Annotated in this window: 57 protein-coding genes and 2 tRNA genes (2 of these 59 cut by a window edge); 29 read left to right on the forward strand and 30 right to left on the reverse strand. The window is 58.5% G+C overall.

Features of this window, described 5'->3' with window-relative positions:
* The 3 genes in view from C8N31_RS15840 to der are tightly spaced (at most 58 nt apart) and all read left to right on the forward strand, a layout consistent with a single transcriptional unit that may run on beyond the window.
* On the forward strand, positions 1-674 hold the 3' portion of the coding sequence (locus C8N31_RS15840) for a tetratricopeptide repeat protein (RefSeq protein ID WP_025048705.1). The gene continues 28 nt to the left of window position 1, outside the view; 674 of the gene's 702 nt are visible here — the last part of the coding sequence; the start codon falls outside the window, past its left edge; it ends in the stop codon at positions 672-674.
* A 46-nt stretch (positions 675-720) separates the two neighbouring features.
* The gene (locus tag C8N31_RS15845) at positions 721-2,076 is read left to right on the forward strand and encodes a PQQ-like beta-propeller repeat protein (protein WP_025048706.1); all 1,356 of its coding nucleotides are present in this window, start codon (positions 721-723) and stop codon (positions 2,074-2,076) included.
* Positions 2,077-2,134: 58 nt separating this feature from the next.
* Positions 2,135-3,598 (forward strand): ribosome biogenesis GTPase Der, encoded by a 1,464-nt coding sequence (gene der, locus C8N31_RS15850; protein WP_025048707.1) that lies wholly within the window; start codon positions 2,135-2,137, stop codon positions 3,596-3,598.
* A 132-nt stretch (positions 3,599-3,730) separates the two neighbouring features.
* Here the strand turns inward: der and C8N31_RS15855 are convergent, their stop codons facing one another.
* From C8N31_RS15855 to C8N31_RS15865, 3 genes are all read right to left on the reverse strand, one after another.
* Complete coding sequence (locus C8N31_RS15855) at positions 3,731-4,447, reverse strand: tryptophan-rich sensory protein (protein ID WP_231476833.1); 717 nt, start codon at positions 4,445-4,447, stop codon at positions 3,731-3,733.
* Between the two features lie 119 nt (positions 4,448-4,566).
* Complete coding sequence (gene serS / locus C8N31_RS15860) at positions 4,567-5,859, reverse strand: serine--tRNA ligase (RefSeq protein WP_025048709.1); 1,293 nt, start codon at positions 5,857-5,859, stop codon at positions 4,567-4,569.
* Positions 5,860-5,945: 86 nt separating this feature from the next.
* Entirely contained in the window at positions 5,946-7,259 is a 1,314-nt protein-coding gene (locus C8N31_RS15865; protein WP_025048710.1) for a pentapeptide repeat-containing protein, read from the reverse strand.
* Between the two features lie 181 nt (positions 7,260-7,440).
* On the opposite strand from C8N31_RS15865, the gene yajC reads away from it, so the two are divergent.
* The 11 genes from yajC to C8N31_RS15920 all read left to right on the forward strand — a co-directional run bounded on the left by yajC (position 7,441) and on the right by C8N31_RS15920 (position 15,018).
* Positions 7,441-7,719 (forward strand): preprotein translocase subunit YajC, encoded by a 279-nt coding sequence (yajC, locus tag C8N31_RS15870; RefSeq protein ID WP_025048711.1) that lies wholly within the window; start codon positions 7,441-7,443, stop codon positions 7,717-7,719.
* A gap of 39 nt (positions 7,720-7,758) precedes the next feature.
* Positions 7,759-9,408, forward strand: a complete 1,650-nt coding sequence (secD, locus tag C8N31_RS15875) for a protein translocase subunit SecD (RefSeq protein ID WP_025048712.1) — start codon at positions 7,759-7,761, stop codon at positions 9,406-9,408.
* 1 nt (position 9,409) lies between these two features.
* Entirely contained in the window at positions 9,410-10,378 is a 969-nt protein-coding gene (secF, locus tag C8N31_RS15880) for a protein translocase subunit SecF (RefSeq protein WP_025048713.1), read from the forward strand.
* The gene (locus C8N31_RS15885) at positions 10,371-11,126 is read left to right on the forward strand and encodes a sulfite exporter TauE/SafE family protein (protein ID WP_025048714.1); all 756 of its coding nucleotides are present in this window, start codon (positions 10,371-10,373) and stop codon (positions 11,124-11,126) included. The genes secF and C8N31_RS15885 overlap by 8 nt, the downstream gene beginning before the upstream one ends.
* A gap of 3 nt (positions 11,127-11,129) precedes the next feature.
* Complete coding sequence (locus tag C8N31_RS15890) at positions 11,130-11,483, forward strand: Mth938-like domain-containing protein (RefSeq protein WP_025048715.1); 354 nt, start codon at positions 11,130-11,132, stop codon at positions 11,481-11,483.
* A gap of 51 nt (positions 11,484-11,534) precedes the next feature.
* Positions 11,535-12,152 (forward strand): heme ABC exporter ATP-binding protein CcmA, encoded by a 618-nt coding sequence (ccmA, locus tag C8N31_RS15895; protein WP_025048716.1) that lies wholly within the window; start codon positions 11,535-11,537, stop codon positions 12,150-12,152.
* On the forward strand, positions 12,149-12,805 hold the full coding sequence (gene ccmB, locus C8N31_RS15900; protein WP_025048717.1) for a heme exporter protein CcmB: 657 nt from the start codon (positions 12,149-12,151) through the stop codon (positions 12,803-12,805). Before ccmA ends, ccmB begins: the two co-directional genes overlap by 4 nt.
* A 78-nt stretch (positions 12,806-12,883) precedes the next feature.
* Positions 12,884-13,618, forward strand: coding sequence for a heme ABC transporter permease CcmC (ccmC, locus tag C8N31_RS15905; protein ID WP_025048718.1), 735 nt, complete (start codon positions 12,884-12,886; stop codon positions 13,616-13,618).
* Positions 13,618-13,773, forward strand: a complete 156-nt coding sequence (ccmD, locus tag C8N31_RS15910; RefSeq protein WP_025048719.1) for a heme exporter protein CcmD — start codon at positions 13,618-13,620, stop codon at positions 13,771-13,773. Before ccmC ends, ccmD begins: the two co-directional genes overlap by 1 nt.
* Entirely contained in the window at positions 13,766-14,308 is a 543-nt protein-coding gene (locus C8N31_RS15915; RefSeq protein ID WP_025048720.1) for a DsbE family thiol:disulfide interchange protein, read from the forward strand. The genes ccmD and C8N31_RS15915 overlap by 8 nt, the downstream gene beginning before the upstream one ends.
* Before the next feature lie 20 nt (positions 14,309-14,328).
* Entirely contained in the window at positions 14,329-15,018 is a 690-nt protein-coding gene (locus C8N31_RS15920; protein WP_037918631.1) for a hypothetical protein, read from the forward strand.
* 94 nt (positions 15,019-15,112) lie between these two features.
* On the opposite strand, the gene acnA is transcribed toward C8N31_RS15920, so the two are convergent.
* Positions 15,113-17,800, reverse strand: a complete 2,688-nt coding sequence (gene acnA / locus C8N31_RS15925) for an aconitate hydratase AcnA (RefSeq protein WP_025048722.1) — start codon at positions 17,798-17,800, stop codon at positions 15,113-15,115.
* Positions 17,801-18,034: 234 nt separating this feature from the next.
* Here acnA and C8N31_RS15930 point away from each other — a divergent pair, with 234 nt between their 5' ends.
* The gene (locus tag C8N31_RS15930; protein ID WP_025048723.1) at positions 18,035-18,733 is read left to right on the forward strand and encodes a DUF1223 domain-containing protein; all 699 of its coding nucleotides are present in this window, start codon (positions 18,035-18,037) and stop codon (positions 18,731-18,733) included.
* Between the two features lie 13 nt (positions 18,734-18,746).
* Here the strand turns inward: C8N31_RS15930 and C8N31_RS15935 are convergent, their stop codons facing one another.
* The 5 genes from C8N31_RS15935 to purB all read right to left on the reverse strand — a co-directional run bounded on the left by C8N31_RS15935 (position 18,747) and on the right by purB (position 23,265).
* Positions 18,747-19,655, reverse strand: a complete 909-nt coding sequence (locus C8N31_RS15935; RefSeq protein ID WP_025048724.1) for a lysophospholipid acyltransferase family protein — start codon at positions 19,653-19,655, stop codon at positions 18,747-18,749.
* 113 nt (positions 19,656-19,768) lie between these two features.
* Entirely contained in the window at positions 19,769-20,839 is a 1,071-nt protein-coding gene (locus C8N31_RS15940; RefSeq protein WP_025048725.1) for a flagellar motor switch protein FliG, read from the reverse strand.
* 63 nt (positions 20,840-20,902) lie between these two features.
* The gene (locus C8N31_RS15945) at positions 20,903-21,433 is read right to left on the reverse strand and encodes a hypothetical protein (RefSeq protein WP_025048726.1); all 531 of its coding nucleotides are present in this window, start codon (positions 21,431-21,433) and stop codon (positions 20,903-20,905) included.
* 169 nt (positions 21,434-21,602) lie between these two features.
* Entirely contained in the window at positions 21,603-21,764 is a 162-nt protein-coding gene (locus tag C8N31_RS20415) for a hypothetical protein (protein ID WP_170116170.1), read from the reverse strand.
* A gap of 196 nt (positions 21,765-21,960) precedes the next feature.
* Entirely contained in the window at positions 21,961-23,265 is a 1,305-nt protein-coding gene (purB, locus tag C8N31_RS15950; protein ID WP_025048727.1) for an adenylosuccinate lyase, read from the reverse strand.
* Positions 23,266-23,349: 84 nt separating this feature from the next.
* Here purB and C8N31_RS15955 point away from each other — a divergent pair, with 84 nt between their 5' ends.
* Positions 23,350-23,697 carry a hypothetical protein gene (locus C8N31_RS15955; protein WP_025048728.1) on the forward strand — a complete coding sequence of 116 codons (348 nt, stop codon included), beginning with the start codon at positions 23,350-23,352 and terminating at the stop codon, positions 23,695-23,697.
* A 67-nt stretch (positions 23,698-23,764) separates the two neighbouring features.
* On the opposite strand, the gene C8N31_RS15960 is transcribed toward C8N31_RS15955, so the two are convergent.
* Positions 23,765-24,979: a bifunctional alpha/beta hydrolase/OsmC family protein gene (locus tag C8N31_RS15960; protein ID WP_025048729.1), complete on the reverse strand. Its 1,215-nt coding sequence runs from the start codon at positions 24,977-24,979 to the stop codon at positions 23,765-23,767.
* 169 nt (positions 24,980-25,148) lie between these two features.
* Here C8N31_RS15960 and C8N31_RS15965 point away from each other — a divergent pair, with 169 nt between their 5' ends.
* Positions 25,149-26,309 carry a trans-sulfuration enzyme family protein gene (locus tag C8N31_RS15965; RefSeq protein ID WP_037918634.1) on the forward strand — a complete coding sequence of 387 codons (1,161 nt, stop codon included), beginning with the start codon at positions 25,149-25,151 and terminating at the stop codon, positions 26,307-26,309.
* An 88-nt stretch (positions 26,310-26,397) separates the two neighbouring features.
* Here C8N31_RS15965 and C8N31_RS15970 read toward each other — a convergent pair whose 3' ends face one another.
* The 3 genes from C8N31_RS15970 to dddP all read right to left on the reverse strand — a co-directional run bounded on the left by C8N31_RS15970 (position 26,398) and on the right by dddP (position 29,588).
* Positions 26,398-27,027, reverse strand: coding sequence for an MSMEG_1061 family FMN-dependent PPOX-type flavoprotein (locus C8N31_RS15970; RefSeq protein WP_025048731.1), 630 nt, complete (start codon positions 27,025-27,027; stop codon positions 26,398-26,400).
* Positions 27,028-27,205: 178 nt separating this feature from the next.
* Complete coding sequence (locus tag C8N31_RS15975) at positions 27,206-28,033, reverse strand: flagellin N-terminal helical domain-containing protein (protein WP_025048732.1); 828 nt, start codon at positions 28,031-28,033, stop codon at positions 27,206-27,208.
* A gap of 214 nt (positions 28,034-28,247) precedes the next feature.
* Entirely contained in the window at positions 28,248-29,588 is a 1,341-nt protein-coding gene (dddP, locus tag C8N31_RS15980) for a dimethylsulfonioproprionate lyase DddP (RefSeq protein WP_025048733.1), read from the reverse strand.
* Between the two features lie 75 nt (positions 29,589-29,663).
* On the opposite strand from dddP, the gene C8N31_RS15985 reads away from it, so the two are divergent.
* Positions 29,664-30,419 carry a heme-dependent oxidative N-demethylase family protein gene (locus C8N31_RS15985; protein ID WP_338063694.1) on the forward strand — a complete coding sequence of 252 codons (756 nt, stop codon included), beginning with the start codon at positions 29,664-29,666 and terminating at the stop codon, positions 30,417-30,419.
* Positions 30,420-30,465: 46 nt separating this feature from the next.
* Here the strand turns inward: C8N31_RS15985 and C8N31_RS15990 are convergent, their stop codons facing one another.
* Positions 30,466-30,894: a glyoxalase superfamily protein gene (locus C8N31_RS15990; RefSeq protein WP_025048735.1), complete on the reverse strand. Its 429-nt coding sequence runs from the start codon at positions 30,892-30,894 to the stop codon at positions 30,466-30,468.
* Between the two features lie 301 nt (positions 30,895-31,195).
* On the opposite strand from C8N31_RS15990, the gene C8N31_RS15995 reads away from it, so the two are divergent.
* Positions 31,196-32,734: a DUF4214 domain-containing protein gene (locus C8N31_RS15995; protein ID WP_107992388.1), complete on the forward strand. Its 1,539-nt coding sequence runs from the start codon at positions 31,196-31,198 to the stop codon at positions 32,732-32,734.
* Between the two features lie 106 nt (positions 32,735-32,840).
* Here the strand turns inward: C8N31_RS15995 and C8N31_RS16000 are convergent, their stop codons facing one another.
* From C8N31_RS16000 to C8N31_RS16015, 3 genes are all read right to left on the reverse strand, one after another.
* Complete coding sequence (locus tag C8N31_RS16000) at positions 32,841-33,656, reverse strand: lytic murein transglycosylase (protein WP_025048737.1); 816 nt, start codon at positions 33,654-33,656, stop codon at positions 32,841-32,843.
* Positions 33,657-34,134: 478 nt separating this feature from the next.
* Positions 34,135-35,541, reverse strand: coding sequence for a type I glutamate--ammonia ligase (glnA, locus tag C8N31_RS16010; protein WP_025048739.1), 1,407 nt, complete (start codon positions 35,539-35,541; stop codon positions 34,135-34,137).
* Between the two features lie 33 nt (positions 35,542-35,574).
* Positions 35,575-35,913, reverse strand: coding sequence for a P-II family nitrogen regulator (locus C8N31_RS16015; RefSeq protein WP_025044188.1), 339 nt, complete (start codon positions 35,911-35,913; stop codon positions 35,575-35,577).
* A 174-nt stretch (positions 35,914-36,087) separates the two neighbouring features.
* Between C8N31_RS16015 and C8N31_RS16020 the strand changes: the two genes are divergently transcribed.
* A complete protein-coding gene (locus C8N31_RS16020; RefSeq protein WP_025048740.1) occupies positions 36,088-37,731 on the forward strand; it encodes a bifunctional ADP-dependent NAD(P)H-hydrate dehydratase/NAD(P)H-hydrate epimerase in 1,644 nt (547 codons plus the stop codon).
* 18 nt (positions 37,732-37,749) lie between these two features.
* On the opposite strand, the gene C8N31_RS16025 is transcribed toward C8N31_RS16020, so the two are convergent.
* On the reverse strand, positions 37,750-38,235 hold the full coding sequence (locus C8N31_RS16025) for a Hint domain-containing protein (protein WP_025048741.1): 486 nt from the start codon (positions 38,233-38,235) through the stop codon (positions 37,750-37,752).
* Positions 38,236-38,369: 134 nt separating this feature from the next.
* Here C8N31_RS16025 and C8N31_RS16030 point away from each other — a divergent pair.
* The 4 genes from C8N31_RS16030 (at position 38,370) to C8N31_RS16045 (ending at position 40,977) form a co-directional block, all read left to right on the forward strand.
* Positions 38,370-38,453 (forward strand) — tRNA-Leu (locus tag C8N31_RS16030).
* A 211-nt stretch (positions 38,454-38,664) separates the two neighbouring features.
* Complete coding sequence (locus tag C8N31_RS16035) at positions 38,665-39,129, forward strand: hypothetical protein (protein ID WP_025048742.1); 465 nt, start codon at positions 38,665-38,667, stop codon at positions 39,127-39,129.
* Between the two features lie 95 nt (positions 39,130-39,224).
* Entirely contained in the window at positions 39,225-39,482 is a 258-nt protein-coding gene (locus C8N31_RS20420) for a DUF6455 family protein (RefSeq protein WP_025048743.1), read from the forward strand.
* Positions 39,483-39,891: 409 nt separating this feature from the next.
* Positions 39,892-40,977, forward strand: a complete 1,086-nt coding sequence (locus tag C8N31_RS16045; RefSeq protein ID WP_025048744.1) for an SMP-30/gluconolactonase/LRE family protein — start codon at positions 39,892-39,894, stop codon at positions 40,975-40,977.
* Positions 40,978-41,004: 27 nt separating this feature from the next.
* On the opposite strand, the gene C8N31_RS16050 is transcribed toward C8N31_RS16045, so the two are convergent.
* The 4 genes from C8N31_RS16050 to C8N31_RS16065 form a co-directional block, all read right to left on the reverse strand.
* Entirely contained in the window at positions 41,005-41,547 is a 543-nt protein-coding gene (locus C8N31_RS16050; RefSeq protein ID WP_025048745.1) for a YaeQ family protein, read from the reverse strand.
* 236 nt (positions 41,548-41,783) lie between these two features.
* Positions 41,784-42,989 carry an MFS transporter gene (locus C8N31_RS16055; protein WP_025048746.1) on the reverse strand — a complete coding sequence of 402 codons (1,206 nt, stop codon included), beginning with the start codon at positions 42,987-42,989 and terminating at the stop codon, positions 41,784-41,786.
* A 151-nt stretch (positions 42,990-43,140) separates the two neighbouring features.
* Positions 43,141-43,494, reverse strand: a complete 354-nt coding sequence (locus C8N31_RS16060; RefSeq protein WP_025048747.1) for a carboxymuconolactone decarboxylase family protein — start codon at positions 43,492-43,494, stop codon at positions 43,141-43,143.
* A 108-nt stretch (positions 43,495-43,602) separates the two neighbouring features.
* Positions 43,603-45,201 carry a gamma-glutamyltransferase family protein gene (locus tag C8N31_RS16065; RefSeq protein ID WP_025048748.1) on the reverse strand — a complete coding sequence of 533 codons (1,599 nt, stop codon included), beginning with the start codon at positions 45,199-45,201 and terminating at the stop codon, positions 43,603-43,605.
* A gap of 139 nt (positions 45,202-45,340) precedes the next feature.
* Between C8N31_RS16065 and C8N31_RS16070 the strand changes: the two genes are divergently transcribed.
* Positions 45,341-46,309, forward strand: a complete 969-nt coding sequence (locus C8N31_RS16070) for a threonine ammonia-lyase (RefSeq protein ID WP_025048749.1) — start codon at positions 45,341-45,343, stop codon at positions 46,307-46,309.
* Between the two features lie 4 nt (positions 46,310-46,313).
* Here C8N31_RS16070 and C8N31_RS16075 read toward each other — a convergent pair whose 3' ends face one another.
* The 5 genes from C8N31_RS16075 to C8N31_RS16095 all read right to left on the reverse strand — a co-directional run bounded on the left by C8N31_RS16075 (position 46,314) and on the right by C8N31_RS16095 (position 50,592).
* Complete coding sequence (locus tag C8N31_RS16075; protein ID WP_037918635.1) at positions 46,314-47,261, reverse strand: AEC family transporter; 948 nt, start codon at positions 47,259-47,261, stop codon at positions 46,314-46,316.
* Between the two features lie 69 nt (positions 47,262-47,330).
* Entirely contained in the window at positions 47,331-48,131 is an 801-nt protein-coding gene (locus C8N31_RS16080) for an MBL fold metallo-hydrolase (RefSeq protein WP_025048751.1), read from the reverse strand.
* Positions 48,131-48,937, reverse strand: coding sequence for a TatD family hydrolase (locus tag C8N31_RS16085; protein ID WP_025048752.1), 807 nt, complete (start codon positions 48,935-48,937; stop codon positions 48,131-48,133). The genes C8N31_RS16080 and C8N31_RS16085 overlap by 1 nt, the downstream gene beginning before the upstream one ends.
* A gap of 15 nt (positions 48,938-48,952) precedes the next feature.
* Complete coding sequence (locus C8N31_RS16090) at positions 48,953-50,068, reverse strand: DNA polymerase III subunit delta' (protein ID WP_025048753.1); 1,116 nt, start codon at positions 50,066-50,068, stop codon at positions 48,953-48,955.
* Positions 50,069-50,151: 83 nt separating this feature from the next.
* Entirely contained in the window at positions 50,152-50,592 is a 441-nt protein-coding gene (locus tag C8N31_RS16095) for a hypothetical protein (protein ID WP_107992389.1), read from the reverse strand.
* Positions 50,593-50,702: 110 nt separating this feature from the next.
* On the opposite strand from C8N31_RS16095, the gene C8N31_RS16100 reads away from it, so the two are divergent.
* Positions 50,703-51,461 carry a helix-turn-helix domain-containing protein gene (locus tag C8N31_RS16100; RefSeq protein WP_025048755.1) on the forward strand — a complete coding sequence of 253 codons (759 nt, stop codon included), beginning with the start codon at positions 50,703-50,705 and terminating at the stop codon, positions 51,459-51,461.
* Between the two features lie 2 nt (positions 51,462-51,463).
* Here C8N31_RS16100 and tmk read toward each other — a convergent pair whose 3' ends face one another.
* Genes tmk through C8N31_RS16115 form a run of 3 tightly spaced genes read right to left on the reverse strand, consistent with a single transcriptional unit; the run spans position 51,464 to position 54,219 of the window.
* Positions 51,464-52,105, reverse strand: a complete 642-nt coding sequence (gene tmk / locus C8N31_RS16105; RefSeq protein WP_420834949.1) for a dTMP kinase — start codon at positions 52,103-52,105, stop codon at positions 51,464-51,466.
* Complete coding sequence (locus tag C8N31_RS16110; protein ID WP_025048757.1) at positions 52,102-53,271, reverse strand: D-alanyl-D-alanine carboxypeptidase family protein; 1,170 nt, start codon at positions 53,269-53,271, stop codon at positions 52,102-52,104. Before C8N31_RS16110 ends, tmk begins: the two co-directional genes overlap by 4 nt.
* 51 nt (positions 53,272-53,322) lie before the next feature.
* Entirely contained in the window at positions 53,323-54,219 is an 897-nt protein-coding gene (locus C8N31_RS16115) for an SPOR domain-containing protein (RefSeq protein WP_037918639.1), read from the reverse strand.
* Positions 54,220-54,434: 215 nt separating this feature from the next.
* Here C8N31_RS16115 and C8N31_RS16120 point away from each other — a divergent pair.
* The 3 genes from C8N31_RS16120 to C8N31_RS16130 form a co-directional block, all read left to right on the forward strand.
* Positions 54,435-54,524: transfer RNA gene (locus C8N31_RS16120), tRNA-Ser, on the forward strand.
* A gap of 120 nt (positions 54,525-54,644) precedes the next feature.
* Positions 54,645-55,850, forward strand: a complete 1,206-nt coding sequence (locus tag C8N31_RS16125) for a tyrosine-type recombinase/integrase (RefSeq protein WP_231476840.1) — start codon at positions 54,645-54,647, stop codon at positions 55,848-55,850.
* A 10-nt stretch (positions 55,851-55,860) separates the two neighbouring features.
* On the forward strand, positions 55,861-55,923 hold the 5' end (the start) of the coding sequence (locus C8N31_RS16130; protein WP_025048760.1) for a hypothetical protein. Its footprint extends 585 nt past the window's final position; only the first 63 of its 648 coding nucleotides appear in the window; the start codon lies at positions 55,861-55,863; the stop codon falls past the right edge of the window.

Below are 55,923 nucleotides of genomic sequence, written 5' to 3' on the forward strand. Positions count from 1 at the left end.
AGGTCAACGAAGAAGTGCGCCGTGATCGGCTGTACAAAATGTTGCGCCGATATGGCTGGATCGCGGTCCTTGTGATCTTGTTGATCGTCGGCGGCGCCTCTTGGAACGAATACCAAAAAGCCCAGACCAGAGCGCAAGCCGAAGCTTTGGGTGACGCGATGCTCAACGCGCTTGAGCAAAACGAAAGCGCCGCACGAGCCAGCCAATTGGCTGCGATTGAGGCAGGCACACCGGGGGCCAGAGCGGTGCTCCGCCTTATGACCGCAGCTGAGCAAGCCACCGCAGGTGATGCCGCCGCTGCGGTTGAAACCCTTGATGCGCTGGCCATCGACGGCGAGGTTCCCCAGATTTATCGCCAGATTGCCGGTTTCAAGTCATTGACCCTGCAAACGGGCACCACTCCGGCGGATGACCGCCGCTTGTCGTTTGAGGCGATGGCGCAGCCGGGCAACCCGTTGCGGCTGCTGGCGGTGGAACAATTGGCCTTGATCGACATTGAAACCGGCGCACCCGAAGCGGCGCTTGAGCGCTATCAGGCCATTCTGGCGGATGCCGAGACGACCTCGGACTTGCAACAACGTGCGCTACAGGTGATTGTAGCCTTGGGCGGCGAACCTGATCTGGACGGTATTGTCGGATTGGACGGGGCCGAAGCGCCCGCAGGCGAGAATTGATGAACGGGGTGCGCCCCGAAAAGACGAAACAGAAGTGAGCAGGGCGATGATCCAACCAAAGCGTTTTGCGGTCCATCCGGTGATGTGCGGCCTTTTTGCCGGTGCGCTGGTGCTGAGCGCCTGCACCGAGAGAGAGACCTATCTGGTCGGCGAACGGGAAAACGTCCGTTCGGTGCTGACGGATCCCGATCTTGCTGAACCGCTTCAGGTGCGTGATACCAGCCCGAATGAAAGTCGCCCCATCGCGCTGGGCGCTGCCAGCAACAACGCCAGCTGGAGCCAAAGCGCGGGCACACCAAAGTACCGCACATCCCATCCGGCCCTGCGCGCCGCGCCGCAACTGGCGTGGAGCGCGGATATCGGTCAAGGTGACAGCCGAAAATTGCGGATCTCCGCCAATCCTGTTGTCGCATCCGGGCGGGTCTTCACCCTTGATGCATCGGCGACATTGACAGCCACATCCACCTCGGGTGCAACCTTGTGGTCGCGCGATCTGACCCCGGCGTCAGACAAAGCCGGGCAAAGCTCTGGCGGCGGCCTCGCGGTTGAGGGCGACACTGTCTATGTCTCTGTGGGGTATGGTGTGCTGTCGGCCATCGACGCGGCATCCGGCGCGGTGCGCTGGTCGCAAGACCTCGATGCCAGTGGCACGGGCACCCCAACGGTTTATGGCGATCTGGTTTACCTGACCGCAGGGGATGACACGGGCTGGGCTGTGCGCAAATCCGACGGCCGCATCCAATGGCAGGTGTCCGCAACGCCAAGTCTGCAGAATGTGCTGGGCACACCGGCCCCTGTGGTAAATGACCAATTGGCGATTTTCTCTTTTGGGTCGGGCGAAGTGCAGGCGGTGTTCCGCCGTGGCGGTTTGCCGCGCTGGAACACAGCCGTCGTGGGCAAACGCCCCGGCCGCGCGATGTCGTCTATCTCTGACGTCACCTCCGCGCCTATGCTGTCGGGCGATACCCTTTATGCTGGCAACCAGTCTGGCCGTCTGATGGCGCTTAAACTGGGCAGCGGCCAACCGGCATGGACCGCCCGCGAGGGCGCAATTGGCCCGGTCTGGCCGGTTGCCGGCAGCGTCTTTGCGCTGACCGATCTCAATGAACTGGTGCGCCTAGATGCCAATGATGGCAGCCGCATCTGGGGCGTACCCCTGCCGAACTTTGTGAAATCCAAGCCCAAGCGGCAGTCCGAGGTCTACGCCCATCACGGCCCTGTTGTGGCGGGCGGGCGTGTGCATGTGGCCTCCAGCGACGGGGTGCTGCGCAGCTTTGATCCACGCGATGGCAGCCTTCTGGGCACCACCGCAATCCCCGGCGGGGCGACCACTGCGCCGGTCGTGGCGGGCGGCACGCTGTACCTTGTCTCGCGCAAGGGGCAATTGCACGCTTTCCGTTGACCGCGAAATGGTCTAAAGCGCAGGCTTGATTTGGCCTGATCCGGCCCGGAGCCTTAAAATGTCCTTTACTCTCGCCATCGTGGGCCGCCCCAATGTGGGCAAATCCACGCTGTTCAACCGTCTTGTCGGCAAACGTCTGGCCTTGGTCGATGACCAGCCGGGCGTGACACGCGATTTGCGCGAAGGCGCGGCGCGTCTGGCCGATCTGCGCTTTACCGTGGTGGATACCGCCGGTCTGGAAGAGGTCACCGATGACAGCCTTCAGGGCCGGATGCGCCGCCTGACCGAACGGGCGGTCGATATGGCTGACATTTGCCTGTTCATGGTCGATGCGCGGGTCGGAATCACCCCGTCTGATCTGGTTTTTGCCGATATTCTGCGCAAACGCTCTGCTCATGTGATTCTGGCCGCCAACAAGGCCGAAGGCAAAGCCGCCGATGCGGGCGTGATCGAGGCCTATTCGCTGGGATTGGGCGAACCGATCCGCATGTCTGCCGAACATGGCGAAGGTTTGAACGACCTCTATTCGGTTCTGATGCCCTTGGCCGATGGCTATGCCGAACGTGCCAGTGACGACGCACCCGAAACCGATGTCGATCTGACCGAGGATGAGGCCGAAGATCCAGATGCGGTTCCCGTGCCTACCAACGCCAAGCCATTGCAGGTTGCGGTTGTGGGCCGTCCCAATGCGGGCAAATCCACCCTGATCAACCAGATCATGGGCGAGGATCGTTTGCTGACTGGCCCAGAGGCGGGCATCACCCGAGATGCGATTTCCCTGCGCACCGAATGGAACGGCGTGCCAATGCGGATCTTTGACACCGCTGGCATGCGTAAAAAAGCCAAGGTGCAGGAAAAGCTGGAGAAACTCAGCGTCAGCGATGGTCTGCGCGCGGTCAAGTTTGCCGAGGTCGTCGTTGTCCTGCTGGACGCAGAAATCCCCTTTGAGCAACAGGACTTGCGCATCGCCGATCTGGCCGAACGCGAAGGCCGCGCGGTGATCATTGCGGTCAACAAATGGGACATCGAGGATGAGCGGCAGGCCAAGCTCAAGTCGCTGAAAGAAAGCTTTGAACGTCTGCTCCCGCAATTGCGCGGTGCGCCACTGATCACGGTATCGGCCAAGACGGGCCGCGGGCTGGACCGTCTGCATGAGGCGATCATGCGGGCCTATGACGTGTGGAACCGCCGGATCAGTACGGCGCAGCTGAACCGTTGGCTTGCCGGTATGATGGAGGCGCACCCGCCGCCCGCGCCGCAGGGCAAGCGGATCAAGCTGCGCTATATGACGCAGGCCAAGACCCGCCCGCCGGGTTTTGTGGTGATGTGCAGCCATCCTGACAAGGTGCCAGAAAGCTATAGCCGCTATCTGGTGAATGGTTTGCGGGTCGATTTTGACATGCCCGGCACGCCGATCCGGCTTTGGATGCGCGGGCAAAATGATGCGAACCCGTACAAGGGCCGCAAAAAGGCACCGCCGTCGAAACTGCGCAAACACACCGCAGGTCGGCGCAGGGATTAAAGAGCACGGGCCGGACTTTTGCAAAAGTCCGGCCCGTTTTCTTTCAAGCAGTCGCACCCTCGTTGATTTCGCGGTAAACACTCAAACTCATGAAAGAGTTTGGTTCGGAAATTTCGAAATGTCCGACGCCCCTCAGCCGCGCATCAAGGCTTTCAACGTTGGAACAACCATCGCCAAAGCACCGCCACCCGCGACATAGGCCACCATCGGTGCAGTCTCCAGATTGTTCACAACCACTGCCACCAACGCCCAGATCACCGCCGCGCCATAGGTCGGTGCCCGGCCCAAAGCGCCCTGAACAAACCCGCCCAGCACAATGGCAAGCCCGATAAACACCAGCGCCGCCGTGGTCTGATCCAACCAGCCATATCCCGCCGCGAGAAGGCCCAGCGATACGCAGGACGCCGCGCTGAGCCACCCGGCATAAAGCCCGACCGGCCAAGCCGCCCAGACCCGATCCCCGACCGGTGCCATAAACAGGGCCGCCAGAGCCGTCAGAAGCATCGCCCAGATCAACACCGCAGCCCAAATGGGGCTCGTCACCGCCACCGCAAGCCAACCGGTGCCAAAGGCAAGCGACAGACACAGTGGCACGCGCATGTCATGCCATTGCCCATCCCGCAACGCCCGAATTGCGCCCCACGCCATGCCCAGGATCAGCCAAACACAAATAAGCCCCCAAATCCCGAAGGCATAGCCCGCCGGCTGAACAGGGGGATTGTCTTGGGGCACCGGAAATTGGTTGGGATCAAAACCGCCAAACCCCTCCACAAAGAAGGGCGAGGCGGCAAAAGACAGGCTCAGCAGAACAGCCAGAAGGGCAAAGGCGGGGCGCATAGGGCCGGACATAGAAAATCCTCGGTCAGTCAAAAGGGCAGGGCCGTGGCCCTCCCCTCCAAGCTAGCCGAGGATCTGTGTTTTTCAAATGGTGCAGACCCAGCCGCGCAAAGCGGCGGGTCTTTGCCGGATCAGGCCAGCGTGCCATCCGCCGCAATGGTGGTTTTGCCGCCCAGATAAGGCGAGAGCACATCGGGCAGTTTCACCGATCCATCCGCCCGTTGGCCGTTTTCCAACACCGCAATCAAACAGCGCCCAACAGCAAGGCCGGACCCGTTCAATGTATGCACAAACTGCGGTTTGCCGCCATCCTTGGGCTTGAACCGGGCGTTCATCCGGCGGGCCTGAAAATCACCTGTGGTCGAGACCGATGAAATCTCGCGATAGGTGTTCTGCCCCGGCACCCACGCCTCAATGTCAAAGGTGCGCCGCGCGCCAAAACCCATATCGCCGGTGCACAGGATCACGGTGCGATAGGGCACGCCCAGCCGTTCCAGCAGATCCTCGGCGCAGCGCAGCATGCGCTTTTGCTCATTATCGCTTTCGGTAGGATGAGTGACGCTGACCATCTCGACCTTTTCGAACTGGTGCTGGCGCAGCATGCCAGAGGTGTCGCGCCCGGCGCTGCCCGCCTCGGACCGGAAACACAAAGTATGGGCGGTATAGCGTTTGGGCAGGGCGGTTTCGTCCAGCACCTCTTCCGCCGCAGTATAGGTCAGCGGCACCTCAGACGTCGGCACCAGCCACCACCCATTGGTGGTTTGATAGCTGTCCTCGCCGAATTTCGGCAGTTTATCCGTGCCATACATCGCCTCGTCGCGCACCAGAACCGGGGTGTTCACCTCGGTCAGGCCGTTGTGATCCACATGGGTGTCGACCATGAACTGCGCCAAGGCGCGATGCACCCGCGCCACAGCGCCCTTGAGCATCACAAACCGGGCGCCGGATGTTTTGGCGGCGGTCTCAAAATCCATGTTCGGGGCCACGCCCGCGATCTCATAATGCTCTTTGGGCTCGAAATCGAATTCCGGCAGATCGCCCCAGCGGTGCACCTCGACATTGTCCGCTTCATCTGCGCCGCTTGGCACATCATCGGCAGGCGAATTGGGAATGCGGGCCAGCATATCGGTCAGCTGCGCATCAAGCTCCTTGGCCTCGCCTTGCATCGCCGCCACTTCGGCCTTTTTGTCAGACACAAGCGCGCGCAGACGCTCAAACTCGGCCTCGTCACCCTTGGCCTTGGCCGCGCCCACCAGCTTGCTGGCTTTGTTCTGTTCGGCCTGCGCGGCCTCAGCCGCACCGATCTTGGCCCGCCGTGCCTCGTCCAATGCCAGCACCTTGGAGGACATCGCATCATCGCCCCGCCGCGCAAGGGCAGCGTCAAGAAGATCAGGATTTTCGCGGATGGCGCGGATGTCATGCATGGGATGCGTCCTTGGAGAAATGAATCGTCTGGCCGCGTTATGCCGGATTGCGCAGCAAAGGGGTAGAGCGGAGTGAGGGGGGCGTGTTACTCGGGATTGTCCGGGTCTTGACCGATGGAGCGTTGGAAGGCGCGCCATTGGTCTCGAAAGTCTTCGAATACGAGGGTTTCTTTCGGCCAATGCTCAGGGGCGTGCTTCGTATTGCTGGGAAGAGTTACACTGGTGTCACCAAACACTTTAGGCAATGCGCGCTCTATATGAGGCACGATACTCAGGTCAACAAACTGTAGCGCAGCACCATCGAGTACCGCATCCAAAAGATCTGTTTTAGCGTCAAATTTTGCAGCTGCGAGATCGGCAAACTGGAGTTCCGCGCTCTTTAGGCATGCCCCTTGAAGTTTCGTACCTCGAAGGTCTGAACATTGCATTTCCGCACAGAGAATGTAGGCTTCGCGTAGGTCAGAACATTCAAAATCGCCTCCCTGAGCGAAGGTTGCAAAAAGGTCTGCACCATTGAAATCAAGCTCCCTAAGGTCCATCCCTTGAAGATTCGCTTTGCTTAGATTGATTTCGACCTGACTGGGATCTACACCCTTTATGCTTTTTAGACGGCCAATAGTTTGGACAGCATTTTCTAGGTCTGAGCGAACACGAACTCGGCACTCTATGAAACGGTCATTTTGTTCGTCGAATGAAAGGGCATTATCCCAATCCAATGGCGGGAAGCTCTCCCTTTCTGTTCGGACAAGCGCGCATAGCATCTTGGCAACTCGGCCGGCAAACTCTGGGCGTTCCCTAACAAGAACTTCCAAGCGGTCAATCCCTGCAATTCTTCTAGTAAAGTCGTCCTGCCAACCATTGCTGGCTTGATCGCCTGTCCATTTACTGACTTGTTTCTGAGCGTACAGGTCTTCAACAGCGGAATTGAATCTATCGTTGAGGAGTGCGTCGAGTTCAATCTCTCGCTGCCTCTCCATCAATTTTGTCTGTTCACGGTTCAACTTCAGCCGAATAATCGTAAAGGGCAGGGCCACCACTGCGCCTAGAACCGCCGTCAACGCCGTCAGTTTTGCGATGGAAAAGCGCCAGTCCCAGATCGCGGCACTGTCACCGGCCAACATCTCCGGTGTCACCCACCAGATCGTTTTAAAGATCGTGATCAGGATACCAATCAACAGAACCAGAAAAATAGCACCCCAGCTTGTAACCATCAGGAAAAACGCAGCTGTTGGAAGCCGGTCCAGACCCATTTGAGATTGAAACGATGCAATCGCCTCCTTGGGTTTTGCCTTGGCGGGCATCATCGCAAAGACAACCAGCGCGGATGCCAGCCCAAAGGCGAGCAGCACGCCAATGGCCAAAACTAGGCTTTCAGGGAGCGGGATTGTAATCTGGGTCATTCAAATACTTCTTGGACAATGTCGGGCAGGCACAACTTATCCGAGACTATCCGCTTCCTCCGTCCCGTCCACCCAAATCTCCCCTTTGCACCTTGCGCCCCGCCCTTGCCACGCATAGGTTCTGCCAAACTTCGTGGTGGGGCGTTCTGCGCCCTCAACAGCAGCTAAAAGGACCACCTCCATGCAAGGCATCCAGCAATTTATCCCGCTGATCCTGATCTTCGGTATCATGTACTTCCTCCTGATCCGTCCACAGCAGAAAAAAGCCAAGGAACATCAGGCAATGGTGGCGGCCCTGCGGCGCGGGGATCAGGTTGTGACCCAAGGCGGCATGATCGGCAAAGTGGTCAAAGTCCGCGAAGATGGCGAAGTGGAAGTCGAGATCGCAGATGGCGTCAAAGTGCGCGTGATCCAGTCCACTATCGCAACCGTTGTGTCCAAGACAGAACCGGCCAAATAAACCGCCCCTGCGGCCAACGCTTAAGATAAAGGCGGACTCATGCTTCAGATTGATCTGTGGAAACGGATTGCGATTGCGCTGACCTGTGCCGTTGGGCTTTGGTTGGCGTTGCCCAATGCGTTTTACGGCCCCGTGGAACAGCACAACGATGCCGCCAAGGCGATTGAGCTGTCCGGCTCCACTCCCGAGCTTGAGGCGCAGCTGGCGCTTTGGCCCGATTGGATGCCATCAGGGCTGGTCAATCTGGGGCTAGATTTGCGCGGCGGTGCGCATCTGTTGGCCGAGGTCAAGGTGCAGGACGTCTATGCCGCCCGGATGGAGGCCCAATGGCCCGAGGTGCGCGATGCCTTGCGCAGCTTGACCCCGGTGCGCCGCCAGCAGTCCCCAGAAGATGAGCTGCGTGTGCGGCTCAACGATCCGGACAAGATGGCGCAAGCGATGGAAATCGTGCGCGGCCTGGCGCGGCCCGTGACCACATTGACCGGGGCAGGGGCCAATGACATCGACGTGCGCGGCGAAGACGGGATGATCGTCGTCACACTGTCGGATGCCGAAAAGCAGGCGACCGATGAACGCACGATGCAGCAATCGCTTGAGATCATCCGCCGCCGGATTGACGAGGTTGGCACCCGCGAACCCACGATCCAGCGGCAGGGCGCGGACCGGATCCTCATTCAGGTGCCGGGCATCGGATCAGCCGCTGAACTGAAAGAGATCATCGGCACCACTGCCCAATTGACCTTTAATCCGGTTGTAAACCGCGGCTCGGATGCCAATGCCAACCCCGGTATTGGCAACAAGCTGCTGCCCTCCGTCGATGAAGAAGGCGCCTATTACATCGTGGAATCCGCGCCTGTCGTCACCGGCGAAGAACTGGTCGATGCGCAGCCCAGCTTTGATCAAAACGGATCGCCCGCGGTTAGCTTCCGGTTCAACACATCCGGCGCACGCAAGTTCGGCAACTATACCGCCGAAAACATCGGTGCACCCTTTGCCATCATTCTTGATGACGAGGTGATCAGCGCCCCCACCATCCAAAGCCATATTCCCGGCGGATCGGGCATCATCACCGGTAATTTCGGCGTTGAAGAAAGCACCAATCTGGCGGTCTTGCTGCGCGCCGGCGCCCTGCCTGCGGGGCTCGATTTCCTTGAGGAACGCACCATCGGTCCCGAATTGGGCCAAGACAGCATTGACGCAGGCAAGGTGGCGACGATCATCGCCTTTGTCGCCGTGTTGGTCTTTATGTTCCTCAGCTATGGCCTATTCGGCATTTTTGCCAATATCGCTCTGATCATCAACGTTGGTATGATCTTTGGCCTGCTCAGCCTAGTCGGCGCGACGCTGACCTTGCCGGGCATTGCGGGGATCGTTCTGACGGTGGGTATGGCAGTGGATGCAAACGTACTGATCTTTGAACGCATCCGCGAAGAGTTAAAAACCGCCAAAGGGCCAGCCCGTGCTATCTCTCTGGGTTATGAAAAGGCGCTTTCGGCGATTGTTGACGCCAATATCACCACATTGATCACAGCTGTGATCCTGTTCGTCATGGGCTCCGGCCCGGTCCGCGGCTTTGCGATCACGCTGGGCTTTGGCATCATCACATCCGTGTTCACCGCGATCTTTGTCACCCGCCTTTTGGTGGTGATCTGGTTCGAGGCACGCCGCCCGAAAACGATTGAGGTCTGACATGCGTTTGCGTCTGTTCAAGGAAAACTCGAACTTCGATTTCTTCAAACACTGGAAGATGTGGCTGGGCATTTCGGGGCTGATGATGGTCATCGCCTTTGCGTCCTTCATGATCCAGGGTCTGAACTTTGGCATCGACTTTCGCGGCGGCACCACGATCCGTACCGAAAGCCCGCTGGCCGTAAACGTCGCCGAATACCGCGGGGCGATGGAAACACTGGATCTTGGCGATATTACCATCACCGAGGTATTCGATCCGACCTTCCGCGACGATCAGAATGTGGCGATGATCCGCATTCAGGCGCAGGACGAGCAAGAAGCCGTGACAGTTGACACCATCGAGGCGGTTCAGGCCGCGCTGAAAGGCGTTCGCCCGGATATCAAGTTTACCTCGGTCGAATCTGTTGGTCCCAAAGTCTCGGGCGAATTGATCCAAACCGCTGCAATTGCTGTGGTTTTGGCAATTGGCGCGGTCCTGATCTACATCTGGCTGCGGTTCGAATGGCAATTTGCCGTCGGCGCGGTACTGGCGCTGGTGCATGACGTTTTGCTGACCATCGGGATCTTTTCTGAGCTGCAAATCCGCTTTGATCTGGCGATTATTGCCGCGCTGTTGACCATTGTGGGTTACTCGCTCAACGATACGGTTGTGGTGTTTGACCGGGTGCGTGAAAACCTGCGCAAGTACAAGAAACGCGATCTCAAAGAGGTTCTGAACCTGTCGATCAACGAGACAATGAGCCGGACGTTCATGACCTCTGTCACGACCCTGCTGGCGCTGATTGCGCTGTTTGTGCTGGGCGGTGATGTGATCCGCGGTTTTGTCTTTGCGATGATCTGGGGCGTGATTGTGGGCACCTACAGCTCGATCTTTGTGGCCTCGGCGGCGCTGTTGTACCTCGGGGTCAAGCGCGATTGGTCCAAGCCCGATGCAAACGCAGGCAACCAATACGCCAACATAGATGCCTGATTGGTTGTTGCCAGCCGGATCGCCCGAGGGGGTGATCTGGCTGGTGGTGGCTGTCTTTGTCGCGGGCATTGTACGCGGCTTTTCCGGTTTTGGTTCTGCGATGATCATCATGCCGGTTGCCGCCTCCGTGCTATCTCCGGTGGAGGCGGTGATTTTCCTGACAGCGGCCGAAATCCTCGGCCCGGCTCCCAACCTGCGACCCTCACTGCGCGACGGGACACCACGCGATATAGGGCGTCTGATGCTGGGCGCCTTGGTCTGTCTGCCCATTGGCCTGTGGCTTTTGACCCAACTGGACCCACTGGTATTTGGCTGGATCATCTCGGGTATTGTTTTGTTGCTGTTGGTGTTGGTCATCTCCGGCTGGCGCTATACCGGAGCGTTGTCCGCAAGGCTGACCGTTGGTGCAGGCGGCATCGGCGGGTTTATGACAGGATTTGCCGGCATTCCCGGCCCGCCGGTGATCATGCTCTATATGGCCAGCACGCTGCCTGTGGCGACGATCCGCGCCAATCTGATGCTCTATCTGTTTGCGGTGGATCTGGTGCTGTTTCCGGTGCTGTGGCTGAGTGGGCTGATGGTCTGGCCGGTCTTTGCACTGGGTCTGATGCTGGGCGTGCCCAACCTGATCGCCAATGTCATAGGCGCACGCCTGTTTAACCCCAAGGCGGCACGGCTTTTTCGTTTTGTGGCCTATCTCGTGATTTTCAGTTCCGCTATTCTGGGGCTGCCGATTTGGAAAGGATGATCCATGCGCCTGAATGAAGTGGAATATAACAACGCCCAGCCTGTTGAAGGCTACGGCCCCGGCTTTTTCCGCATCGGCGGGCAAGTGATCCAGGGGCCGGTGATCACCGGCGCGGAGGGGCCGCAACGCTGGGGCGGGTTTGAGGACACAGCGCCGCTTCTGGCTTTGGCCGGAGAAGTGGACGTGTTGTTTGTCGGCACTGGCGCCGAGATTGCCCATCTGCCCGATGATCTGGACCGCCAGTTGCAAGAGGCCGGTATCGCAGCAGAGCCGATGTCATCCCCTGCCGCCTGCCGCACCTATAACGTGCTGCTGAGCGAGGGCCGCCGGATCGCGCTGGCGATGATCCCTGTCTGATGCGCCGCAATGCCGCTTTTGCATGACGCGCCAATCGGATAGGCCTGTGCCATGACTTTGCGTGTGGACAACCTGACCCTTGCCCGTGGCGGCGTGCCGGTGCTGACCGGTGTGTCCCTGACGGTAGAGCCCGGTCAGGCGCTGATCCTGCGCGGGCCAAACGGGGCGGGCAAAACCACGCTGCTGCGCACCATCACCGGTTTGCAGCCGCCCTTGTCTGGGCAGATCACCGGCGCAGAGGATCAGATTGCCTATGCTGGCCACGCCGATGGCCTCAAAGCGATGCTCAGCGTGCGTGAGAACCTGATGTTCTGGGCGCAGGTCTTTGGCCGCACCGATATCACCGCAGCGCTGGACGCCTATGCCCTGCACCCACTGGCGGACCGTTTGGCGGGCACCCTGTCGGCTGGGCAAAAGCGCCGTTTGGGTCTGGCGCGATTGTTGGTGACCGGGCGGCCGATCTGGATCTTGGATGAACCCACCGTGTCATTGGACAAAGACGCCGTTGCGCAGTTTGCCGCGGCGGTGCGGGCGCATCTGGGGCAGGGCGGTTCGGCCCTGATGGCTACGCATATTGATCTGGGGCTGGAGGCCGACGTGCTCGACCTTACACCGTTTCGCGCTCATGCCAGCGCCCGCGCCGGTGCCAGCGATGAGGCGTTCCTATGATTGCCCTGCTGATCCGTGATCTGCGTCTTGCCTTGCGGGCGGGCGGCGGATTTGGTCTTGGTCTTGCGTTTTTCCTGATTGTGACAGTGCTGGTCCCGTTCAGCGTTGGTCCGCAGCCCGAGCTGCTGGGCCGGATTGCGGCGGGGGTCTTGTGGCTGGGCGCGTTGCTGGCATGCCTGCTGTCGCTGGATCGCTTGCTGGCGCTGGATTACGAGGACGGCACGTTGGATCTTCTGGTCACCGCGCCGCTGCCGCTTGAGGCGGTGGTCAGTATCAAGGCGCTGGCCCATTGGCTAACGACTGGCCTTCCGCTGGTGTTGGCGGCGCCTGTCCTGGCTGTGCTGCTGAACCTGCCACCCCAAGGGTTTGCGCCACTGGTGATCTCGCTGGCGCTTGGCACACCCGCGCTGTCGGTGATTGGCACCTTTGGCGCGGCTCTGACGGTGGGCATCAAACGTGGCGGGCTGTTGTTGTCGCTGCTGGTGCTGCCGCTTTATGTGCCAACGCTGATCTTCGGGGCCGAGGCCGCGCGGCGCGGCGCGATGGGGATGCAGCACGACACCTATCTGATCATGCTGGCCGGGATCACCTTTGCCACCATCGCGTTGATGCCCTTTGCCAGCGCTGCCGTCCTGCGCATGGGCCTGCGATGATCGCGTCTTTTTGTCCATCCCGCCCCGTTCACGCGTTTGAGCATTGAGCGGACCGCAGCGGAGCGTTAGATAATCCCCATGTCCATTTGGCAATATGCAAATCCCGTGAAATTCCTCGCTCTGTCAGAGCGGGTACAGCCTGTGCTTTGGGTGCTGGCTGCGGCGAGTGTTATCACGGGTCTGGTCTGGGGGTTCTTCGGCACGCCTGATGATTACCGGCAGGGATCAACGGTCAAGATCATCTTTATCCACGTGCCATCGGCCATGATGGCGATCAACGCATGGGTGATGATGCTGGTCACCTCGCTGATTTGGCTGATCCGCCGCCACCACGTCAGCGCGCTGGCCGCCAAAGCCGCCGCGCCGGTGGGCATGGTCATGACTGTGATCGCATTGATCACCGGGGCGCTTTGGGGACAACCGATGTGGGGCACTTGGTGGGCCTGGGATCCGCGCCTGACCTCGTTCTTGATTCTGTTCCTGTTCTATCTGGGCTACATTGCCCTTTGGGCCGCAATCGAAGATCCGGACACAGCGGCGGATTTGACCTCAATCCTCTGTCTGGTTGGCTCTGTCTTTGCGCTGCTGTCGCGCTATGCCGTCAATTTCTGGAACCAAGGCCTGCACCAAGGCACCTCTGTGCCAGTGGCGACGGGCGGGCGCACAGTGGATGATACGTTTTTTGTGCCACTGCTGATTTCTATGGCGGGTTTTGTCCTGCTGTTTTTGGCGCTGGTGCTCTACCGCACGGGCACCGAGATCCGCACCCGCCGGGCCGCCGCGTTGCTGGCCCGTGCAGAGAGGAACCTGTGATGCCGGATCTGGGAAAATATGCGTTTGAAGTGCTGTCGTCCTATGGCGCAACACTGCTTTTACTGGTCGGGCTTTTGGCACTGACCCTGCGCCGGGGCCGTACGGCACGGGCAGCTTTGAAAAAGATCGAAGCGGAGATCAAACAAGATGGCTAAGATTCGCCCCCTGATGATCGCCCCGCCACTGATCTTTGCCGGATTTGTCGCATTGGCCGCCGTTGGCATGTTTCGCGACGATCCCGAAGGCCTGCCCTCCACTCTGGTGGGCCAGCAGGCGCCGGGTTTGCCGGAATTGCCGCTGAATGGGTTCCCGCCCGCCACTGCCGATATGCTGGTCTCGGGCGAGGTGACATTGGTGAATTTCTGGGCCAGTTGGTGCCCGCCGTGCCGCGCCGAACATCCCAAACTATTGGAGATGGCCGCAGACGGCATGCCCATCGTCGGCATCAATTTCAAAGACCTTGAAGGCAACGCAGGCGACTATTTGCGGAACGACGGCAACCCGTTTGTCGGCGTCGGCTTTGATCCCCAGGGGCGCACCGCGATTGACTGGGGCGTGACCGCACCGCCGGAAACCTTCATTCTGGATGGCAGCGGCACGGTGCTGTTCCGTTATGCCGGACCGCTGGTTGGCAGCGACTACGAGCAACGGTTTTTGCCCGCGCTGAGCGAGGCGCTGGACAAGAAGTGAAACGCCCTTAAGATGTATATATGTCTGAAAATGCACCCTCTGATTTAGTATTCATCATAAGGCTCGGGATTGTCACGATCCTGCTTTGGATTTGTTCAAGAGCGTACGATTTTTGTATCAAACACGTAAGCCGGGCAGCAGAGCGAAATGCCTTTCTTCGGGCAATCTATGCAGAAGTGGATTTCAACACGTTTGATATGACGCGTTTCTTGGACAGCACTGTTTCGATAGATTTGCTTGCGCCACATCTTGAGAGAGCTGACTATATCCCGCATATCACAGATGCCCGCCACACGGAAATTTACCGATCTAGGATCACCGAACTTGATGCATTGTCTGGACGATATGGACGGCACGAGAATTTGGTCGGCAGTCTCGTTCAGTTCTATGGTGAACTTGAGAAAGTCACTCAACAAATTGAAGGGCTGAGCAAGCCCAGTTTTGTCCAAATATCACCAAAAGGCAAAGCAGGAACAATCAACCGGATTTACAAGACCTGTGCTGTTTGTGAAGGCTTGGGAAAGGGGATTCTGTCGAAGATGGAGAAATCCTATCCTCGTCTGGGGCTAGAACCCATTGCGGAAAGCCATCAAGTTGAACGAAACATAAGGCCGATGAACCACACAGAAGCGGCCGATCGTCTGAAGAAACTCAGTTCAGATCTCAATAGGGTCAATAATAGAACGCATTCCGGCTCTCCTCGTAGCTGAGGTATATATAGGATCAAATCGTCCTAAGGGCAAGTAAATGCACCGTTTGGGCCAGTTCGCCCAAACGGTGCATCAAAAAACTTTATTGCGGCACTCAGCCCGCTTTGGCCAGATCGCGCAGCACGTAGTGCAGCACGCCGCCGTGTTCGATGTATTCGATCTCGATCGCGGTATCGATCCGGCATTTGATCATGATATTCTTGACCGTGCCGTCCGCCATGGTGATCGCGCAAGGCACTTCTTGCAGGGGTTGGATGGTGTCCAGACCGGAGATCGACACGGTTTCCTCACCCGTCAGGCCCAGCGATTTGCAGCTGTCACCATTGGTGAACTCAAACGGGATCACGCCCATGCCTACCAGGTTGGAGCGGTGGATGCGTTCAAAGCTTTCGGAAATCACAGCTTTGACGCCCAGCAGCGCCGTGCCTTTGGCCGCCCAGTCACGGCTGGAACCAGCGCCATATTGCTCGCCGCCAAAGACAACCAGCGGGGTGCCATTGGCCTGATGCGCCATGGCCGCGTCAAAGATCGAGGTCTGCGCGCCATCGGGGCCTTTGGTATAGCCACCTTCAACACCGTCCAGCATCTCGTTCTTGATGCGGATGTTGGCAAAGGTGCCACGCATCATCACTTCGTGGTTGCCCCGGCGAGAACCGTAGGAGTTGAACTCGCGCACCGGCACCTGACGTTCGGTCAGATACTGACCGGCAGGGGTGTCAGCTTTGAAAGAACCGGCAGGGGAAATGTGGTCCGTGGTGATCATATCACCCAGAACCGCAAGCACCTTGGCGCCCTCGATGTTGGTGATCACGCCAGGTTCCTTGCTCATCCCCTGGAAATAGGGCGGGTTCTGAACATAGGTGGATTGCACCGGCCAGTCGTAGGTCTGGCTGTCTGTGGTTTCCACCGCCTGCCATTTCTCATCGCCTTTAAAGACGTCGGCGTATTTGGTCTGGAACGCCTCGCGGGTGACGGTCTGTTCAACCAGTTCCGCGACCTCTTGCGTGGTGGGCCAGATGTCCTTGAGGTAGACATCCTTGCCGTCCGGGGTCTGGGCAATCGGATCTGTCGCCAGATTGATATCCATCGTACCGGCCAGCGCATAAGCCACAACCAGCGGCGGGGAGGCGAGATAGTTAGCACGCACATCGGGGCTGATCCGGCCTTCGAAGTTGCGGTTGCCGGACAGCACAGATGTGGCCACCAGATCGCCTTCATTCACGGCTTTGCTGATCTCGGGCTGCAACGGGCCAGAGTTGCCGATACAGGTTGTGCAGCCATAGCCGACAAGGTTGAAACCGATTTTATCAAGATCGTCTTGTAGACCAGCCGCTTCAAGATAGGCGCTTACCACCTGAGAGCCGGGAGCAAGGGATGTCTTGACCCATGGTTTGCGGTCCAGACCCAAGGCGGCGGCCTTGCGTGCCACAAGGCCCGCGCCGATCATCACATAGGGGTTGGATGTGTTGGTGCATGAGGTGATCGAAGCGATCACAACCTTGCCGGATTCCAGCGTGTAATCCTCGCCGTCTACCGCTACCTGCTTGCCCATCGGGCGTTTGAAGGTATTGGCCATCTCATCGGCAAAGGCCGCCTTGGCATTGGTCAGCGCAACGTAATCCTGCGGGCGTTTCGGGCCAGAGATCGCAGGCACGATGGTGCCCATATCAAGGCTCAATGTGTCGGTGTAGACCGGCGCGTAATCGTCGCCGCGCCACATGCCGTTTTCCTTGGCGTAGGCTTCGACCAGTGCGATGCGGTCCTCGTCCCGGCCCGTGGTGCGCATGTAGCGCAGGGTTTCGCCATCAATCGGGAAGAAACCGCAGGTCGCGCCATATTCGGGCGCCATGTTGGCGATAGTCGCACGGTCCGCCAGTGGCAGGCTATCAAGGCCCGCACCGTAGAATTCCACAAATTTACCAACCACGCCTTTTTCGCGCAGCATCTCGACCACTTTCAGCACCAGGTCCGTACCTGTGGTGCCTTCCATCATCGCGCCTGTCAGCTCAAAGCCGACAACTTCGGGGATCAGCATCGAGATCGGCTGGCCCAGCATCGCCGCTTCGGCCTCGATCCCGCCAACGCCCCAGCCCAGAACGGCCATGCCGTTGACCATGGTGGTGTGGCTGTCGGTGCCGACCAATGTGTCAGGATAGGCAACCTCTTCGCCGTTCTGATCCGTGTCGGTCCAGACGGTTTGCGCCAGATACTCAAGGTTCACCTGGTGGCAGATGCCGGTGCCGGGGGGCACAACGCGGAAGTTGTTAAACGCCTTCTGGCCCCACTTGAGGAAGGTGTAGCGTTCCATGTTCCGCTCATATTCGCGGTCCACGTTCATCTGGAACGCGCGCGGGTTGCCGAATTCGTCAATCATCACCGAGTGGTCAATGACCAGATCAACAGGGTTCAGCGGGTTGATCTTCTCCGCGTCACCGCCAAGTGCGACCAGACCGTCACGCATCGCGGCCAGATCGACAACTGCCGGAACGCCGGTGAAATCCTGCATCAACACACGGGCCGGGCGATAGGCAATCTCGCGCGGGTTTTTGCCGCCCTTGGCGCCCCATTCGGCAAAGGCCTTGATGTCGTCCACGGTGACAGTCTTGCCATCCTCGAAGCGCAACATGTTTTCCAGCACCACCTTCAGCGCGGCGGGCAGCTTGGAAAAGTCACCAAGCCCGGCGTCTTGCGCGGCGGGGATTGAATAATAGGAAATTTTCTGGCTGCCCGCAGTGATGGATTTGCGGGTCTTTGCGGTGTCCTGACCAACGGTAATTGTCATGGAGTGGCTCCCTTCGGGGTCTGATGGGTGGCGTTTCTGGCGCCTCAATGCCATCTGGCGAGGCACGTTTCAACCACTATTAGTGGCATTTGAGCTATTTTGTATACCATGGTGTACCGAAATTCCATGTTTTATTGGCCCATGGCTCACGCAGGCTCTCAAGAAACCTTGATTGGTTATTTCAGGGCCGGGCGGTTAGATGCTGTATATCCCGGCGTGTTGTGATGGAATCAGATGAATTTTCTAAAATACTCTCTTCTTGCAGGTTTGATGGCGCTGGCCGCGCCGCTGTCTGCGCAAGACACACCTGTGGTGGTCGAGCTTTATACCTCGCAGGGATGTTCATCCTGCCCGCCGGCCGACCAAATCCTGCATGAACTGGCCGACCGTGATGATGTGATCGCGCTGGCGCTGCATGTGGATTATTGGGACTATATCGGCTGGAAAGACCCCTTTGGCGATCCCGCCCATGCCGAGCGGCAGCGCGCCTATGCCGCCGCAGGACATCGCCGCTCAATCTATACGCCGGAAATGATCGTGCAGGGCCAAACCGATATCGTCGGCGCAAAACCCATGGCGCTGGCCAAAGCGATTGCCGAACACGCCCGACAAGCGCCCAAAGTTGCGGTGACATTGTCCCGCGATGGCGATGCGCTCAAGATCACAGCGGAACGTCTGGCCCAAGTGCAAGGCGACATGACCGTTCATATGCTGCGCTATCAGCCGCGCCAGACAACCCATATCAAACGCGGCGAAAACGCAGGTAGAACTGTGGAATATGCAAATATCGTCGAAGGGTGGACCGTTCTGGGCCATTGGGACGGGCAAAAGGCGCTTGATCTGGTGGCACAGGTGGAGGGCGACAACCCATCGGTGGTGATCATTCAGGGGCGCAATGCCGGACCGATCTTTGGTGCGGCCCGCCTGCGCTGACCCCCAAAGCAATCTAAGGTTCGTGACTGCGCCAACGGCGGTGGACCCAGAACCATTGTTCGGGGCGTTTGGCCACTTGCGCGGCAAGGCTGTCGTTGATCGCCTGCGTCATGGTCTGGGCATCCGAATGCGGCACAGGCGCCTCTAGCAAGGTCTGAAAAGACAGCCCGTCAGGCTGGCGAATGCCATAAAACGGGATCAGTAGGGCATCGTAACGCAGCGCAAGTTCCGCCGCTGACAAGGCCGTGCGGGCAGGCTCCCCCATAAAATCAAGGATCGGCGCATACATCACGTGCTGATCAAACAGCAGCACCAATTGCCCGCCCCCCTTGAGATGTCGCACAAATCCGGCGGTGCCCTTGCGCCCTTGCGGAAAGACCGGCCCGCCAAAAGCTTCCATGGTTTTCACATAGTGGGCATTGAAATAGGGGTTTTTCATATCCCGGTAGAGCCCGCCAATATCGAACCCACGCGCCACCAAGGCGGCGCGGGTGGCCTCGTAATTGCCAAAATGGCCAGTGACAAGGATCACGGGTCGGTCTGCGGCGGCGGCTTCTTCAAGGGCGGCAAACCCCGGACCTTCGGGGGTGATCTTGGCCATACGGGCAGGAAAATCACGGGCGGAATAGTTTTCGATAAAGCTGCGCCCGACGTTGTTGAGGCAGTCCGAGGCGATTTGCTGTCGCTGCGCGTCGCCCATTTCGGGATGGATCAGCGCCAGATTGTCCAAGGCCCGTTTGCGATAGCCCGCAACCGGGCCGATCACATGCTGCACCAGCCAGCCGACAAAACGCACCCGCAGGCTATAGGGCAGCGCCAGCGCCAGCCGGATCACGGCGACGATCAACAGGTTGGTGGTGTAATGGACAAATTTGCGCAGCCGGGGCGGATCATTTGCATCTCTGGGGGCAGGGGCGGACATAAGCCTCGATCAGCTGTGGCGATTACGCCAGACATAGCCCGCCCGCCCAGCGGCAACAAGTCACCACCCGCAGTATGGGCGGTGATCGCCCGCCCCCGCCAAGAGGGGCGTTCCTAATCTTCGTCTTCTTCCTCAACCACCAAAAGCAGATCGCCAGATTGTTCCATTGCGCGGATCACCTCGACAATATCGGCCATCGCGGCCTCGACATCGGCGGCTTTGACCTTGCCGGCCTCGCCAATCTCTTCGCGCAGTTGATCGGCCATGCGGCCTGACATGTTCTCCAACACAAAATCACGCGAAGCGGCAAATCCAGCCGCCTCTGCACCGGCGAGGGCCAACACCAGCTTGTCCTGATCCACCTCCCGCAGGATGCGGGGAATGTCGCGCGGGGCGATGCGGGCGGGGATATTGGCAAAGGTAAAGATCGCCTTGCGCACGGCATTGGCAAAGCCCTGATCGGTTTCGTCGAGGCCCGTCAGCAAATCATCACGGGTCACATTGGTGGAGGAGTTCAGGATCGCGCCGACCCTTTCAACCGGATCACTGTCAAAGGCGGTGGCGGGCTGTGCGTCCAGCTGGCTGGCCAAAGACAGGCCGATCCGGTCCACCGCTTCGGGTGTGACTGCGCCGGTGAGCGAAACCGCATAGGTGATCCGCCGCGCCTGCGGGCCAGGCAGTTTGCCAAGGATCTCGGCAGACATGGCAACGGGCAATTTCGAGAGCATCACCGCCGCCACCTCAATGCTTTCGTTTTCAACGGCGGGCAGCAGGCGGTCTGCGCCCAATTCGCCAAGCCGCGCCCACGGGTTGCCGAACTGGCGCACGCCGGCCTCTTTGCGCAGCCGCGCGGCGGTGTGGGGGCTGATCTTGCCATCAAGGGCATCCAGCGCCCCGGCGATGCCCGCCGGAAAGGACAGGCCGACTTTCTCCACCTCACCGGCAAATTCCTCAACCACAGCCATCAAGGTGTCACGGTCCACCACGCGCATCTTTCCCATCTGGTGGGTTAGATTGGCCTGCAATTCATCCGGCAAATCTTCAAGGGGGATATCGGCCCCGTCATTGAGCAAAAGGCGCACGATGATCGCCGCCTTTGCGCGGCGGCTAAGCGAAACGGAAACGCCGCCCCCGTCAAGGACAGGAAGCGGCGCCAGGCTGTTCATCGGAACGATATCGTTCATCTTGGCCAATCCCCCGGAGCGTGCGGGGCAGGTGTGACAGGCAAAGATGAAAAAAGATTGAAATCAATAGTTGTAAGTGCGTCCCGCCGCGATGGCCTTGCGCAGGGAGGCTTCGGCCCATGTGCCGCTGCCGCCATGGCTGCGGATCAGGCGCAATTGCTCAAGCGCCTCGGCAACGCGGCCCTCTTCGACAAAACCTTGGCCCATGTAGGACCGGGCCAGCACATTGGCCGGGTTCACCACTAAGGCGCGGTTGTAATAGGACATCGCCAGATCGGTCTTGCCCATCTTGCGGTTGGTAAAGCCCAGATAGGTCAAGGTGCGGTCATCATCCTGCGGCATCGCGGCCAGAACGGTCTGCGCATCATCATAGCGGCCCGCATAGGCCAGCTGGCGCACGGTTTGATAAAGCGTGTCCGTGTCCAAATGGCTTTCTTCAGCGTTCACGCAAGCTTTGGTCTTTTTGTCATAGACCTGCCCCTTTTTGCACTTCGGCTTCGATGGTGCGGTTTCATCACCGCCGCCAGCTGCGTAAAGGGCTGTGCCCATGCTGAGCGGAAGGGCGAGGGCGGATGCCATAACAAAATACTTCATAAAAACTCCTGATATTCGTGTCTGAAGGATATCACACAGAGATAACCCGCAGGGGCGCAAATTTATTCGCTCACGGATGTTTGATTTTTTGAAAAAAACGGGGCGGCGGTGGAAAGTGTAATCTTTCCAGCCGCTTGTTGGTATCTTGGCGGATAATCTAGAGCGCCGATCAGGTGCTGACCGGCAGGCAACTGTGGCTGCCATGGTCATAGGCGGTTCCCTCGGCACAGGACATCGCCTGTTTTTCCTTGCCATTTGAACAGCCCATCGCAAGGCTCAGACTGGGAGCTGCGGTGAGGGCGAGGGCAATCAAAAGGGTCTTGGTCTTCATGGTCCGTCTCCTTTGGTTGATAGAGTTAAGCTACACCGATGGGCGGATATTTCAAATGTTGAGAGGTTAGACCGGTATCATTGCGCGAGAAGCGGCCTGTTTTGCGGCCAAAACAAACAATCCCGCCCGATGAAGGGGCGGGATTGAGTTTTTCTTGCCAAATGAAGCAGGGGCCGTGGCCGCCAGAAACGTGGATTTATTCGCCAAAAACGCGGGCGAAGATCGTATCGACGTGCTTGGTGTGATACCCAAGGTCGAATTTCTCTTCGATTTCTGCGGCGCTGAGGGATTTCAGGACGTCCTCATCCGCCAGCAGTTCGGTTTTGAAGTCTTTGCCTTCTTCCCAAACCTTCATCGCATTGCGCTGCACCAGCTTGTAGCTGTCTTCGCGGCTGACGCCCGCTTGGGTCAGGGCCAGCAAAACCCGCTGTGACATCACCAGGCCGCGGAATTTGTTCATATTGGCCAGCATGTTGTCGGGATAGATCACCAGCTTGTCTACGACAGACGTCAGGCGGGCGAGAGCAAAATCAAGGGTGATTGTGGTGTCGGGGCCGATGTTACGCTCAACCGAGCTGTGGGAGATGTCCCGCTCGTGCCAGAGCGCTACGTTTTCCATTGCGGGCACAACGGCCATTCGTACCAGACGGGCCAGACCCGTCAGGTTTTCGGTCAGAACCGGGTTGCGTTTGTGCGGCATCGCAGAGGAGCCTTTTTGGCCCTTTGAGAAAAACTCTTCGGCCTCAAGCACTTCGGTGCGTTGCATATGGCGGATCTCGGTGGCGATGTTTTCAATCGACGATCCAACAACACCCAGCGCAGCAAAGAACGCCGCGTGGCGATCGCGCGGGATCACCTGGGTGCTGATTGGTTCGGGCTTGAGGCCCAGTTTGGCGCAGACATGTTCTTCGACGGCGGGGTCGATATTGGCAAAGGTGCCAACCGCGCCAGAGATGGCGCCGGTGGCGATCTCGTCGCGTGCGGTGCGCAGGCGTGTCAGGTTGCGGTCCATTTCGGCGTAGAAACGCGCAAAGGTCAGGCCCATGGTGGTGGGCTCGGCGTGGATGCCATGGCTGCGCCCGATGCGTACGGTCATTTTATGTTCAAGCGCCCGGCGCTTGAGCGCGGCCAGCAGCCCCTCCATATCCGCAATCAACAAGTCGGCGGCGCGGGTCAATTGGACGTTAAAGCAGGTATCCAGCACATCGGAAGAGGTCATGCCCTGATGCACAAAGCGCGCCTCGTCGCTGCCGACATGTTCGGCCAGATGGGTGAGGAAGGCGATGACGTCATGTTTGGTCACGGCCTCGATCTCGTCGATGCGGGCCACGTCAAACTCGACATCCTTGGCTTTCCACACCGCGTCCGCGTTTTCGCGGGGGATCACGCCGATGTCTGCCATCGCATCGCAGGCATGTGCCTCGATCTCATACCAGATCCGGAATTTTGTCTCCGGAGACCAGATCGCAACCATATCGGGACGGGAATAGCGGGGGATCATCGGCACACACCTTTTTGTGACTGTTTTAGGGGTCACGGGCGCAATAGACTGCCGCAGGGGTAAGAACAAGGCAGGAGCCAAAAGATGCGTCAATTCGTGCTGTTTTTCATGCTGTGCTGGCCGTTTGCGGTGCAAGCGGACGAGGCGGCTTGGACGCCGCTCAGCGGGGCAGAGATCAGCGCCGCCTTGACAGGTAGGGTGGTGCAATACGGATCGGCCTGGCAGGATTTTCGCGCCTCGGGCAAGACTTTGTACAATGCGGGCCGCGATTCATGGGGGTACTGGCGGGTTGAGGGCGATCAATATTGTAGCCAATGGCCGCCATCAGATCTTTGGGCGTGCTATGACATGACCGGAAATGGAGACCGGTTGCGGTTTATCGGGGCGGCGGGGGATATATCCGAGGCAGTTTATCGTCCTGCGGCCGATTAGGTGGCCAGCCCCCATCGGTGCGGTGCACCGATTCCCCCGGAGTATTTGATGCCAAAAAGGGGGGAGGTCAGTCGATGAGTTCGGTCACCACATCGGAGGCGCGTTCTAGGGTGCGGTGGACCGGGCATTTGTCGGCAATCTCCAGCAGGCGCTGGCGTTGATCTGTGTCTAGCGCCCCCTCTAGCCGGATCCGTCTGCGCCATGTGTCAACCTTGGCGCCGCTGCCGGTTTCGGCGTCTTGGGCGTGGACCTTATCGTGGCAGACATCAACGCTCACATGATCGAGCGGCCAGCCTTTGCGCCGGGCATACATGCGGATGGTCATGGAGGTGCAGGCGCCCAGTCCGGCGGAGAGAAAACCATAGGGCGACATGCCGCGATTGGTGCCGCCGTAGGCCAGCGGTTCGTCCGCCAGCGCGTGATGGTGCGGGCCTGAAAAGACGTCTTGCAAAAAACCTGCGGGGTCTGCTTCGGCAACGCGAATGATCCCTTCGGGCGCGCCGGGCGGCGGGGCAGGCGGGGCCAGCGGAATGTATCGCCCGGCCCAGGTTGCGATCACCTCGGCGGCATAGTCGGCATCTTCGGCACGGCTGATCAGGTGGTCGGCCTTGTCCAGCGTGACAAAGCTTTTGGGATGTTTGGCCGCGCCAAAGATCTGGCTGGCGTTTTCGATGCCCACCACATCATCAAGCGGGGCATGCATGACCAGAAGTGCGGCATCCATCGCGGCGATGGATTGGGTCAGTGCGGCCTGTTCGATATCCTCGACAAAGCCTTTGCTGATCGTAAAGGGGCGGCCCGCGAGGCAAACCTCGGCCTGACCTTTGGCGCGGATCTGGGGCAGGGCATCGGCAAAGTTGTGAATGACATGGCTCGGATCAAATGGTGCGGCGAGGCTGGCCACGGCCCTGATCCCCGGCATTCGGCTGGCCGCACTGAGCACCGCCGCGCCGCCAAGGGAGTGGCCAATCAAAAGGCTGGGCGCCATGCCGGTTTGATCGAGATAGGCACAGGCGGCGATCAAATCTTCGACGTTGGAGGTAAAGGAGGTATTGGCAAACTCGCCCTCTGAATGGCCCAAGCCAGTGAAATCAAAGCGCAGAACGGCGATGCCCATGCCCGCCAGCCGCGCCGCGATGCGGCGGGCGGCGGCGATGTCTTTGCCGCAGGTAAAACAATGGGCAAAAAGCGCGGTGGCCAGATGCGGCCCGTCTGGCAAATCCAGCCGCGCCGCCAGCGGGGTGCCGTCATGGCCGGGAAAGGTGATGCGTTTGGTGGCCATGATCTGTTCTCCGCTTGGCTTTGTTCAAAGGTGAGTGATGCACCGCCCCTGCGCAAGCCATGTGACAGACCCCTCACGGGGGAGTGACAAAGGCGGAGCAACGCGGGAGGGGGTTTTACACCGCAGCGGCGGAGGTGTAGCACTGGCGCGAAACCATCCAAGACGAGATATGCCCGTGGCCGACACTCCCAAATCCGATCTGCACCCTGCAACCGTTGCCGCCCACGCCGGCGGGGCCGCTGACGCGCATACCGCCGGTGTTGTGCCGGGCATTCACATGGCCACGACCTTTGTGCGGGATGAAAACTATGATCCGGTAAATCCGGACAATGTCTATCTGCGGTCCCACAACGAGAACGTGCGGGTGGCCGAAGACCTACTGTCAAAGTTGGAAGGCGCGGCGGAAACCTTGCTGTTTCCCTCAGGCATGGCGGCGGTTGCGGCGGTGTTTCGCACGGTGCCAACCGGGGCCAGCGTTGTGGTGCAAAGCCAGATCTATTGGGGGACCACCGCGTGGATCCGCGATTTTTGTACGCGGCGCGGGATTGCCCTGCATGAAATCGACGCCTCTGATCCGATCAGTTTCGAGATCGCCTGCAAGGTGCATAAACCGACGCTGATTTGGATCGAAACCCCGTCAAATCCGTGGTTGCGTATCACTGATGTGACCGGCGCGGCACGAATGGCCCATGCGGCGGGGGCCAAACTGGTGGTGGACAGCACCGCCGCCACACCCGTGCTGAGCCAGCCTTTGGCGCTGGGCGCGGATATTGTCATGCATTCGGCGACCAAGGGGATCAACGGACATTCGGATGTTCTGGCCGGGTCGCTTTCTACGGCGGCGCCTCAGGATGACATCTGGAAGATGATTGTGGATGACCGCAATCAGGCTGGCGCGGTGATGGGCCCGATGGAGGCGTGGCTTTTGACGCGGGGCATGCGGACTTTGCCTTTGCGGATGCGGGAAATGTCGCGCAATGCCCTGAAAATCGCGGAATATTTACAGGATCACCCACAGGTCGAGGCCGTGCTTTACCCCGGATTGCCGGACCATCCCGGTCATGAGATCGCCAAACGCCAGATGACGGGTGGCTATGGCGGGTTGTTGTCTTTTGTGTTGAAGGGCGGCGGCCCAGCGGCGCTCAAGGCGACGGGGCGGTTGCAGTTGTTCTTGCGGGCAACCTCGCTGGGCGGTGTTGAAAGCCTGGTGGAGCATCGCCACACTATTGAGCCGCACACCGGCATTCCCGAAGGGCTGCTGCGGCTGTCGGTCGGGATTGAAGATGCGGGTGATTTGATTGCGGATTTGGGGCAGGCGCTGGGCCAATAAGGACGGGTGCGATCGGGATTATATGACTCAAGATCAGGGCGTTGCGCCGCGTTCTTAATGTAGGGCATTCACCGCCGCCGCGCGGGTTCTAATAAAGGCGATCCGCTTCGTCGTTTGAATGATCCTCCTGCACCTCGTCCAAGGTTTGGTCTCTGTCGACCACTTCAATCACCCATTCAGCAAGCGTTGGCGCGGTTTTTCGGTCGGGCCAATGATCGGGGTGCCACAGGCGCGACCGGATCAACGACTTTGAACAATGCATAAAGACCTCTTCGACATCGACAACCAGTGCCAATAGCGGTGCGCGGCCCTTGATGGCATGGCGTTCGCTGATCGTCTTGTCTTTGACAATCTGCGCCTTGCCCGCAACGCGCAGCGTGTCGCCATGGCCCGGCACTATGAACAGGATCGCAATGTTCGGATCTTCGAGAATGTTCTGAAACCCGTCGACACGGTGATTTCCCAATCTGTCCGGGATGATCAGGGTCTTCTCGTCAAAGACCTCGACGAAGCCAGCCGGATCCCCTTTGGGCGAGACGTCGATCAAGCCGTCGGATGATTTGGTACCGATCACAATAAATGGCGCGGTCTCGATAAAGCGAGTTGCGACAGGGGTGATCTTGTCGGTGACTTTCAAGAAGGTGTTGGTGAACCCTTCTGTGGGCAGCAATTCACGCAGCCGCGTGAGGCTGGTGATCTCTTCATCGACGTCTGGCATTGGCCTATCCCCTTGGCAGAATGCCCCGATCTGTCAGAGCAATAAGGGGAGGGTATCAAATGTTAAGCTTCGGGTCAGCAGGTCTGAACGCACGATCGGGATGGCAGGCAGGCCCAAAACAAAAGAAAACCCCGCCCGGCAGAACCGGACGGGGCGAATTTCTGCGCTTCAGGTCCGATTAACGGAACAGGCTCAGGATGTTACCGGGCGCCTGATTGGCAATCGACAGGGACTGCGTCGCCAGCTGCTGTTGCACCTGATAGGCCTGCAAACGCGCGGCTTCTTCTTCCATATCTGCATCAACCATGGAGCTGATGCCGGAATCCAGCGTATCTGTCAGGCTTTCAAGGAAGTTCGATTGGTCTTCAAGCGTTTTTTCGGTCACGCCCATGGACGTTGCCGCGTCAATCGCGTTGGACAGCTGACCCTCAGCCACGACCAGTTTGGCGGCCATGGTTGTCGAGGTGTCGGTCACATCAACTGCTGCCATTGCGGTCTGGATCGCCTGAAGATCGACCGTGTCAAAGCTGATTGTGGTTGTTGCGAAAGAACCGCTGGCGCGGGAAATACCGCTGACAACTGTCACAGTCGAAGACGCGGCGCCCACCAGATCGTCACCGTTGAAGGTGGCCTGATCAATGGCGGACTGCATGTTTTCGGCCAGGGCATCCAGTTCGCTCTGAACGTCGGCTTTGTCCACACCATCGCTTTGAGCGAAGGCGATACGCTCAACCATCTGGTTGGCCAGATCTTTTACGGTTTCTGAGCCAAGGCGGGCGGTTGCAACGGAATTCTTTGTGGCTGTCATACCTTCGTTGATGGCTTTGAACATGCCGCTGTCGCCCTTCATCGTTTCGGAGATGGCGAAATAGGCGGCGTTCTCTTTACCAGAACGAATTTGCAGGCCGGTCGAGACACGCGACTGCGTTTCGTTCAGGCCACGGTTGACGTTTTTGAGTGTGGCCAGGGCCACCGTTGCGGAATTATTGTTGAGAATGGACGACATGACTGCTCTCCTCATTTCTCGGGATGTTCAGTCTTCTGACCTACAAGGGCTTAATGCCGAGGACGGGGATAGGCGCGAATTGTGCAAAAATTCGGGCAAATGCCGGGTAATTCCAAGATGTCTTATGACATAGGTCAGCAGCACGATGAGGCGTTTTGAGGTAAAAACTCACTTCAAGATATTGTTTTTACTTAATTTTGTTTAAGATTGAAGACTATTCCCCCATCAAAGCGGTATCAAATGGATAGGTTGTCAGATTCTCAAATCCATCTTCTGTGACCAAAACCTGATCTTCCAGCTTGATGGAAAAATCCCCACCCTCGGGGGACACCAGCGCCTCAACACATAAAACCATTCCAGCCTCCAACGGGTAATCGTAAGCCCCCGCAACCGCATGATCGGGATAGGCCACCAACGGCCATTCATCACACAATCCGACCCCATGCATCAAACAGCCGTATTTGCCCGCCTGATACTGCGCATCCAGCACATGAGTGCCTGCCGACAATTCGGGGATCATCACGCCGGGTTTGAGCATCTGCATGTTGGTTTGAATATGCTCCACCGCGTGTTGCATGGCATAGACCATATCCGCCCGCGGCTTTTCATCGCCGACCCACCATGTGCGTGAGATGTCCACGCAGATGCCATAGCTGCCGATCAGATCGGTATCAAAGGCAATGATCTCGTTGGGCTGGGTGATGCGCGGGCCGCATTCCTGAAACCACGGGTTTGTCCGTTGCCCCGAGGCCAGAAGGCGTGTTTCAATCCATTCCCCGCCGCGTTTGATGTTCTCGGCATGCAGAACCGCCCAGATATCATCTTCGGAGGTTTGCCCGCCCGGCACAGCTGCGCGGGCAAAATCCTCCATCGCGCGGACGGACACCTCGCAGGCATAGGAGGCACAGCGCATCGCCAAAATCTCGTCCGGCCCTTTGATGGAGCGGCTTTTCTCGGTGACTTCTTCGCCGTCCATGATCTCAAAGCCCTGGGCCTCAAGCGCCCGCAACCCGTGCAGCATGATCTTGTCCACCGCCAGCCGCATATTGCCGCCGCTATGTTCGGCAATCAGCGCCCGGACTTCGTTGCTGAACACATCTGCCGCCACGTCGACTTTGTCACCACGATCAAAATAGAACAGGTCCGCGCCAGACCGTTGTTCGCGCACCAGCGGGTTAAATTCGCTGAGAAAGGGGGAGTTTTTGTAATCCCAGATCACCATATAGCCATCGGCGCAGACAAGGACTGCCCGAAACGGATTGTGGGTGTTCCAAAGCTGCATGTTGGTGCTGTCGGTGGCATAGCGGATGTTTAGCGGGTCAAACATCAAGATACCGCCATAACCGCGATCCACCACATGGCGGGTCAGCCGCTCCCAACGATAGCGGCGCATAGCCTCAAGGTTGGGCATTTGCAGCCCCGCCGCCCGCCATTCGTCAAATGCCAGCTGCGTCGGGCCGATTTCAACCCTATTGTTGTCGTTTGGGCTGCCATCGGCAAGGGTGCTGCCCAATTGCGGATCAATCTTGCGGGTGTCGCGGTAATGGCTGTTCATGGCATTCTCCAACGCAGGTTACGTCCAGAGTGCCTGTTTCCTTTGCCAAGGGTTGCTGAAATCCGACAGAATGCAGTGTCGTTTTTGCACGACAACGGCAAGCGGCTTTTCTATGGTCCGCAGATGACCGAGATCCTGCAAGACCAATTGCCGCCTGCGCAAACCGTAGAAAACAAACTGCCCGGTGTCGGCCCATGTGACCCTGACGATTGGTTGCGTGTGGATGAAGCCTATGCCGCGCAGATGACCTATCGCGCCGAACTGCTGACCGAAAACCGCGAGGCTGTGCTGTGGATGGACCCCGCTGCGTTGCCCGCCGCACAAGAGGTGCTGGAAGAGGCGCTGGACCTGTTGCCGGGTCTAGGGTTTGAGCGGGCAGGGGATGAGGTGATTTGCCCCGATGGCCGCATTGTGCCGCTGGACCATCAGCAACCTCTGCTGACCTTGGGCCATCTGGTGCAAGAAGACATCTGCATCCTGCAAAAGCAGGGCGATGAACATGTGCTGACCGGCGCGGTTTTGTGTTTTCCGGCCAACTGGCGATTGTCGGAAAAGGCAGGCAAGCCCTTGATTGGTATTCACATCCCCGTGCCGGAATATACCGATGACATCGCACGCCGGGTGCAACGTATGTTTGACGGTGTACGCGCCGGACGGCCGCTGTGGCGGTTCAACCGGCTCAGCTATGTGGAGGCCGATCTGCACCAGCCGCGCCGCAAAGCGGTGGGCGAGGTGGAACGCTTTGATCGATCAGAGCGCCAATGCATCATTCGCATGCCGCGCACGGATGCGGTGATCTTTACCATTCATACTTGGGTGGTCCGGCGCTAAATTTGGGCCGTTTAGGGCGCAGATTTAACAACCTGCGCCCCATTGCTTAGGTGGCATCCAACACCATATGTGGCACCCCGTCAGAGGTCTTTTGCGGCGAGACACCCGCCGCATTCACGGTGGTGTTCACCTGCCGCCGGTACGAGCTGAACAGCTCGGACGCCACCACATCAATCGCCTCATCAAAGCGAAGGGTCAGCGACCAATAGCCATTGGACGACAGCCGCGCCGCCTTGACCTCGCCGCGAAAGGCATGGCCCAGATAGCGCCCTGATATCCGCTGACCGGGGGTCCAGCCGGGATGGGCGTTGGCCGCTTTGGCCGCGATGGTGTTCCAGTCGCGCATGCCCCACTGATGGGCAATGGTTTCCAGCGCTTCTGCGTGACTGATGGTTTGGCCGCGTGCGTTCAAATCACTGCGCAGGCGTTTGGCCTGTGCCTTGAGCACATCACGGGACGGAATAGGATTGGTCATATCAAACACTCCTGCACTCGCGTCGGGTGAAAGGGATCCGCGTTGCCTATCAATCAGCGAGATTGAAGGTTTGAAAATAGTTCAGGACTTCACTGGATTGCGGATGGCAGGGGCCTGACCCTTGGCGGTCATATAGGGGGAGGGATGGCGGTGTGCAAGGGGGCGTGGGCGGGCAACGACGGCACGAAAGATGATGTGCTGCTTATTTGTGAATATGTCGTTCGGGTGACCTCCTCAACCCTTGATTGCATGTGCAGTAAATGTGATACCAAGAGTTTAGATAAGAATTTCGGAGCATATCGTGGGTACATTTCTAATAAGCGAACATGGTGGTTCATTTAACTTTAAGTATCCTAGTGGACCTGCGTTAGAAATTGATATTGAACCAAACCTTATTAGGGTTTCGTCGTTCAAGTCAGATGCCCAGATTGATGAATTCACGCCACGACGGGTTGTCGAATTTCATGGCACGTTTGAGAATAATCTGGATGGTACCGCGGCCGGTACAGTTACAAGTGCGAGCCGTCATTATTACTCCCATCTTGCGTTGATCGGAGAGGGTGATCTCGGTGAAACAGTAGCAATTGGTACGGGTTTGAATTTCGATGCTGCTCTCATCTTCGAAGCGGCAGGATCGGATGAACTCAGCTTCAACGACATCATCTATTCTGGCGACGATTTCCTATCGTATGGGCAGGACGTAACCGACGGGCACACCTTGTTCTACGTTTCAGGAGCGGGCGATGATACGATTTCAGGCTCAGGCCTGATAGACAAGGTGTTTGCCGGGCCGGGGCATGATGTCGCCTATGGATTCAATGGCGACGATAGCCTCGCCGGCGAAGACGGCGATGACTTGCTTGTTGGCGGGCGCGGGGATGATACCCTCGAAGGTGGCGCCGGGAATGACACGATTGACCTTGGGTCTGGTAGTGACCTTGCACAGGGCGGCACAGGCAACGATACGATAGTCGGTGATTTCGAACTAAGTAGCGATTTTGTGGACACAGCTATTTTTGACGGTGACAGCGCAAGTTACACATTAAGCATTGATAGGCTTGGTCTTTTTGAAATCGCGATAGAGGACCGAGTAGATCATCGTGATGGCACGGACCACCTCACTCGGGTGCAGCGGTTGAAATTTGCTGATATGTCGTTTGACGCGGATACACTGATTTTTCTGCCCATACTTGATGAGGAAACTGTTGATCCTTTGGTCGAGCTTTATATCGCTTATTTCGGCAGGGCGCCCGATGCGCTGGGCCTCTATTATTGGGGAGCGCAGCGCTGGTATGACCTGAACAACAGTTTCTTTCAGATTGACGGATCATCGCTCAACGAGATCTCTGTCTTTTTTGAAAAATCTGCCGAGGCCCAAGCTTTGTTCCCCTTCGATGGAGACAACTTTGCCTTCCTCACATCGGTCTATCAGAATGTTCTGGGCCGTGACCCCGACGCCGCAGGCATTGCGTTTTGGCAACCATTGCTGGACGATCAGACGGTCACCAAGTCGTCCTTCATTTTGAGTGTTCTTGAGGGAGTTCGGTCCGAGAACACAGACAACCTAGATCAAGACAGTTTGCTTCAGCGGGCAAAAGACGCTGAATATCTCGATGCCAAAACTGCGATTGGTAAATACTTCGCAATCGCCAAAGGTATGAGTGACACAGACAATGCCCGCTCCTTAATGTCTGCCTTCGATGGAACGGAAAGCGGACTGATCGCCGCTAAGGGCTTGGCCGACCAATACTATTCGGATGCACTAGACCCTTTGGAGGGTGAATTCCTTGTGCAAATAACAGGTTACACTCAGGAAGAAGCTGACAGTTTATTCCTGTAAGAACTTGTTGCGGGTAGGCCTTAGCAATCAATGCAAACAGTGCACCTTTTCAGAACTCTCGCAGCGCTGCCGTTGCGAGAGTTCCAACGTCCATTAGGTATGTTTACTACTCCACCAATCCGGCGGCATAGGCGATGGCGCGTTGGTAGTTGCCGCTGTCATTCCAAACCGACAACACCTTGAAATTGCGGGTGCCTTGGCCGAAGGGCTTGCCCGGTTTCCAGCCGTTCTTGCGCAGCATATTGGCCGCTGTGGCCAGTGCATCAGCGGCGGCGTAGGGATCGGCGCGGCCATCACCGTTGCCATCCACCCCATAGCGCAGCCAGTTGCCTGCCAGAAACTGCATATGCCCCAACTCGCCCGACGGGCCGCCGCGGGTCTTGCCGGTAATCACACCGCGATCCGCCATCTTGAGCGCGGCAATCGCGTGGACCTCAAACTTTGGATGGCGGCGGCAATAGGACGACAGCGTCACCGCGCCGTTCACAATCGGGGTCTTGCCCAGATACCCGCCCCAGCTTGTCTCAAGCCCCCAGATTGTTGCCAAAAGGCTGGCGGGGACGCCATATTTCCGCTCAATCGCAGCGAATGTATTGGGATTACGGGCAATTTTCTTGCGGGTCTGGTTGACAAAATTCTGCGCCGAACTGCCGGATCGTTTGGCCAGGAACCGCGCCGGATCACCCTGCGATACGCCTGTCTGGCTTGAGGGGCGCGATTCAAACCGCCATGTGATGTCCGACAGGCTGGCCGCGTTCAACGCCTGAAGCCCCCGTTTGCCAATACCTGCCTTGGAGGCATCCTTGGCCAAACCTTGCTTGTAAGCGCCAAAGCTGCCTTTGCTGGTGATGCATTCTGCGGCAAAGGCGGGGGCTGCCAACACGGCAAGGGCCGCAATGGTAAGGAGTGACTTTTTAAACATACTGGTAAACCTCAAAAATCCGAACTTAACGAAGATTAACAAGGTTTGGATATGTTTCAACGGGCAACTGCGGCCCGCGGTGTCAGCCGGTTGTCCAATCCGTCAGGACCAGCACCCATTGAGGATCTGCGCGGGTCACAACCCAGGCATAGGCCGAACCGCCGGTCAGAATACCAACGCCAAAGAAAAAGGGAAAAGTGAACCGTGCGCGACGGGATCTACCTGCACTCTTACGAGGACTGCTGCATGTTTCTACTGCCTGCCGTCCGCTCTGGTGCTTCTCGATCCTGCCGATGCGTTCTGCAAAGGTTGTGGTTGAGATTGCCATTGTCTGCTCGCTACTTATTAACTTGATCACATAATGGTGATAAATTTGACAAGATTGGGGCGGAACGTTGCCTTGGCTGTGTTTTATATACCCAAAGAAAAGGGCGCCTCTTGCGGGGCGCCCTAACATCTTGATGGTCTGTTTGTCAGCTTAGACGCTGTAATACATGCCAAATTCAACAGGGTGAGGTGTGTGCTCGTAGTTGTGCACCTCTTCCATCTTCAGCTCGATATAGCCTTCGATCTGATCGCGGGTGAACACGTCACCGGCCAGCAGGAAGTCCATATCTGCTTCCAGTTCTTCCATGGCTTCCCGCAAGGAACCACAAACCGTTGGGATACCGGCCAGCTCTTCGGCAGGCAGATCATACAGGTTCTTGTCCATCGCCTCGCCGGGATCGATCTTGTTCTTGATGCCGTCAAGACCGGCCATCAGCAGGGCTGCAAAGCACAGGTAGGGGTTGGCGGCCGGATCAGGGAAACGAGCTTCGACACGCTTGGCTTTTGGGCTTTCCGTCCATGGAATACGTACACAGCCGGACCGGTTACGCGCAGAATAGGCGCGCAGAACAGGTGCTTCGAAACCAGGGATCAGACGCTTGTAGCTGTTTGTCGCCGGGTTGGTGAAGGCGTTCAGCGCCTTGGCGTGGGACAGGATACCACCGATGAACCAGATCGCCTCTTGTGACAGGTCGGCATATTTGTCGCCTGCAAACAATGGCTTGCCGTCTTTCCAGATCGACATGTTCACGTGCATGCCAGACCCGTTATCGCCATAGATCGGCTTGGGCATGAAGGTTGCAGATTTGCCGTAGGCATGCGCCACGTTGTGGATCACATATTTGTATTTCTGCAGCTCATCCGCCTGTTCGGTCAGCGAGCCAAAGATCAGACCCAGCTCGTGCTGGCAGGAGGCAACCTCGTGGTGGTGCTTGTCCACTTTCATGCCCAAACGCTTCATCGTGGACAGCATTTCCGCCCGCAGATCCTGCGCTTCATCCGTTGGGTTCACAGGGAAATAGCCACCCTTGAGACCCGGACGGTGGCCCATGTTGCCCATCTCATACTCGGTGTCCGTGTTCCAGGACGCGTCAGAGGCGTCCACTTCGTAGGACACTTTGTTGATGGTGTTGGAGAACCGCACATCGTCAAAGAGGAAGAATTCCGCTTCGGGGCCAAAGTAGGAAATGTCGCCGATGCCGGAGGATTTCAAATAGGCTTCGGCCTTCTGGGCTGTGCCGCGCGGGTCGCGCTCATAAGGTTCGTTTGTGTCGGGCTCAACAATGGAGCAATGCACACAGATGGTTTTTTCCGCATAAAACGGATCAACATAGGCGCTGGACACGTCTGGCATCAGCTTCATGTCGGAGGCTTCGATGGATTTCCAGCCCGCAATGGAGGAGCCGTCAAACATAAAGCCTTCTTCGAGGAAGTCTTCGTCAACCAGATCATTCACAACCGTCACGTGCTGCAGCTTGCCGCGGGTGTCAGTGAAACGGATGTCGACATATTCGATGTCTTCGTCCTTGATCTTTTTCAGGAACTCTTTGTTGTCCATGATGATACCTATTCTGATAGATGGATTGATAGATTACAGCGCGTCCGAGCCGGTCTCGCCGGTCCGGATGCGGATTGTTTGCTCAACAGGCGAGACAAAAATTTTGCCGTCGCCGATTTTTTCTGTTTTGGCAGCGTCCACAATGGCCTCGATGGCGGCGTCGACCTGATCGTCGTCCAGAACCACTTCGACTTTGACCTTGGGCAGGAAATCAACAACGTATTCCGCGCCGCGGTACAGCTCAGTGTGGCCTTTCTGACGGCCAAAACCTTTTACCTCGATCACAGACAGGCCTTGAACGCCCACGTCTTGCAGGGCCTCTTTCACCTCGTCCAGTTTGAACGGTTTGATGATCGCTTCGATCTTTTTCATGGCGTGCCCCTTCGTGGATGAAATCGCTTGGGGATCTCATTTCATTTTACCTGTCGGGAATCCATCTGCTGCGGTAAGTTGAGACAAATGGGCGCGGCGATTTTATGCGTCGCGCTCAGTATTTGGGCAAAGCGCACAAAAAACAGGCAAAACTGAATCGGGGGATCTCGGGCCATGACCGAATTGCTGACATCTGGGCAAATGCGCGCGGTGGAACAGGCCGCAATGGACAGCGGCGCCGTGACCGGATTAGAGCTGATGGAACGGGCGGGGCAGGGTGTCATCGACGCCGCATTTTCCCATTGGCCGGAGTTGGCGCAAGCGGCGCACCGCGCCCTTGTTCTATGCGGCCCGGGAAACAATGGCGGAGATGGATTTGTCATTGCGCGATTGCTCAACGAGGCAGGCTGGGAGGTTGATCTCTTTCTATATGGCGATGCAGACAAACTGCCCCCAGATGCCAAGGCCAATCACCAACGCTGGACGGCGATGGGGGGCGTCATGGAGCTAACAGCAGAAAACCTGCAAGCGGCGGTGCGGCCCGATTTGATTGTCGATGCTGTCTTTGGCACAGGCCTGACGCGCCCCTTACCATCCGTGGTGCAGCAGGCCTTTGCCGCCTTGGGCCGGAACAAATGGAAAGGCCGGACTTCGATCCGGCGCATTGCGGTGGATTGTCCGTCGGGGCTGAACCTCGACACTGGTATGGTGCCGCAAGATCTGGAAAGGACCGGTGGTGTCATATCCACCAACCTGACCCAGCTGACCGTCACCTTCCACACGCCCAAACCGGGTCATTACCTAGGTGCCGGGCCGCTGGTCTGCGGGGCGGTTGTGATCGCGGACATCGGTTTGGGTCCATCCGATCCGGAGCGCAGCATGTTGGGCCAGCCGCCTGATGACAGCCGCGCCCGGTTGGTGACGCCGGTGTTTGCAGGATCAAAGCTGCCCCCGCGCATCTGGCCGGGATCTTTTGTCAGCAAATCCCGCCGCAATGGCCACAAGTTCGACCATGGGCATGTGATGGTATTTGCAGGCGGCGTCGGGCGCGGCGGGGCAGGCCGGCTTGCCGCGCGGGCGGCGCTCAGGGCGGGGGCAGGGGTGGTGACACTGGTCTGCCCGCCCTCTGCATTGATTGAGAACGCCTGCCAATTGGATGCAATCATGCTGCGCCCATTGCCCAAGGATGCCCCGCTGGACAGCGTGGCCGATGATCGTGTCACGGCCTTTTGCATCGGCCCCGGCCTTGGCGTGAACGACCGCACCCGCGATCTGGTGGCGCAGGTTCTGGCGCGGCGCGGCGGAACGCGCGCGTGGCGTGATCCGGTTGTGGTGCTGGACGCCGATGCGCTTGGCAGTTTTGCCGGCGATCCTGCCGCGCTTTTTGACCAATGCCATCCGCGCACCATCCTGACCCCGCATGAAGGCGAATTTGCCCGATTGTTCCCCGATCTGGCCCTGTCGCAGAGGGGCGATCTTTCCAAGATTGACGCAGCCCGGCAGGCAGCAGCGCGGGCGGGCTGTACCGTATTGCTCAAAGGTCCAGATACCGTGATTGCCACGCCAGAGGGCGGCGCAAGCCTGCATGCGGCGGCCTATGACAGGAACGCCCCATGGCTGGCCACGGCGGGTGCGGGTGATGTGCTGGCCGGTCTGATTGCAGGCCTTGCGGCCCCAGATACCAGCGCCGATCTGATCACCATGGCCGAGATCGCAGCATACCTTCATGTGGAATGCGCCGCCTCTTTTGGTCCGGGTCTGATCGCCGAGGATCTGCCCGAAGAGCTGCCCAAAGTGTTCCGCGCCATGGGGCTATGACAAAAGGCGCAAGTCTGCTCAATCCGCCGTGGCCAGCTCAACCCCGCCCGCATAGATCACCTGCGGCTGGCCGCAAAAGATCGAAAACACCTGTGCCGGCCCGTTTGCGCAGAATGTAAACTGCGGCTGGCCTGCCAGCTCGGACAGCGGAACCAAAACCTGCGCCTGACCAAAGAGTGCCCTTGCTCGACTGCCCCGCAGCAAAAGCCGTTGTTCCGATGGCAAAGCCAGATCCGTCCCCGGTTTGCCCGGCCCAAAGGCACCCGCCGCAACCACCATCCATGCGCCACTGCAATGGTCATGGCACACCGTCTGCACCGTCACAAAACCAGCGTCCCGGCTGACGATCCGGTCCCCGGCCGAGAGAAACTCAACCGGCAGGGCACCGTCCACAGTGAGGATCTCGGTGCCCGCAGGCACCCCCGATTGGCGCCGACCCTGCCTGCCCACCACCCGCGCGGCATCAGGATGGGGGATGTCGTGATCAATTGGATAAAGGTCCATTCTGCCCCTGCCTTGCCCACTTTGCCCCGGTTGTCGCCCAAAGGTGCAAATATCATCTTAAGCACAGGCATTTTTGCCCTCGCCAAGCGTTTGAGGTTTTGATACTCACCCGCCTGTTGCCTCTGGCAATGAGTGCGGGTGTGGCGGAATTGGTAGACGCACCAGATTTAGGTTCTGGCGCCTATGGCGTGGGGGTTCGAGTCCCTTCACCCGCACCAAAGGCTCTTCCGAGGAAGACGCCGCAGCTTTTTACAACATCTGAATGCGACAGTTGTTCTGCAAGACCAATGAGCGCGCGGGCTTGAACCGTCCCTTGTCCAAACCCCGCTTGAGACAGAGCCGTCTTGCGGTCAGTATCGGATTGGAAGAGATGTAGCCTGTCATGTGCAATAAAAGAGCAGCAAAATGAAATCCAACCGAATTCACGAAATGCTTGGGCTTGCCTCTGCTGCTGCGGGGTTTTGCGACAGAACCATACAGACAGTTTCAGCGCTACGGGACCGCCTTGGCCGTGCCACGCTGAAGCGGGACAGCCAACTTGTTGAAACTTTGAAAAAGCTTGATGCCGATCTTTCAGCCGCCGCTGTTGTCAACGCACGGCTCAGCGCCGAGCTGACGATCCTGAACGATGAAGTTTCAAAAGCAGAAGAGTTTGAACAAGAGAAAGCCAGATACGAATTGGTTGAAACATCCGAGGGCGATTTTGTGTTTCGGATCAAAAGCAGCATGGCTGATGAACAGCCCATTCACTATATTTGTCCTGTCTGCCTGAACCAGGATAAGACCATAAGCTTCATTGGTGGAAGGCACCGAAAAATCTGCCAAACCAACCGAAAACATGTGTTCAACTTCGGCAAATCCGCTCCTGTTCTGACCCCCAAGGTCAGGCACTGATAGCCACTCTTCGCCGTTTTGACCCATGTCAAAGACAGGTTTCTGGCTGTGCCATAAAAAGAACCATAGGTGCGGCGAAATCGGAGGGTGGAGAATTGAGCATATTTTCAAAAGTCGGCAAGAGCGCTGACCTGTCCCAGCAAATGGCGGACAAGGTTGGTGTGGATGTCAGTGGCATAATTGACCAAGATCCTGTGGCGGCTGGCAAGGTGTTCCGCTCGATCACACTGCGGTGTTCAAAGTGTGACCAGCAGACAGATTGCCTTGACTTGTTGTCCAATAACGAACGGCTGGATGCGCCGCCTGATTATTGCCTGAACAAACAGATCCTTGGAACAATGAAGGATAAATAGCACCCAGAAGAGGGATCTTGGCAGGCGCCTTTCAGGAGTGCCGTTCCAGCCTAGCGATGGTTTGCATCTGAACCTCGTTTAGTGGTGTTCCCTTTTTTGCGTCAATTCTTCAACTAAAATCCCCACTCTCAGACTGATAATGGGTTTCTAAAAAATGGTTATTTCCCAAAGGCTTAATTGCTTTTTGGAGCCGCTTCAAAACACCCCAAATCGCCAACTCGTCTATCACCCATCTGACTGGGCTGGATTTTTAGGCCCTGACGGATCACTGTGATGCCTGTTGTCCAATCTGGGCAATGGCTGATCTTTGTCTTTGACCGGTCCGCTTGCCCGCCTCGGGCGTCTATCGGAGGTTGGCATCTTTCGAGCGCGAAAGACTGTTCTTTGGCCCCATTTGAGGAGACGAATTGTGAGAAAGCTGCTTTGGTTCTTGGGCGCTCTGCTGGCCTGCCTGATCGCTTATCTCGCGCTGTGGCCTGTCTCGGTGCGGCCTGTGGCTTGGGAGGTATCTGAAAACCCCGGCTACACCAATGCCTTCGCTCCAAACGATCGCCTGTCATCGCTTGATCTGGTCGGGCTGGACGGTCGTCTGGGCCCCGAAGATGCGGACATCGGGCCAGATGGCCTTGTTTATGTTGCGAGCCACAAGGGGGAAATCCTGCGCATTGAGGCGGATCGCAGTATCACGCCGTTTGCCCAGACATCTGGCCGTCCCTTGGGAATTGAGTTTGCGGACGATGGCACGCTTTATGTGGCGGATGCCTATCTTGGTCTGCTGTCAATTGACCGCACGGGGCAGGTGACCTTGCTTGCCAATGAAGCCGACGACGAAAGTCCGATCCTTTATGCTGACGATGTTGATATCGCGGCAGATGGGGCTGTCTATTTTTCAGATGCCTCGACCCGATTTGGGGCCGAGGCCAATGGTGGCACATTGCCTGCTTCGGTTCTGGACCTCGTTGAACACTCAGGCAATGGGCGTATCCTGAAATACGATCCGGCCACCGGGAAGACGACGGTTTTTGCTCAGGGACTAAACTTCGCCAATGGCGTCGCCGTGAACGAGGCCAGCAACGCGGTGTTTGTCGTTGAAACCGGTGCCTACCGGATCTGGCGGTTTCCTTTGGATGGCAGCCCCGGTGAGGTTGTTTTGGATAACTTGCCGGGCTTTCCGGACAACATAAACAACGCCGCAGGCGGCACCTTTTGGGTTGGCCTTGTCAGCCCGCGCAATGCCATCATGGACAACCTGGCAGGCAATCCGTTTTTGCGGCAGGTCATCATGCGATTGCCGGATGCGATGAAACCTGCACCAACCCGTTATGGTCTGATTTTTCGAATGGACGCCGCCGGCCGTGTCATCGAGACGTTTCAGGATCCCGCAGGCCGCTACGCCCTCACAACCGGGGCGGTCTCGCTGCCGGATGGGCACATCGCAGTCACATCACTGACGGAACCGGCCTTGGGGCTGTTAAAGATTTCTTCGGACAACTGAACGTGCGTGAATGGCCCGGCGGCTCAGTTATGCCGCGTCTTTCCATTTGACCGGCGTGACATAGACGATGCTATCGTCCGCGCTGACCATGACCTCGCCGTCCTGAATGTTGACCTGCAATTTCATTGTGCGATTTGCCATCGTACCCAGCTCACTTGTGGTGCTGCCCGAAAAGTTCATGATCTGAAGATTGTCAAATCGCGCGGTACTGTTTTTGATCTTATCCCACCAAGATCCAGCAGTCCGCCCGTAGGAATAGACAATCACCTTGTCGGCTTTGCCGCAGGATTGGCGGATGATCTTTTCGCTGGGAAGCCCCAGCGCAACCCACAATTCAAGCTCGCCGCTGAGGCTTTTTTGCCAAATGTCCGGCTCGTCATCTACGGACAGACCTTTTGTCATTTCCAGGGTCTCATCGGCATTCAGCGCAAAAGCAAGAATGCGGACCATCAAACGTTCATCCGTTTCCGAAGGATGTTTGGCCACCGTCAGCTTGTGGGTTTCATAGTAGTGACGATCCATGTCTGAAACGGAAAGCTCGACTTTGTAGATGGTGGCCTTTTGCGCCATGATTTTTCCCGACATTAAAGCGTTAAAGATCCGTAGTGCGTCTGGCCGCTTTGTGAAAGCAGATAACGCGAAGGTTCGAGGCCTGTGACTTTTTGCGGGCATCTGCGCACCCCATAGGAAAAACCCCAACGCCCCTCATACGTTCCCTAAGAAACGGCCTCTGCCAGCCCCAGGCGATGCACAGCCCAGGATCAGTTGTGCCCAAAGCAGCCCAGGAAGAACCGCCTTCACCCCCCTCATTCCGGCAATCGCCAGACCAAGGCAACAGCGACCAGTTTCAGAACGCAGGGCAGGACGGCATAGCACAACGTCAGCGCCCAAAGCGCCTGATCGCTGTTGGGCTGCCCCGGTGTGAACCCCGCCCCCTGGAGCAGTGGCAGCAGGGCAAAAGACGTCAGCGCCAGCCCCAATTTTCCCGCAAAGGACCATAGGCCAAACCCTTCGGAGGCCTTCAGCCCAGCCTTGTTAAGCGCGCCAGAAAACATCACCGGCAGGATCACCATTTCAGCCCCAAGGGCCGCGCCGGAGGCCGCGCAGATGGCCGCCATGCCAAAACTGCTGCCAGCGGGCAAGAATGCCGCGCCGATGAAACCTGCAATGGCGAGCGGCATCGCCAGCAACAATACCTTGCGCGGGGACATGTGCCGCGCCAGCACTGTCCAGCCCGGCACACAGACCAAGGCCGCAGCAAAGAACACCAGCAAAAGCAAACCGGCTTGCCCCTGAAGCTGCAACCGGTCTTCGACAAAGAACACAAACAGGGTGGAGGTCACCGCAACCGGCAACCCGTTGACCAAGGCCAGGAGCAACAGACGCCCGATTGCCGGATCGCGATACCGGGCGATGGAGAACCCCTCAGCGGGCAGGGGAATGCGCCGCCATAGCGGGGCGGTGAGCAAGGCAGCCAGCACCCCGATGGCGCAAAGGCTGAGACCAAACAGCAGATATCCGTCGCCGCCCAACGCCGCAAACGCCAGCGGTGCCACGGCGGCAAAGATCACCCCGGCCAACATGCCAGTTTCGCGAAACGCGGCCAATCGCATGGTGTCGGGCAGGGCGCTGCCCGGTGCCAAGGTCGCCGTGCGCCCGTACAAAAGGATCATCCCCAAGCTATAGGCCGAAAACAACAGCACCAAGGTCAGGGTCAGCCACAGTGCCACCTGCGGCCCTGCCTCAAGCGAAAACAACAGCGGAAACCCGATAGACAGGCCAAGCAAGGCCGCGGTGCCAAAGATCCACTGTGCGCGGGGCCAGCGGTCAATGGCCCAACCAATTGCCGGATCTTGCACCAGATCAACAGCCCGGATGGCCAAAAGGATAACGCCAAGCGTGGCAAGGCTCATCTCAAGCTCTACCGCTGCAAACCGTGGAAGATGGATATATAGCGGCACGCCAGCCGCAGCCAATACGAAGGCAAAAAGGCTCACACGGGGAAGATGCATCACAGGCGGCCTTACTTTTCACAGGAACGTCTGTCTCTGCTACGGCTAGGGCGGCCAAATGGATCACTTAGGAGCGTTGCGACAGTGTTCTCGCGTGCTTTTCGGTCAATGGCGCGCCCGGATCAGGCCGGGCGCACCAATCGGTTCCGGATCATTCAGCGCTGCCGCCAAACTGTTCCCATGCGTCCATCGCTTGCGCGGCGTACATCAGGGACGGCCCGCCGCCCATATAGATTGCCACGCCCAGCATTTCCTGAAACTCCTGCCGCGTCGCGCCCAGTCGCAACAGCGCCTTAGTGTGAAATCCGATGCACCCGTCACAGCGCAGGGCAATCGCGATCCCCATAGAAATCAGCTCTTTGGCTTTGCCATCCAATGCGCCCTCGGCCTCGGCGTGTTTGGCCATGTCCCCAAACCCCTTCATCGTGTCGGGGATGCCCTTGCGCAATGCGCCGATCTGGGTTGCGATGCCTTTGGTCAGGTCAGGATAATTCTGTGTGCCCACGGGGGTGGTCCTTTGCTTTGTTGCTGTCCCCGTGAGTTTAGCCGCTCTGCCCGCAGGCCGCGTTGAGATGGATCAAACCTGCTGCTGGATGACTGGTTTGACCTCACGTCAAAAACCAATCGCCGCCCCGTCCTTGCGCGGGTCCGATCCGCCAGCGTAACCGCCGCCGCCCGGCAAACGGCGGATCAACTGCGCCCCGCCAAATCCAAAGGCATTGTCCGGTGCCTCCAGCGTGATTTTATGTCCCAACGCAGCAAGCATGGTCAAAGTTGTCTCGGGCAGGGTGGTCTCACAGGCCAGACCCAGCCCTTCGGTCACCCGCCAGCGCGGCGCATCGGCGGCCATCTGCGGATCTTGACCAAACAATTCACAACGCAGCAGCATTTGCACATGTCCCTGCGCCTGCATCGGCCCGCCCATCACGCCAAAACTCATACGCGGCCCCTCAGGCCCCAAGACGAAACCGGGAATGATGGTGTGAAAAGGGCGCTTGTTCGGGCCAACGTGGTTTTGGTTGGCAGGATCAAGCGAGAACCCCGCGCCGCGATTTTGCAAGGCGATGCCGGTGCCCGGCACCACCACACCTGAGCCGAACCCGGCATAGTTCGACTGAATGAAGGACACCATCATGCCTGATGCATCCGCTGCAGTCAGATAAACCGTGCCGCCTTGTTTAGGCGCCCCCGCACCAAAATCCTGCGCCCGCGCCGGATCAATCAACGCCGCCCGCGTCTTGAGGTATGCGTCATTCAACAAATCATCCGAACCGACGCGGTCCATATGGCCCGGATCGCCCACATAGGTTTCGGCATCCGCCAAGGCCAGCTTCATCGCCTCGATCTGCAAATGCATCGCTTGGGGATCATCTGCATCCAGATCGCGAATGGCCGTATGGTTCAGCATTCCCAGCGCCATCAACGCCGCAATCCCCTGACCGTTGGGCGGGATCTCGTGCAAGGTCACATCATCAAAGCTTTTTGAGATGGTGCCGCACCAATCTGCCTCATGGGCGGCCATATCAGCCGCTGTCAGGGCCGCGCCGTGCTCTGCGGCAAAGGCGGCGATCTTCTGGGCGATGTCCCCATGATAAAACGCCTCGCCCTTGGTTTCGGCAATCCGGCGCAGGGTGTGGGCATGGCCGGGGCTGGCAAATATCTCTCCGGCCTTTGGAGCGCGGCCATTGGGCATAAAGGTTACGGCAAATCCGGGTTGTGGGTGCAATTCCTCTGCCGCCCGCGCCCAGAGGCTGGCAATGACGGGCGAGACGGGAAATCCGCCTTCGGCATAGCGGATGGCGGGTGCGAACAGATCGGCGAAAGGCAGCTTGCCAAACCGGTCTGACATCATCACCCAAGCCGAAACCGCGCCGGGCACTGTCACACTTTCCCAGCCGCGAAACGGCATTTCGGTTTGGCCAACAAACAGGTCAGCCGTCCATCCCGCAGGGGAGCGGCCAGAGGCATTGAGCCCGTGCAGCTCATTGCCATCCCAAAGGATCGCAAAGGCGTCTGATCCGATGCCATTGCCTGTCGGTTCCAGCACCGTCAGGGCAATCGCCGCAGCCAACGCCGCATCCACCGCATTGCCGCCGCGCGCCAACATGGCAACCCCGGCTTGTGCTGCGAGTGGTTGCGAGGTTGCCACCATATTGCCAGCCAGAACCGCCGAGCGGCGAGAGGGATAGGGGTGATGGGCGCGCAGCTGCATGAGGAACCTCCAGACAATTGGATATGCCGCCAGTAAGGCCCATTTTGGCCCAAGGTGCCAGTGGTCAAAGTAAGGGGTATGCGGGTGGATTGTGCCTGCCGCATGGGCCGCATAGATTGGCCGGGCAAGGAGACACCACATGACCCAATCGCCTCTCGTCCTGCAACAGGCCGCCGCCAGCGTTCAGGCCCGCCGCCGCATTGCGCAATGGTTGCCGCCGACTCCCTGTCTGCCGTCAAAACGGGTGTTTGAGGATGGCACAGGTCTGCTCTTCAAGGCCGAGAATTTTCAGCGCACAGGGTCTTTCAAGTTTCGCGGGGCGCTGTCGAAACTGACGTCCCTGCCAGTGGACCAGCCGGTGATCACCGCCTCATCGGGCAATCACGGCATCGCGCTTTCAACGGCGGCGCAGATCACAGGGCATCAGTTGGCTGTGGTGCTGCCCGAAACGGTAGCTAAAGATAAGCTGAACAAGATCAAAGCCTTGGGTGTTGAGGCGATCTTGCATTCCAATGATTCAGGTCTCGCGGAGCGTCATGCGCGGGTCGTCGCAGAAGAGCGCGGTCACACCTATGTCTCGCCCTATAACGATGCGCAGATCATCGCCGGACAAGGCACTCTGGCGCTTGAGCTGTTGGAACAATTGCCGCAGATCGACAACGTTTTTGTCTCTCTGGGGGGCGGCGGGTTGATCTCGGGTATCGGATCGGTGATCAAAGCCTATGCGCCGCACACCCGGATGATCGGGGTCAGCGCGGTGAACTCCGCCGCTTTGGATGCCAGTGTGAAGGCTGGCAAGACCGTGGATGTGGTCCATTCCGAAACGCTTGCGGACGGCTGCGCGGGCGGCATCGACGAAGGTACGATCACCCTGCCGCTGGTCACAGAGGTGGTGGATGAGTTCATCACCTGCACCGAAGACCAGATCGCCGAAGGCATGCGGCGCATCGCCTGGGATGAAAAGATGCTGGTCGAAGGCTCTGCCGGATTGGCATTGGCGCCTTGGTTGGAGGATCAGCCACGTTTTGCCGGGCAAACGTCCGTCATCGTGCTGTGCGGGGCCAATTTTGATCAGGCCACGGTCGCGCCGGTGTTGGGTTTGGCCTGAGCGGTCAGGGCAATGCGCCGAGCCAGAACCAGACCGACAGGATCGAAATCGCAGTGGCAATCAACACCGATGAGGCCGCAACCCGCCGCGCCCGGCCATACATATTGGCAAAGATATAGGCATTGAACCCCGGCGCCATGGCGGCAGTCAGAACACCGGATCTGAATGCATCCGTGGGCAGGGACAAGGCTGATCCAAAGGTCCAGACCAAAGCCGGATGCACCAAAAGCGCGATGCCGCAGACCATGGCGATTGCTTTCATATCGCCCTCGGGCCGGTATTGGATCAACACACCGCCAAGCGCAAAAAGCGCGGCCGGCAGGGCGGCGCGCACGATCAGCGACAATGCATCCTCAACAACTGTGGGCAGGATCAGTCCGCTGAGATTGACGGCAAATCCGGCCAAAATACCGATGACCAGCGCATTGCGGAACATCGCGCGGCCCACATTGCGCAGCATGGTTAGCCCGGTTTCACCGCGGTTGCGCACCACCTCCATGACCGTGATGCCCAGCCCGTAGCAAAACGGCGCGTGAAAGGCGACGATGGCAAAATTTCCCGCCAGTGCATCGGCGCCGTACGCCCGTTCGGTGATCGGCAGGCCCAGCAAGACAGAGTTGGAAAACAGGCAACAAAAACCGATGGCAACGCAGTCTTCCCAATCGCGCTTGAACAAAAGCCGCGCACCAAAGATGCCGAGTGCAAAACAGATCGCCGCGCCGCCAAAAAAGCTGACCATCAGGGCCGGGGTCAACGAGGCGGAGAGATCAAGATGCGCGATGGCCTGAAACAGCAGGCAGGGGATGGCAAAGTTTTGGGTGAATTTCATCACCCCGTCGATGCCCGAGGCCGGAAACAGCTTGGCCCAGACCGCGACATAGCCAAAACCAATGACCAGAAACACGGGCAGAATGACATCCAGAAGGGTTTGCACGTCGGCAGCCTTGGTCATTGTGGGGGCGTTGCAGTGGGGGTTTCACACCCCCACACCCCCGTGGAGGTTTAAAGGGCCAAATGAAGATCAGTCGATCTCAAAGCTGAGCGTCATACCGTCATAGGCTGGTGAAATATGCGCGGGCAGCTCGCCGCGCAGGGTCTGATAATCCAGATCGTTGTGCATGTTGGTCAACACCGCCTCTTGCGGGGCCATGTCTTTGATCCAGTCAAGGGTCTGGTCCAGATGGCTGTGGGTTGGATGCGGATCGCGGCGCAGCGCGTCAACGATCCAGCAGCGCAAGCCTTGGAGGTGTGGCCAGACGTCATCGGGAATACTTGCAACATCAGGCAGATAGGCAACGTTGTTCATCTTGAAGCCAAGGGCATCCATGCCGCCGTGATTGACCAGAAACGGGGTGAAGGCCAGCGTGCCGCCAGCGCCCTCAATGGTCACGTCGCCCTCGATATTATGCATGTCGAGAATGGGCGGATACATCGACCCTTCCGGGCGGATGAAGGCGTAACCGAAGCGTTCCAGCAGGGCCGCGCGCGTGGGTTCGTCAGCCCAGACCGGCAGGCGCTGGCGCATGTTGATGACCAGCATCCGCAGATCATCGAGCCCGTGCACATGATCTGCATGGGAATGGGTGTAGAGCACCGCATCAAGGCGGCCCACCTCGGCGTCCAGCAATTGTTGGCGCATATCGGGGGAGGTGTCGATCAGCACCGATGTTGTGCCCTCTGGCCCGATCCGTTCCACCAAGGCCGAACAGCGGCTGCGGCGGTTTCTCGGCTCATTCGGATCGCAGGCGCCCCAATGCCCGCCAAGGCGTGGCACCCCGCCAGAAGAGCCGCAGCCCAGGATGGTGATGCGCATTTGAGCCATCAGGCGGGCACCTGATAGGCCGCAGCCTTGGCAAACAAGCGATCAAAGTTGGCTTGGGTCTGAGCGGCGAAATCGGCGTAACCCAGCCCGAATGTTTCCGCCGCCTTTTGTGCGGTATGGGCGGTATAGGCCGGTTCATTGCGCTTGCCGCGATGGGGCGGCGGGGCAAGGTAGGGCGCATCGGTTTCCACCAAAACGCGGTCCACCGGGCAGTTGGCAAAAATCTCGCGCAGTTCGGTGGATTTGGGAAAGGCTGTAATGCCCGACATGCTGAGGTAAAACCCCAGATCCAGCGCAGCGCGGGCCAGCGCGGGGGATGAGGAGAAACAATGCATCACGCAAGCATAAGACCCCTGTTTGAACTCATCAGCAAGGATGCGGGCCATATCATCATCGGCGTCGCGGGCATGGATGATCAGCGGCAGGCCGGTTTGCCGGGCCGCGTCGATGTGAATGCGCAGCGAGGTTTTCTGTACCTCGGCGCTGTCGGCGGTGTAGTGGTAATCAAGGCCGGTCTCGCCAATGCCGACAAACTTGGGATGCTGCGCCATCGCAATCAGCTCATCGGTGCTGGTCAGAGGTTCTGACGCGGCGGACATCGGGTGGGTGCCGGCGGCATAAAACACCGGATCATGCGCCTCGGCGATGGCGCGAACGGCGGGTTCGTTTTTGAGCTTGGTACAGATGGTGACCATGCGGGTCACACCTGCGCGGGCGGCGCGGGCAATCACCTCGTCCAGCTGGCCTTCGAAGTCGGGGAAATCAAGGTGACAATGGCTGTCTGTGATCTGCGGCGTTTGCGTCATGCCTGCGGTCCTGTCTTATCGCGGGGCCGCTTGGGCCATCTTCAGCAGGGTATCTAGGACCAGCGCGGCAGGGTCAAGGTTGACCGCAAGCCCGTGGCGGGCGCGTGCCGAAATCTCTGCGGCGACATCGGCCCAGATACGGCCTTGATGCGGGGTGGGCGACAGGCGGGCCAGAAGGGCCGCTTCGCCTTGCGCGGCCTCTATGGCAGGCGGTGATCCGGTGGCGCCGGTGCGGGCCAGCCGCGCCAAAAGCAACTCCACCAGCGTGAAAAGCAAGGTCAGCTTTTCCTCTGCCCCGCGCTGTGCGGCGGCTTCGGCCAGTTTGAGGGCGCGGGTGCGATCCATCTGCGGCAGGGATGCCATTAGTCCAATCAATTCGGCATAGATTTGCAGCCCGCCCATCAGCGACAGGCGCAGCGCACCGCCAACAGAGCCGCCTGATAGTTCGGCCAAGGCTGCCGCATCGCCGCTGATCTCAACGTCAGAGGCATTCAGCGCCTGCGCCATTTCATCGGGCGACAGGGAGCCAAGGCGCAGGGTCCGGCAGCGCGAGCGGATCGTCGGCAGCAGGCCTGAGGGTTGGTGGCTGATCAGCAGCAGAACCGCGCGTTCGGGCGGCTCTTCCAGCATCTTGAGCAGGGCATTGGCCGCGTTCGGGTTCATCTCATCGGCGTCGTCGATGATCACCACCCGCCGCCCACCATCGGCGGCAGACATCTGGAAAAACCCGTTGAGCGCCCGCACATCGTCCACGACAATCTGTTTGCGCATCTTTTTGGTGTCAGGGTTGATGGAGCGCGTGACCGATTTCACCGCCCCTTCGCCGCCAGAAGCGATGCGCCGGGCAACGGGATGATCCTCGGGGATGTCCAAGCTCAGTGCGGGGTCCGCCGCGAACATGCCGCCATCCTCAGGGTCCGGTGTGGCCAGTAAGAACCGCGCCAACCGCCATGCCAGCGTGGCCTTGCCCACGCCGCGCGGGCCAGAAAGCAGCCAGGCGTGGTGCAATTTTCCGGCGTTGAACACGTCCAGAAAGGCCGCCTCAGCCGCGCTTTGCCCGATCAGTTGGGGCGTGTCGCGGGGGTGCAGGGCACCGTCCACGCGGTCTGGTTGGGGGGCGTCATCGCTCATGCAAATCGTTTAGCACGTTTGCGGGCGGATGGAATGGGGCAGGGCAGGCAAGGGGCGAAAAACCCCTGCCGCTGCGGCTGGCCTCAGGCCGGGTGCGCCTGTGCCATTGCCCGGCGGCGCATCCAATAGGCCAGTGCGAACATCACCAAAAAGCTGAGGTTGAGCCAAGCGTTCAGCCAAGCGCCGGAAAGGACAGATCCGGTGCTATCGACCACATACCAACAGGCCAATCCGGGAAACACCAGCAGGCACCACAGGCGGTTGTCGCGGTCAAACAGGTGGTTGGTAATCAGCAGCAGATTGATACCCCATCCCACCATAACCCCGCCCGCGATCGCCGCGATAACCTGGGCGGCAGGGGTATCCACGCGCTCCATCCCGTTGACGGGCCAAAGCAGCAGATCCACAAGCATGTTGGGCAAGGCATTGGTTGCGGGAGTGGAGCCAAGCGCGGTGATCAGGCCAAAGCCGATCACAGTGATGGCGGCGAACTGGGCGAGTTTTTTTGCAGATTGTGCTGACATGGCAGCCTCCTGTTTCGATGAACTGGCACGGTGATGCGCCATGAGAGGGAGGCAAATCAATTACCTCCGAGGTAACTGTGCCGCGCCAAAAACCGTGATAGGTTGATCCCATGACCACATTTTCTGACAGCCTCAAATCATGGCGCAAACAGCGCCGCTTTAGCCAACTGGATCTGGCGCTGGAGGCCGAGGTGTCATCGCGGCACCTGTCGTTTCTGGAAACGGGGCGCGCCAAACCCAGCCGCGAGATGGTGGACCGGTTGGGCGAGGCGCTGCATCTGCCCTTGGCGGTACGCAATCAGATGCTGACGCTGGCGGGGTTTGCCGCGCGGTATCCGGGGCGCGATTGGCAGGATGCGCAGATGGCCCCGATCCGCGCCGCGATTGATCACATGTTGATGCGCCATGATCCCTATCCCGGTTTTGCGCTGGACCGGATGTGGCGCGTGGTACGGATGAACCAATCGGCGCAGCGGCTGTTTGGTTTGCTAGGAGTGCGCGAAGGGGCGGATTTGCTGGAAGTTTCCAGCTCAGATCTATTGCCGCAGGTGATTGTGAACTGGCCCGAAGTGGCACAGCATCTGGCGCTGCGCCTGCGCACGGAAAGTGCGGGGCGGGGCGGCGATGCGCGGTTTGATACGGTGGCCGAGGAATTGACCAAAGCGGCGGGGCCATCAGGCACAGAGGATACGCCGCCGGTTATTCCCACAATCTACCGCATCGGCGATCAGCAGCTTTCGCTGTTTTCCACCATCGCACAATTTGGCACCGCCGAGGATTTGTCGCTCGATGATCTTAAGATCGAGTTGTTTTTTCCATCAGACGACGCAAGCAAAGAGGTGCTTTTGGGCATGGCCGGGGCAGCCTGAGATCAGCTTTGCGCAGCCTTTTCCAGCCGCGTTTGAACAACGGCCAGAACATCGCCCGCGACCTCGCCAATCTCGCGGGCGCCGTCGATCACTTCAAACCGCGCTGCATATTCTTTGGCCAACGCCAGAAATCCGGCCCGCATGGCTTTTTGCAGATCCTCGCCAAATTCCTCGAACCGCTCTTCCACCGTTTGGCGCGACAGGGCGCGGGACAGACCCTTGGCAGGATCCATGTCGATCAGGATGGTCAGGTCCGGTTCAACCCCAATCATCAGGCTGTGCAGCTGATCGACCATGCCCCGCAAATCACCGCGCGAGAGGCCCTGATACATCCGTGTGGAATCCGCAAAACGGTCGCAAATCACCACCTTGCCCGCATCCAACGCCGGTTGGATCGTGCGTTCCAGATGATCGCGGCGGGCAGCGGTGAACAGCAAGATTTCGGTGCGGGCTGACCAGCGGTCCGGATCGCCCTGCAACACCAAGGCGCGGATCTCTTCGGCGCCAGGTGATCCGCCCGGCTCGCGCGTTAAAACAACATCGATGCCCCGTGCCTCAAGCGTTTCGGCCAACAGGCGGGCCTGAGTGGATTTGCCCGAACCGTCGATGCCCTCAAAGCTGATGAAAAGTCCCGGTTGGCTCACGATGCGTCCTGTGGCCCGGCATTCAGACGCGCCAGAAGATGCCGCGCGGCGGCGGTCACTTTGACCATAAATCCACCCGGCTCAACCGCGTCAGAAGCGACCAGCGGCACGCGGACCTCAGGCAGATCGCCCCGTTGCACCAACAATTCACCCAGCACATCACCTTTGGCGATCGGAGCGTGGAAGGGGCCGGTATAGATCACCTCGCCCTTCAAATCAGCGCCACCAGAGACAGGCACCAACACGGACAAATCATCCTGCAATTCAAGGCCGACACTGTCAGAAACGCCCATCGCCACGGGGGCATCCGCCAGACGTTTACCCGCCGCGCCCAGCGATTTTTGCGAAAACTGGCGGAAGGCCCAGTTGACGATGGCCTCGGCTTCTTGTGCCCGTTCGGCGGAACTGCCCAAGCCGGAAAGTACAAAGATCACCCGGCGGTCGCCCTGTTTGGCAGAGCCAACCAAGCCATATCCGGCCTCATTGGTGTGCCCGGTTTTCAGCCCGTCCGCCCCGATGCCAAGACCGAGCAATGGGTTGCGGTTCGTGGTGTTTTTGGGCGCACGCCCGTCAAAGGCAAATTTGCGTTCAGAAAACAGCGGATAATACTGCGGGAAATCGGTGATGATGCGGGTCGCCAGCAGGCCCAGATCACGCACCGACATCAGATGACCGGCCTGAGGCCAGCCGTTGGAATTGGCAAAGGTGGAATTGGTCATGCCCAACTGCTGCGCCCGCTGGGTCATCATCCGGGCAAAGCCGTATTCGCTGCCATCGGGCGACAGGGCTTCGGCGATCACAGCGCAGGCATCATTGCCCGACAGCACAATGATCCCGCGCAACAGATCCTCAACCTTGACCCGGTCCGTGGTGTCCAGAAACATCGTCGATCCGCCATAGGCCATCGCGTGGCTGGAGACCGGCAGTTTTTCCACCAGATCCAGACCGCCGTTCTGTTTGCCCCGTTCAATCGCCTCAAACGCCATATAGAGCGTCATCAATTTCGACATCGACGCGGGCGGCAAAGGTGTGTCGGCGTTTTTGGTCAGCAGAACCGTGCCGGTGGTCTGATCAAAGACATAGGCAGCCTTGGCCTTGGTATCGAAGGCCGCGGCGGGCAGGGCCAAGAAGATCAGCGCCAGGCAGGCAGCAAAGATGCGGATCATGAGGGGGGTATGCTCCTGTCGGTTCAGTTCACTTGGCAATTCGACGGCAGATCAGTTGGTGACGGCATAGGCGTCAGAAAAGCCTTCGGCTTTGATCTTTTTGATCAGGCCGCTGAGTTCGGATTTGTTGCTGGCCGGACCAACCACAACACGCCAGAACGGTTTGCCATTGGTCTCGCCGCGTTTGATGGTTGGCACAACACCTGCACCGCGCATCTGCTTGGCCACACGTTTGGCGTTGGCCTCAACGCTGAAGATGCCGATCTGCACAAACGGGCGTTTCAGCGATGAGGCACTGCGCTTGGGCGCAGCTTTGGCGGGTTTCGGGGCAGGGGCCTTGGCCACGGGTGTGGCTGGGGCGGCCTCAATCGCAGCGCCAGCGGCGGCGATCGGATCCAGCGTGGTCTCGGAAACCTCCGCGGGGGCGGCAACGGTGTCAGTGGTCTGCGGCGCGGGCACCGGATCGGTTGGCACAGCCGTCTCTTCGCGGCGCAAGGCAGTCACGTTCAGCTCGGTCGGTGCACCGGCCAGAATGTTCAGCGCGGCCGCCGCATCAGAGGATATCTGCAAACGCGGTCCGGGCAGCTCACGCTCGCGGCGGAACAGGGCTCCGATCACAAATTTGCCGTTGGCCTGATTGCGAATGATCACCCGCTCGGGTTCTTTCACATCCGGATGTGCCACCCAGACACCGCCGAGCGAAGGACGTCCATCCCATAGCCCCTGTTCGGTGGCCGAGAAAATCTCGGGCGCTTCGACGTCGCGCTCGATCAATTTGGTCGATTGCGTGCTGCCCGCGCTGCTGGCCTCCGCTTTGGGTTTGGGCAGGGGCAGGTTGAACTGCCCGTTCTCATCGCAACCCGCCAATAGCGCCAGCGACACCGCCGCGCCCGTCCAAAGACGCCAGCCGGGGCGGTTGATATGCATAGGGTCAACGGGCCTGCTCATGATGTTCTGTCCTTGCCTGTGTGTCCCTGTCGGGCACGTTTTAGCCGATTTGTCGGCAGCACCGATCGTCCCCTGACGGGGATCTTTGCGGCATCCTAACGCGGCAAGACGCACCTGAAAAGGCTGGCGAAGGCGGATCGGCAAAATTCCCCGACCCATTACGCGATTTCTCGGTTTGCCGAATCGTAACAGGTTGATTAAGGGAGACATATCGCGGAGGTTTGGCAGAGTGGTCGAATGCACCGGTCTTGAAAACCGACGGGCGTGAAAGCGTCCCCAGGGTTCGAATCCCTGAGCCTCCGCCACCATACAATTCTACAGAGTTTGAATGGGTCGCCTATGGCGGCTTTTTCAGTTGTCTTCTGGTATTTGAAGTGCGCGGTCGTTTGGATTGAGTTTCTTTCAATGATCCCTATATTCGCTCCTTGAGTGGTACAGAAGGTGGTATTTTTGGAATGGCCTTATCTGGGAAGCTGACCAAAAAATTGGTAGAGAACCTTGGCGCTGGGCGACATGGCGACGGGAGCGGCCTCTATCTGGTTGTTGATCCATCGGGGGCACGGCGCTGGATTGTTCGCGTTGTGGTCAAAGGCCAGAAAAACAAGAAAGGCGCGCCTCTGAGAACTGACTTTGGTTTGGGCGGCGCAGATATTGTAACGATCAACCAAGCACGAGAGCGGGCGCTTGAATATCGCCGAATGGCAAAGCAAGGAATGAACCCGCGTTTCAATGCTAGGCAGGAGGTGCCTACTTTTGAAGAGGTGGCTCAACAGGTTCACATTGATCGGATGCCCACTTGGAAGAATGCTAAGCATGGCCAACAGTGGATCAACACGTTGCGCGACTATGCTTTCCCAAAGATTGGACGGATGCCGATTGACAGTATTCATCAGCCTGAGGTGATGATGTGCCTCGCACCGATCTGGACGGAGAAACATGAAACTGCGCGACGTTTGGCCCAAAGGATCAAGATCGTCCTGGACGTAGCGCGTTCTAAAGGTTTCCGGTCGGGCGAGAACCCTGTGACGGCGATCAAAGATGCGCGGGTTCTGCCGAAAGTGACGGCAAAGCCAAAACACCACAAAGCAATGCATTGGAAAGATGTCCCTGCATTTTTCTCCGACTTGAAAACCCGCAGCGCGATTGCAGCAAAGGCATTAATGCTTACGTGTTTGTCCTGCTCGCGGACTGGAGAAGTGTTAGGAATGCGCTGGGCAGAGGTTGACTTCGACGAGCGGGTCTGGACCTGCCCAGCAGAACGGATGAAGACTGGTGACGATCATCGTGTCCCTCTTACTGCGGAAATGTTGGCAATTGTTGAGCCTCTGAAAGCGATGGGATCAGAATATGTCTTTGAAGGTCAAAACCGGAATCAACCCTTGTCCAACATGTCGATGCTGATGTTGTTGCGACGAATGAACATCGAAGGTGCTACAGTTCATGGATTTCGATCTGCGTTTCGAGACTGGGCTTCAGAAGTTACAAATGCGCCTAGAGAAATCGCTGAGAAGAGTTTGGCCTATACCGTCGGTTCAGATGTCGAGAGGGCATATGCCCGATCTGATCTTTTGGAGAAGCGACGAGAGCTGATGTGCATGTGGTCCCAATTTGTCGCATCTCGGTGCAACTAGAAGAGGCGGTATGGCAATTATACCCATTAATGAACCAGAGCTTTTAAGCCTCGAGTTTTTTCGCGTCGCGCTC

Origin of the sequence: Sulfitobacter mediterraneus, from assembly GCF_003054325.1 — a bacterium.
Taxonomy (GTDB): Bacteria; Pseudomonadota; Alphaproteobacteria; order Rhodobacterales; family Rhodobacteraceae; genus Sulfitobacter; species Sulfitobacter mediterraneus.

Bases quoted from the DNA above. Each gene is read 5' to 3' on its own strand.
- C8N31_RS15845 (WP_025048706.1), top strand. From the start codon at position 721: ATGATCCAACCAAAGCGTTTTGCGGTCCATCCGGTGATGTGCGGCCTT.
- der (WP_025048707.1), top strand. From the start codon at position 2,135: ATGTCCTTTACTCTCGCCATCGTGGGCCGCCCCAATGTGGGCAAATCC.
- C8N31_RS15855 (WP_231476833.1), bottom strand. From the start codon at position 4,447: ATGTCCGGCCCTATGCGCCCCGCCTTTGCCCTTCTGGCTGTTCTGCTG.
- serS (WP_025048709.1), bottom strand. From the start codon at position 5,859: ATGCATGACATCCGCGCCATCCGCGAAAATCCTGATCTTCTTGACGCT.
- C8N31_RS15865 (WP_025048710.1), bottom strand. From the start codon at position 7,259: ATGACCCAGATTACAATCCCGCTCCCTGAAAGCCTAGTTTTGGCCATT.
- yajC (WP_025048711.1), top strand. From the start codon at position 7,441: ATGCAAGGCATCCAGCAATTTATCCCGCTGATCCTGATCTTCGGTATC.
- secD (WP_025048712.1), top strand. From the start codon at position 7,759: ATGCTTCAGATTGATCTGTGGAAACGGATTGCGATTGCGCTGACCTGT.
- secF (WP_025048713.1), top strand. From the start codon at position 9,410: ATGCGTTTGCGTCTGTTCAAGGAAAACTCGAACTTCGATTTCTTCAAA.
- C8N31_RS15885 (WP_025048714.1), top strand. From the start codon at position 10,371: ATGCCTGATTGGTTGTTGCCAGCCGGATCGCCCGAGGGGGTGATCTGG.
- C8N31_RS15890 (WP_025048715.1), top strand. From the start codon at position 11,130: ATGCGCCTGAATGAAGTGGAATATAACAACGCCCAGCCTGTTGAAGGC.
- ccmA (WP_025048716.1), top strand. From the start codon at position 11,535: ATGACTTTGCGTGTGGACAACCTGACCCTTGCCCGTGGCGGCGTGCCG.
- ccmB (WP_025048717.1), top strand. From the start codon at position 12,149: ATGATTGCCCTGCTGATCCGTGATCTGCGTCTTGCCTTGCGGGCGGGC.
- ccmC (WP_025048718.1), top strand. From the start codon at position 12,884: ATGTCCATTTGGCAATATGCAAATCCCGTGAAATTCCTCGCTCTGTCA.
- ccmD (WP_025048719.1), top strand. From the start codon at position 13,618: ATGCCGGATCTGGGAAAATATGCGTTTGAAGTGCTGTCGTCCTATGGC.
- C8N31_RS15915 (WP_025048720.1), top strand. From the start codon at position 13,766: ATGGCTAAGATTCGCCCCCTGATGATCGCCCCGCCACTGATCTTTGCC.
- C8N31_RS15920 (WP_037918631.1), top strand. From the start codon at position 14,329: ATGTCTGAAAATGCACCCTCTGATTTAGTATTCATCATAAGGCTCGGG.
- acnA (WP_025048722.1), bottom strand. From the start codon at position 17,800: ATGACAATTACCGTTGGTCAGGACACCGCAAAGACCCGCAAATCCATC.
- C8N31_RS15930 (WP_025048723.1), top strand. From the start codon at position 18,035: ATGAATTTTCTAAAATACTCTCTTCTTGCAGGTTTGATGGCGCTGGCC.
- C8N31_RS15935 (WP_025048724.1), bottom strand. From the start codon at position 19,655: ATGTCCGCCCCTGCCCCCAGAGATGCAAATGATCCGCCCCGGCTGCGC.
- C8N31_RS15940 (WP_025048725.1), bottom strand. From the start codon at position 20,839: ATGAACGATATCGTTCCGATGAACAGCCTGGCGCCGCTTCCTGTCCTT.
- C8N31_RS15945 (WP_025048726.1), bottom strand. From the start codon at position 21,433: ATGAAGTATTTTGTTATGGCATCCGCCCTCGCCCTTCCGCTCAGCATG.
- C8N31_RS20415 (WP_170116170.1), bottom strand. From the start codon at position 21,764: ATGAAGACCAAGACCCTTTTGATTGCCCTCGCCCTCACCGCAGCTCCC.
- purB (WP_025048727.1), bottom strand. From the start codon at position 23,265: ATGATCCCCCGCTATTCCCGTCCCGATATGGTTGCGATCTGGTCTCCG.
- C8N31_RS15955 (WP_025048728.1), top strand. From the start codon at position 23,350: ATGCGTCAATTCGTGCTGTTTTTCATGCTGTGCTGGCCGTTTGCGGTG.
- C8N31_RS15960 (WP_025048729.1), bottom strand. From the start codon at position 24,979: ATGGCCACCAAACGCATCACCTTTCCCGGCCATGACGGCACCCCGCTG.
- C8N31_RS15965 (WP_037918634.1), top strand. From the start codon at position 25,149: ATGCCCGTGGCCGACACTCCCAAATCCGATCTGCACCCTGCAACCGTT.
- C8N31_RS15970 (WP_025048731.1), bottom strand. From the start codon at position 27,027: ATGCCAGACGTCGATGAAGAGATCACCAGCCTCACGCGGCTGCGTGAA.
- C8N31_RS15975 (WP_025048732.1), bottom strand. From the start codon at position 28,033: ATGTCGTCCATTCTCAACAATAATTCCGCAACGGTGGCCCTGGCCACA.
- dddP (WP_025048733.1), bottom strand. From the start codon at position 29,588: ATGAACAGCCATTACCGCGACACCCGCAAGATTGATCCGCAATTGGGC.
- C8N31_RS15990 (WP_025048735.1), bottom strand. From the start codon at position 30,894: ATGACCAATCCTATTCCGTCCCGTGATGTGCTCAAGGCACAGGCCAAA.
- C8N31_RS16000 (WP_025048737.1), bottom strand. From the start codon at position 33,656: ATGTTTAAAAAGTCACTCCTTACCATTGCGGCCCTTGCCGTGTTGGCA.
- glnA (WP_025048739.1), bottom strand. From the start codon at position 35,541: ATGGACAACAAAGAGTTCCTGAAAAAGATCAAGGACGAAGACATCGAA.
- C8N31_RS16015 (WP_025044188.1), bottom strand. From the start codon at position 35,913: ATGAAAAAGATCGAAGCGATCATCAAACCGTTCAAACTGGACGAGGTG.
- C8N31_RS16020 (WP_025048740.1), top strand. From the start codon at position 36,088: ATGACCGAATTGCTGACATCTGGGCAAATGCGCGCGGTGGAACAGGCC.
- C8N31_RS16025 (WP_025048741.1), bottom strand. From the start codon at position 38,235: ATGGACCTTTATCCAATTGATCACGACATCCCCCATCCTGATGCCGCG.
- C8N31_RS16035 (WP_025048742.1), top strand. From the start codon at position 38,665: ATGCTTGGGCTTGCCTCTGCTGCTGCGGGGTTTTGCGACAGAACCATA.
- C8N31_RS16050 (WP_025048745.1), bottom strand. From the start codon at position 41,547: ATGGCGCAAAAGGCCACCATCTACAAAGTCGAGCTTTCCGTTTCAGAC.
- C8N31_RS16055 (WP_025048746.1), bottom strand. From the start codon at position 42,989: ATGCATCTTCCCCGTGTGAGCCTTTTTGCCTTCGTATTGGCTGCGGCT.
- C8N31_RS16065 (WP_025048748.1), bottom strand. From the start codon at position 45,201: ATGCAGCTGCGCGCCCATCACCCCTATCCCTCTCGCCGCTCGGCGGTT.
- C8N31_RS16070 (WP_025048749.1), top strand. From the start codon at position 45,341: ATGACCCAATCGCCTCTCGTCCTGCAACAGGCCGCCGCCAGCGTTCAG.
- C8N31_RS16075 (WP_037918635.1), bottom strand. From the start codon at position 47,261: ATGACCAAGGCTGCCGACGTGCAAACCCTTCTGGATGTCATTCTGCCC.
- C8N31_RS16080 (WP_025048751.1), bottom strand. From the start codon at position 48,131: ATGGCTCAAATGCGCATCACCATCCTGGGCTGCGGCTCTTCTGGCGGG.
- C8N31_RS16085 (WP_025048752.1), bottom strand. From the start codon at position 48,937: ATGACGCAAACGCCGCAGATCACAGACAGCCATTGTCACCTTGATTTC.
- C8N31_RS16090 (WP_025048753.1), bottom strand. From the start codon at position 50,068: ATGAGCGATGACGCCCCCCAACCAGACCGCGTGGACGGTGCCCTGCAC.
- C8N31_RS16095 (WP_107992389.1), bottom strand. From the start codon at position 50,592: ATGTCAGCACAATCTGCAAAAAAACTCGCCCAGTTCGCCGCCATCACT.
- C8N31_RS16100 (WP_025048755.1), top strand. From the start codon at position 50,703: ATGACCACATTTTCTGACAGCCTCAAATCATGGCGCAAACAGCGCCGC.
- C8N31_RS16110 (WP_025048757.1), bottom strand. From the start codon at position 53,271: ATGATCCGCATCTTTGCTGCCTGCCTGGCGCTGATCTTCTTGGCCCTG.
- C8N31_RS16115 (WP_037918639.1), bottom strand. From the start codon at position 54,219: ATGAGCAGGCCCGTTGACCCTATGCATATCAACCGCCCCGGCTGGCGT.